The sequence below is a fragment of the Exiguobacterium sp. s143 genome (genome assembly GCF_018618895.1).
In the GTDB taxonomy this organism is placed as follows: domain Bacteria; phylum Bacillota; class Bacilli; order Exiguobacteriales; family Exiguobacteriaceae; genus Exiguobacterium_A; species Exiguobacterium_A abrahamii.
The window spans coordinates 115,220-172,890 of record NZ_JACSMX010000002.1 but is presented as its reverse complement, the minus strand read 5'-3'; the positions used below and the strand labels follow the sequence as shown (position 1 = coordinate 172,890).

Annotated in this window: 55 protein-coding genes and 1 pseudogene (2 of these 56 running past the window's edge); 7 read left to right on the top strand and 49 right to left on the bottom strand. The window is 47.4% G+C overall.

Annotated elements, in window-relative coordinates; genetic code table 11:
• From glyS to rpsU, 14 genes are all read right to left on the bottom strand, one after another.
• On the bottom strand, positions 1-837 hold the beginning of the coding sequence (glyS, locus tag KNQ03_RS09120) for a glycine--tRNA ligase subunit beta (RefSeq protein ID WP_214724436.1). 1,224 nt of this gene lie to the left of the window's left edge; 837 of the gene's 2,061 nt are visible here — the first part of the coding sequence; it begins with the start codon at positions 835-837; its stop codon lies beyond the left edge, outside the window.
• Positions 830-1,720, bottom strand: a complete 891-nt coding sequence (glyQ, locus tag KNQ03_RS09115) for a glycine--tRNA ligase subunit alpha (RefSeq protein ID WP_029341034.1) — start codon at positions 1,718-1,720, stop codon at positions 830-832. Before glyQ ends, glyS begins: the two co-directional genes overlap by 8 nt.
• A gap of 288 nt (positions 1,721-2,008) precedes the next feature.
• Complete coding sequence (recO, locus tag KNQ03_RS09110; RefSeq protein ID WP_023467502.1) at positions 2,009-2,758, bottom strand: DNA repair protein RecO; 750 nt, start codon at positions 2,756-2,758, stop codon at positions 2,009-2,011.
• 3 nt (positions 2,759-2,761) lie between these two features.
• Positions 2,762-3,670 carry a GTPase Era gene (gene era / locus KNQ03_RS09105; protein ID WP_023467500.1) on the bottom strand — a complete coding sequence of 303 codons (909 nt, stop codon included), beginning with the start codon at positions 3,668-3,670 and terminating at the stop codon, positions 2,762-2,764.
• On the bottom strand, positions 3,663-4,061 hold the full coding sequence (locus tag KNQ03_RS09100) for a cytidine deaminase (protein WP_023467498.1): 399 nt from the start codon (positions 4,059-4,061) through the stop codon (positions 3,663-3,665). The genes era and KNQ03_RS09100 overlap by 8 nt, the downstream gene beginning before the upstream one ends.
• Before the next feature lie 48 nt (positions 4,062-4,109).
• Positions 4,110-4,427: a diacylglycerol kinase gene (locus KNQ03_RS09095; RefSeq protein WP_231681784.1), complete on the bottom strand. Its 318-nt coding sequence runs from the start codon at positions 4,425-4,427 to the stop codon at positions 4,110-4,112.
• Between the two features lie 29 nt (positions 4,428-4,456).
• The gene (gene ybeY, locus KNQ03_RS09090) at positions 4,457-4,933 is read right to left on the bottom strand and encodes an rRNA maturation RNase YbeY (protein ID WP_029341033.1); all 477 of its coding nucleotides are present in this window, start codon (positions 4,931-4,933) and stop codon (positions 4,457-4,459) included.
• Positions 4,930-6,987: an HD family phosphohydrolase gene (locus KNQ03_RS09085; RefSeq protein ID WP_029341032.1), complete on the bottom strand. Its 2,058-nt coding sequence runs from the start codon at positions 6,985-6,987 to the stop codon at positions 4,930-4,932. Before KNQ03_RS09085 ends, ybeY begins: the two co-directional genes overlap by 4 nt.
• A 36-nt stretch (positions 6,988-7,023) precedes the next feature.
• On the bottom strand, positions 7,024-7,986 hold the full coding sequence (locus KNQ03_RS09080) for a PhoH family protein (RefSeq protein ID WP_023467492.1): 963 nt from the start codon (positions 7,984-7,986) through the stop codon (positions 7,024-7,026).
• 171 nt (positions 7,987-8,157) lie between these two features.
• On the bottom strand, positions 8,158-8,628 hold the full coding sequence (locus KNQ03_RS09075) for an MSCRAMM family adhesin SdrC (protein WP_214724434.1): 471 nt from the start codon (positions 8,626-8,628) through the stop codon (positions 8,158-8,160).
• A gap of 13 nt (positions 8,629-8,641) precedes the next feature.
• Positions 8,642-9,625: a flotillin-like protein FloA gene (gene floA, locus KNQ03_RS09070; protein WP_023467489.1), complete on the bottom strand. Its 984-nt coding sequence runs from the start codon at positions 9,623-9,625 to the stop codon at positions 8,642-8,644.
• A complete protein-coding gene (locus tag KNQ03_RS09065; protein ID WP_047396392.1) occupies positions 9,622-10,131 on the bottom strand; it encodes an NfeD family protein in 510 nt (169 codons plus the stop codon). The genes floA and KNQ03_RS09065 overlap by 4 nt, the downstream gene beginning before the upstream one ends.
• 181 nt (positions 10,132-10,312) lie before the next feature.
• Positions 10,313-10,759, bottom strand: coding sequence for a GatB/YqeY domain-containing protein (locus KNQ03_RS09060; protein ID WP_023467485.1), 447 nt, complete (start codon positions 10,757-10,759; stop codon positions 10,313-10,315).
• A gap of 21 nt (positions 10,760-10,780) precedes the next feature.
• Complete coding sequence (gene rpsU, locus KNQ03_RS09055; protein ID WP_012369719.1) at positions 10,781-10,954, bottom strand: 30S ribosomal protein S21; 174 nt, start codon at positions 10,952-10,954, stop codon at positions 10,781-10,783.
• Positions 10,955-11,267: 313 nt separating this feature from the next.
• Here rpsU and KNQ03_RS09050 point away from each other — a divergent pair, with 313 nt between their 5' ends.
• Positions 11,268-12,527 carry a dicarboxylate/amino acid:cation symporter gene (locus tag KNQ03_RS09050; protein ID WP_214724432.1) on the top strand — a complete coding sequence of 420 codons (1,260 nt, stop codon included), beginning with the start codon at positions 11,268-11,270 and terminating at the stop codon, positions 12,525-12,527.
• A 68-nt stretch (positions 12,528-12,595) separates the two neighbouring features.
• On the opposite strand, the gene pulA is transcribed toward KNQ03_RS09050, so the two are convergent.
• The 13 genes and pseudogenes from pulA to KNQ03_RS08985 all read right to left on the bottom strand — a co-directional run bounded on the left by pulA (position 12,596) and on the right by KNQ03_RS08985 (position 30,145).
• The gene (gene pulA / locus KNQ03_RS09045; protein WP_214724430.1) at positions 12,596-15,508 is read right to left on the bottom strand and encodes a type I pullulanase; all 2,913 of its coding nucleotides are present in this window, start codon (positions 15,506-15,508) and stop codon (positions 12,596-12,598) included.
• A 226-nt stretch (positions 15,509-15,734) separates the two neighbouring features.
• Entirely contained in the window at positions 15,735-16,649 is a 915-nt protein-coding gene (locus tag KNQ03_RS09040; protein ID WP_235147623.1) for an LCP family protein, read from the bottom strand.
• 25 nt (positions 16,650-16,674) lie between these two features.
• Positions 16,675-17,850, bottom strand: a complete 1,176-nt coding sequence (locus tag KNQ03_RS09035; protein WP_149426936.1) for a DHHW family protein — start codon at positions 17,848-17,850, stop codon at positions 16,675-16,677.
• Between the two features lie 15 nt (positions 17,851-17,865).
• Positions 17,866-19,254, bottom strand: a complete 1,389-nt coding sequence (locus tag KNQ03_RS09030; protein WP_064300326.1) for an MBOAT family O-acyltransferase — start codon at positions 19,252-19,254, stop codon at positions 17,866-17,868.
• Complete coding sequence (locus tag KNQ03_RS09025; RefSeq protein WP_149426935.1) at positions 19,244-19,729, bottom strand: hypothetical protein; 486 nt, start codon at positions 19,727-19,729, stop codon at positions 19,244-19,246. Before KNQ03_RS09025 ends, KNQ03_RS09030 begins: the two co-directional genes overlap by 11 nt.
• Positions 19,726-20,826: a non-hydrolyzing UDP-N-acetylglucosamine 2-epimerase gene (gene wecB, locus KNQ03_RS09020; RefSeq protein WP_023467472.1), complete on the bottom strand. Its 1,101-nt coding sequence runs from the start codon at positions 20,824-20,826 to the stop codon at positions 19,726-19,728. Before wecB ends, KNQ03_RS09025 begins: the two co-directional genes overlap by 4 nt.
• A gap of 112 nt (positions 20,827-20,938) precedes the next feature.
• Positions 20,939-21,679 (bottom strand): annotated as a pseudogene (gene tagH, locus KNQ03_RS09015) (teichoic acids export ABC transporter ATP-binding subunit TagH); the annotation flags it as partial.
• Between the two features lie 11 nt (positions 21,680-21,690).
• Positions 21,691-22,491: an ABC transporter permease gene (locus tag KNQ03_RS09010; protein ID WP_029341022.1), complete on the bottom strand. Its 801-nt coding sequence runs from the start codon at positions 22,489-22,491 to the stop codon at positions 21,691-21,693.
• Positions 22,488-23,780 carry a nucleotide sugar dehydrogenase gene (locus tag KNQ03_RS09005; RefSeq protein WP_214724428.1) on the bottom strand — a complete coding sequence of 431 codons (1,293 nt, stop codon included), beginning with the start codon at positions 23,778-23,780 and terminating at the stop codon, positions 22,488-22,490. The genes KNQ03_RS09010 and KNQ03_RS09005 overlap by 4 nt, the downstream gene beginning before the upstream one ends.
• A gap of 278 nt (positions 23,781-24,058) precedes the next feature.
• Entirely contained in the window at positions 24,059-25,312 is a 1,254-nt protein-coding gene (locus KNQ03_RS09000; RefSeq protein ID WP_214724426.1) for a glycosyltransferase family 4 protein, read from the bottom strand.
• Positions 25,309-26,625 carry a glycosyltransferase family 4 protein gene (locus KNQ03_RS08995; RefSeq protein ID WP_251140276.1) on the bottom strand — a complete coding sequence of 439 codons (1,317 nt, stop codon included), beginning with the start codon at positions 26,623-26,625 and terminating at the stop codon, positions 25,309-25,311. Before KNQ03_RS08995 ends, KNQ03_RS09000 begins: the two co-directional genes overlap by 4 nt.
• Positions 26,520-27,524: a class I SAM-dependent methyltransferase gene (locus tag KNQ03_RS08990; protein WP_244290100.1), complete on the bottom strand. Its 1,005-nt coding sequence runs from the start codon at positions 27,522-27,524 to the stop codon at positions 26,520-26,522. Before KNQ03_RS08990 ends, KNQ03_RS08995 begins: the two co-directional genes overlap by 106 nt.
• Entirely contained in the window at positions 27,521-30,145 is a 2,625-nt protein-coding gene (locus tag KNQ03_RS08985; RefSeq protein ID WP_214724424.1) for a glycosyltransferase, read from the bottom strand. The genes KNQ03_RS08990 and KNQ03_RS08985 overlap by 4 nt, the downstream gene beginning before the upstream one ends.
• Positions 30,146-30,432: 287 nt before the next feature.
• Here KNQ03_RS08985 and KNQ03_RS08980 point away from each other — a divergent pair, with 287 nt between their 5' ends.
• Positions 30,433-30,597, top strand: a complete 165-nt coding sequence (locus KNQ03_RS08980; protein WP_167507528.1) for a hypothetical protein — start codon at positions 30,433-30,435, stop codon at positions 30,595-30,597.
• A gap of 58 nt (positions 30,598-30,655) precedes the next feature.
• Here the strand turns inward: KNQ03_RS08980 and KNQ03_RS08975 are convergent, their stop codons facing one another.
• Positions 30,656-31,651: an NADP-dependent oxidoreductase gene (locus KNQ03_RS08975; protein ID WP_050678356.1), complete on the bottom strand. Its 996-nt coding sequence runs from the start codon at positions 31,649-31,651 to the stop codon at positions 30,656-30,658.
• A 188-nt stretch (positions 31,652-31,839) separates the two neighbouring features.
• Here KNQ03_RS08975 and KNQ03_RS08970 point away from each other — a divergent pair, with 188 nt between their 5' ends.
• The gene (locus KNQ03_RS08970) at positions 31,840-32,898 is read left to right on the top strand and encodes a PTS sugar transporter subunit IIC (RefSeq protein WP_050678355.1); all 1,059 of its coding nucleotides are present in this window, start codon (positions 31,840-31,842) and stop codon (positions 32,896-32,898) included.
• 86 nt (positions 32,899-32,984) lie between these two features.
• Here the strand turns inward: KNQ03_RS08970 and KNQ03_RS08965 are convergent, their stop codons facing one another.
• The 3 genes from KNQ03_RS08965 to KNQ03_RS08955 all read right to left on the bottom strand — a co-directional run bounded on the left by KNQ03_RS08965 (position 32,985) and on the right by KNQ03_RS08955 (position 34,762).
• Positions 32,985-33,614, bottom strand: a complete 630-nt coding sequence (locus KNQ03_RS08965) for an HAD family hydrolase (RefSeq protein ID WP_214724422.1) — start codon at positions 33,612-33,614, stop codon at positions 32,985-32,987.
• A gap of 13 nt (positions 33,615-33,627) precedes the next feature.
• Positions 33,628-34,191, bottom strand: a complete 564-nt coding sequence (locus tag KNQ03_RS08960) for a DedA family protein (RefSeq protein WP_035398399.1) — start codon at positions 34,189-34,191, stop codon at positions 33,628-33,630.
• Positions 34,192-34,327: 136 nt separating this feature from the next.
• A complete protein-coding gene (locus tag KNQ03_RS08955; RefSeq protein WP_214724420.1) occupies positions 34,328-34,762 on the bottom strand; it encodes a YkvA family protein in 435 nt (144 codons plus the stop codon).
• A 135-nt stretch (positions 34,763-34,897) separates the two neighbouring features.
• Here KNQ03_RS08955 and KNQ03_RS08950 point away from each other — a divergent pair, with 135 nt between their 5' ends.
• Positions 34,898-35,647 (top strand): SDR family NAD(P)-dependent oxidoreductase, encoded by a 750-nt coding sequence (locus KNQ03_RS08950; RefSeq protein ID WP_050676928.1) that lies wholly within the window; start codon positions 34,898-34,900, stop codon positions 35,645-35,647.
• 346 nt (positions 35,648-35,993) lie between these two features.
• Complete coding sequence (locus KNQ03_RS08945) at positions 35,994-37,241, top strand: murein hydrolase activator EnvC family protein (protein WP_214724418.1); 1,248 nt, start codon at positions 35,994-35,996, stop codon at positions 37,239-37,241.
• Positions 37,242-37,305: 64 nt separating this feature from the next.
• Here KNQ03_RS08945 and KNQ03_RS08940 read toward each other — a convergent pair whose 3' ends face one another.
• The 15 genes from KNQ03_RS08940 to lepA form a co-directional block, all read right to left on the bottom strand.
• Positions 37,306-38,955, bottom strand: coding sequence for a methyl-accepting chemotaxis protein (locus KNQ03_RS08940; RefSeq protein WP_050676930.1), 1,650 nt, complete (start codon positions 38,953-38,955; stop codon positions 37,306-37,308).
• On the bottom strand, positions 38,952-39,926 hold the full coding sequence (locus KNQ03_RS08935; protein ID WP_058704806.1) for a BMP family lipoprotein: 975 nt from the start codon (positions 39,924-39,926) through the stop codon (positions 38,952-38,954). Before KNQ03_RS08935 ends, KNQ03_RS08940 begins: the two co-directional genes overlap by 4 nt.
• Positions 39,927-40,063: 137 nt before the next feature.
• Entirely contained in the window at positions 40,064-40,729 is a 666-nt protein-coding gene (gene deoC / locus KNQ03_RS08930) for a deoxyribose-phosphate aldolase (RefSeq protein WP_023467449.1), read from the bottom strand.
• A 76-nt stretch (positions 40,730-40,805) separates the two neighbouring features.
• The gene (rarD, locus tag KNQ03_RS08925) at positions 40,806-41,690 is read right to left on the bottom strand and encodes an EamA family transporter RarD (protein WP_214724416.1); all 885 of its coding nucleotides are present in this window, start codon (positions 41,688-41,690) and stop codon (positions 40,806-40,808) included.
• A gap of 16 nt (positions 41,691-41,706) precedes the next feature.
• Complete coding sequence (rarD, locus tag KNQ03_RS08920) at positions 41,707-42,588, bottom strand: EamA family transporter RarD (protein WP_238239084.1); 882 nt, start codon at positions 42,586-42,588, stop codon at positions 41,707-41,709.
• Between the two features lie 47 nt (positions 42,589-42,635).
• On the bottom strand, positions 42,636-43,331 hold the full coding sequence (rluF, locus tag KNQ03_RS08915) for a 23S rRNA pseudouridine(2604) synthase RluF (RefSeq protein ID WP_023467446.1): 696 nt from the start codon (positions 43,329-43,331) through the stop codon (positions 42,636-42,638).
• Positions 43,332-43,438: 107 nt separating this feature from the next.
• Positions 43,439-44,773, bottom strand: a complete 1,335-nt coding sequence (mtaB, locus tag KNQ03_RS08910; RefSeq protein ID WP_214724414.1) for a tRNA (N(6)-L-threonylcarbamoyladenosine(37)-C(2))-methylthiotransferase MtaB — start codon at positions 44,771-44,773, stop codon at positions 43,439-43,441.
• A gap of 5 nt (positions 44,774-44,778) precedes the next feature.
• Entirely contained in the window at positions 44,779-45,525 is a 747-nt protein-coding gene (locus KNQ03_RS08905; protein WP_058704804.1) for a 16S rRNA (uracil(1498)-N(3))-methyltransferase, read from the bottom strand.
• Positions 45,526-45,529: 4 nt separating this feature from the next.
• Complete coding sequence (gene prmA / locus KNQ03_RS08900) at positions 45,530-46,477, bottom strand: 50S ribosomal protein L11 methyltransferase (protein ID WP_029341002.1); 948 nt, start codon at positions 46,475-46,477, stop codon at positions 45,530-45,532.
• A gap of 25 nt (positions 46,478-46,502) precedes the next feature.
• Positions 46,503-47,609, bottom strand: coding sequence for a molecular chaperone DnaJ (gene dnaJ, locus KNQ03_RS08895; protein WP_023467442.1), 1,107 nt, complete (start codon positions 47,607-47,609; stop codon positions 46,503-46,505).
• 132 nt (positions 47,610-47,741) lie between these two features.
• A complete protein-coding gene (gene dnaK, locus KNQ03_RS08890; RefSeq protein WP_029341001.1) occupies positions 47,742-49,568 on the bottom strand; it encodes a molecular chaperone DnaK in 1,827 nt (608 codons plus the stop codon).
• 48 nt (positions 49,569-49,616) lie between these two features.
• Positions 49,617-50,174, bottom strand: coding sequence for a nucleotide exchange factor GrpE (grpE, locus tag KNQ03_RS08885; protein WP_023467440.1), 558 nt, complete (start codon positions 50,172-50,174; stop codon positions 49,617-49,619).
• Positions 50,175-50,198: 24 nt separating this feature from the next.
• Positions 50,199-51,233, bottom strand: a complete 1,035-nt coding sequence (hrcA, locus tag KNQ03_RS08880) for a heat-inducible transcriptional repressor HrcA (RefSeq protein ID WP_214724412.1) — start codon at positions 51,231-51,233, stop codon at positions 50,199-50,201.
• Positions 51,234-51,548: 315 nt separating this feature from the next.
• Entirely contained in the window at positions 51,549-52,694 is a 1,146-nt protein-coding gene (hemW, locus tag KNQ03_RS08875; protein WP_214724410.1) for a radical SAM family heme chaperone HemW, read from the bottom strand.
• 58 nt (positions 52,695-52,752) lie between these two features.
• Complete coding sequence (lepA, locus tag KNQ03_RS08870; protein ID WP_023467435.1) at positions 52,753-54,576, bottom strand: translation elongation factor 4; 1,824 nt, start codon at positions 54,574-54,576, stop codon at positions 52,753-52,755.
• Between the two features lie 232 nt (positions 54,577-54,808).
• On the opposite strand from lepA, the gene rpsT reads away from it, so the two are divergent.
• The gene (rpsT, locus tag KNQ03_RS08865) at positions 54,809-55,069 is read left to right on the top strand and encodes a 30S ribosomal protein S20 (protein ID WP_023467434.1); all 261 of its coding nucleotides are present in this window, start codon (positions 54,809-54,811) and stop codon (positions 55,067-55,069) included.
• 126 nt (positions 55,070-55,195) lie between these two features.
• Here the strand turns inward: rpsT and KNQ03_RS08860 are convergent, their stop codons facing one another.
• Together KNQ03_RS08860 and holA are read right to left on the bottom strand one after the other, a co-directional pair.
• Positions 55,196-55,639 (bottom strand): GNAT family N-acetyltransferase, encoded by a 444-nt coding sequence (locus KNQ03_RS08860; RefSeq protein WP_251133344.1) that lies wholly within the window; start codon positions 55,637-55,639, stop codon positions 55,196-55,198.
• A 13-nt stretch (positions 55,640-55,652) separates the two neighbouring features.
• On the bottom strand, positions 55,653-56,654 hold the full coding sequence (gene holA, locus KNQ03_RS08855) for a DNA polymerase III subunit delta (RefSeq protein WP_023467432.1): 1,002 nt from the start codon (positions 56,652-56,654) through the stop codon (positions 55,653-55,655).
• A 100-nt stretch (positions 56,655-56,754) separates the two neighbouring features.
• Here holA and KNQ03_RS08850 point away from each other — a divergent pair, with 100 nt between their 5' ends.
• Positions 56,755-56,916, top strand: coding sequence for a YqzM family protein (locus KNQ03_RS08850; RefSeq protein ID WP_023467431.1), 162 nt, complete (start codon positions 56,755-56,757; stop codon positions 56,914-56,916).
• Positions 56,917-56,952: 36 nt separating this feature from the next.
• Here KNQ03_RS08850 and KNQ03_RS08845 read toward each other — a convergent pair whose 3' ends face one another.
• On the bottom strand, positions 56,953-57,671 hold the end of the coding sequence (locus KNQ03_RS08845) for a DNA internalization-related competence protein ComEC/Rec2 (protein ID WP_214724407.1). The gene runs 1,444 nt beyond the window's last position; 719 of the gene's 2,163 nt are visible here — the last part of the coding sequence; its start codon lies off the right edge, out of view; its stop codon occupies positions 56,953-56,955.

Below are 57,671 nucleotides of genomic sequence, written 5' to 3'. Positions count from 1 at the left end.
GTGTTCTTTCATCGTCGTGATCAAGACTTCTTCTGGTAACTCAAGATACGCTTCATCGAATGCACCGAACAAGGCTGTCGGATACTCGACGAGGTTCGTGACTTCTTCAAGTAAAGACGCATCAATCGGCACTTCGAATTGTTCGCGTGCCGCAAGCGCTGCGATTTGTTCTTCGATCAATTGACGACGTGCTTCATAACTGACGATGACGTTTTCTCCTGCGAGCGCTTCAACATAAGCGTTCGGACGCAGGATCGTGATGTCCTGCCCGAGGAAACGATGTCCACGTGATGTCCGACCTGTTTCGACGGATGCGACTTCAAACGGGATGACTTGATCGTCAAGCAGGGCAATCAACCAACGAATCGGACGCATGTAACGTAACGATTGTGTGCTCCAACGCATGTTTTTCGGGAATGTCATCGCTTCGACGACTTGTTTTAGTCCAGGAAGTAGATCGGCTGTCGCTTGTCCGACTTCCTTACGTGTCGCATAGAGATACTCGACTCCTTTTTCTTCTCCAAGGAAGAGATCGTCCGTCGTTAACCCTTTACCACGCGCGAACCCTTCGGCTGCTTTCGTCCAGTTCCCTGCTTCGTCCATCGCGATACGTTTTGCTGGTCCTTTTAATGTCTCTTCGAGGTCACTTTGACGTGCTGCGAGACCTTTGACATACACTGCAAGACGACGTGGTGTCGAGAAGGATTCGACGCTCGCGAACTCAATCCGAGCTTCTTCAAGGAAACGCGTCACGCGTTCCTTGAGTTGTGTTTCGGATTGAAGGACGAATCGAGCCGGCATCTCTTCTAAACCGATTTCAAGTAATAATTCATGCATGTGACTCACCTGCTTTCGACTTGATCAATGGGAAGCCAAGACGTTCCCGTTCTTCGATGAAACTTTGCGCACAACGGCGCGACATGTTCCGGACACGATGGATGAATCCTGTCCGTTCCGTGACAGAAATCGCACCCTTCGCGTCGAGAAGGTTAAAGGTATGCGAACATTTCAAGATGTAATCATACGCTGGGAAAACGAGATTCTCGTCCAAGGCACGATTCGCTTCTTTTTCATATTGATCGAACAACGTGAAGAGTAAGGCGACATCTGATGTTTCAAACGTATACTTCGAATGTTCGAACTCCGGTTGATAGAAGATATCACCGTATTTGAAGCCATCCGTCCAAACGAGATCAAAGACACTCTCGACGTCTTGAATGTACGACGCGAGACGCTCGATTCCGTAAGTGATCTCTACTGCGATCGGATTACACTCGATTCCACCGACTTGTTGGAAATACGTGAATTGCGTGATTTCCATCCCGTTCAGCCATACTTCCCAGCCGAGACCTGCAGCACCGAATGTCGGGTTCTCCCAGTTATCCTCTACGAAACGAATATCATGTTCGAGTGGGTTGATACCGAGCAACTCGAGACTTTGTAAGTACAATTCCTGAATGTTGTCAGGTGATGGTTTCATGATGACTTGGAATTGATGGTGTTGATACAGACGGTTCGGATTTTCCCCGTAACGACCGTCAGCCGGACGGCGTGATGGTTCTGTATAACAAACGTTCCATGGTTCTGGTCCGAGACTCCGTAAGAATGTCATCGGATTCATCGTACCGGCTCCTTTTTCTACGTCGTATGCTTGCATCGTCAAGCAGCCTTGTTCTGCCCAAAATTTCTGTAATGTCAAGATCATGTCTTGTACTGTCATCTTCACGACTTTCACCTCCGAAATGATTAAGGAACGCAAAAAACGCCCCTATGTACAACAATCGTTGCACATAGGGACGAGACAAGCCCGCGGTTCCACCCTACTTGCATGCATCGCATGCCACTCTTTTTGACAAAGAACACTCCGAAACGCCATTCGCGCCCCTCTCACTCCCAGCTCGCACCACCCTGGAATCGCTTGATTGAGAAAAAGACGGTACTCCTTTTCGTCATCGTGTTCATTTAGTTGCTTCTACCGCATTTATTCTACCGAACCCGCTTGTTGCTGTCAATCGTTGCCGAAATCAATCAACTGGTCGAGGACACGTTTTGAACGCAGGCGTAACCCGCTGTAGCGTTCCATATAAGCATCCATGATTTGACGCAATAGACGCTTCGTTTCCGGCTTCACCGTCACGGTCCCGATCCGCGAAAAATCGTAGACAGAAAACACGTAGAGCATCTTCGCGACTGCTTCTGACATGAAGACAGCATGTTCATCCTCATGGCGATGCCGGCGACAGAGTAGACCGCCGTGGTGTAACGAAAAAGCAAACGGTGCTTCAGCACTCCCGCAAATCGTACAGCCGTTCAAGTGTGGCGCAATCCCTAGATGACGCAACAGGCGCAACTCGATGATGAAGGAGACGACGTCGGGATCGAGTCCTTCATCCATCGCCTCCAGTCCTTCGACGAACAAATCATAGAGTGCCGGTTGCGGCACACGTTCATCAAGCGCTTTATCTGCAAGCTCCAGTAGATACATCGCATACGCCATCAAGACGACATCTTGCCGGATATGCGCATGACTCGTGATGACGTCTGCCGATTTCAACTGACCGAGACCACGTGACCTTGGATAGATATAGACGGCTCGAACGAAAGGCTGGCTTGCCGCGTTAAAACGACTACCCGGCTTCTTCGCTCCTCGCGCCATGACGGCGAGCTTGCCGTATTCACGTGTCAGTAGCGTGACGATTTTATTCGATTCACCGTATACGACCGTTCGTAGTACAAGCCCTTCCGCCTTATCGATCATCGCTTAGTACTCGTCATCGCGGAAGCCAAGTTCACGCAATTGACCGGCCTTGTTGCGCCAATCTTTTTGGACTTTAACCCACAAGTTCAGGTAAACTTTCGTTCCGAGTAACATCTCGATGTCCGTTCGTGCTTCAGAGCCGATTTCTTTTAGAAGTGCTCCGCGTTTACCGATGATGATTCCTTTTTGGGAATCGCGCTCGATCAAGATCGTCGCATGGACATCGACCATGTTTCCATTCTCACGCGTCTTGATTTGATCAATCGCGACTGCGATCGAGTGTGGTACTTCATCGCGTGTCTTTTGCAAGACTTTCTCACGGATCATCTCTGAGATGATGAAACGCTCCGGGTGGTCAGTGACTTGATCCGCCGGGTAATACATTGGTCCTTCCGGTAAGATCTTCGCGATTTCTTCAAGTAACGGTCCGACGTTGTTACCTTGTAACGCAGAGATTGGAACGACTGCCGCAAACTCAAGCTCATTTTTATATGACTCGATGATTGGCGGAATATCATTCGGATGAATCAAGTCGACCTTATTCATGACGAGGATGATGGGGGTATCGAGTTCCTTCAATTTTTCAATGATGAAATCGTCACCTTTTCCTTTTGGTTCCGTCACGTTGACCATGAACAAAATCGCATCAACTTCACGCAATGCGTTCGTCGCGACCTTCATCATGAAGTCGCCGAGTTTATGTTTTGGTTTGTGAATCCCTGGTGTATCGATGAAAATCGTCTGAACGTCTTCCGTCGTATAGACACCTTGGATCTTGTTTCGCGTCGTTTGTGGCTTATCAGACATGATGGCAATCTTTTGTCCGATGACACGGTTGAGGAATGTCGATTTTCCGACGTTCGGGCGTCCGATGATCGAGACAAAGCCCGATTTGAATCCTTCTTTAAACATGTAAATCCCCTTTCGTGAATGCTCCTGGTAAGAGGGCACCCACTGTTGTTTCTGTGACATCCCCTTTAAGGTTCGTCAAATAGATTGGCATATCCGCATCACACATCTCTGATAACACTTGGCGGCATTGTCCGCATGGTGCGACCGGTCCTTCCGTGTCCGCAACGACAGCCATCGCTGCATACTCACGCGCATCCTGTGCCCACGCAGAAAAGATTGCTGTCCGTTCTGCACAGTTACAAAGACCATATGCAGCGTTTTCAATATTGCAGCCATGGAAGACTTGTCCGTCTTTTGTTAGTAGAGCAGCACCGACTTGGAATTTCGAATATGGAACATACGCTTTTTCGCGTGCACGTTTAGCTTGTTCGAGTAATTGTTCTGTTTTCATGTGAGTATCCCCTTCTTAGGAACGGTATTGGCCAAAAAGGCCGGATTCTTATTGTACCAAATATGGGATGAAGATGCATAGTGCAATTGCAATAGATGTAAGCGCCAACACAAGAACAGCTCCACTTGCAATATCCTTGACTGCTTTTGCCAGTGGATGCCATTCCTGCGTCACGAGATCAACGACGCGCTCAAACGCTGTATTGAACATCTCGGCACTGATGACGATCCCGACCGTCAAGAAGAGAATCGCTCGCTCGACAGACGTCAAGGGTAATAGAAAAGCGACAAGTAACACGATGGCACCAACTGTCACGTGAACTTTCATATGCCGTTCTTCTCGAATCGATTGGCACAATCCGTTCATGGCATGTCGAAAGGGTTGCCACCAGCTTTTCACAATGTGCCCCGATATAACTCGAAGTGATGCAGGATTTCCTCCTGTCGCTTCGTCATGACTTCCTCATCTGCTTTTTCAATGTGATCGTATCCGAGTAAATGGAGAAAACCATGGACAGCGAGGAAACCGAGCTCTCGCTCAAAATGATTGCCATACTCTGCCGCTTGTTCACGACACCGTTCTACGGAAATGATCAAATCGCCGAGGACGATTGGTTCATCTTCCAGCAATCCAAAATCGATTTCATCTTCTCCGAGTTCTTCCATCGCAAAGGAAATGACGTCTGTCGCCTGATCCTTTCCACGCCATTCACGATTGATTTCTTGAATCTCATCGTTTGAGACGAAAGTCACGGACAACTCACTATTTGAATCGACTTCTTCTTGTTCCGCCGTGTAAATCAAAATCGATTCGACAAGCTGTCGTTGTTCTTCCGTTAGACGATTATTTTCGTCTGTCATATAAATATTCATGTCGTTGCCTCTTTCTTTAATTCTGGATACTCGATTCGTTCATGGAACAAACCGGATAAGGTATGACACGCACTTTCACCGACGCGATAAATCTCACGTGTCGTAATGTCACATTCCGCAAATTGGTCATCCATCATCTTTTCACGAATGATTTTCGAGACCAAGTCCCGAATTCCTTCTTCTGAAGGAGCTTTCATCGAACGAACTGCCGCTTCAATCGAGTCAACGATCATGATGACCGCCGCTTCACGGGTTTGTGGTTTCGGACCCGTGTAACGGAACGTCTCCTCGTCGACCTCACCTTGTTCTGCTGCCTTGACATAAAAGTATCGTAGCAGAGAGGTTCCATGATGCTGGCGGCAAATATCGATGATCGCTGCAGGCAGTTTTGCGTCTTCGAGTAATTCAACACCATCCTCAGTATGTGCCAAGATGACACGTGCCGACTCTTCCGGTGTCAATCGATCATGGGGATTGCGTCCATGCTGGTTTTCAATGAAATAAAGTGGTCGTCGCGTTTTCCCTAAATCATGATAGTAGGCTCCGACTCGTGCAAGCAATCCATCTGCTCCGATTGCTTCACAGGCTGTTTCTGCTAGGTTCGCGACCATCATACTATGATGGTACGTTCCCGGTGCTTCAACTAATAGTTTTTTGAGTAACGGATGCGTCGGGTTCAACAGTTCGAGTAGGCGGGTCGGTGCTAAAATACCGAATGTCATCTCAAGAAACGGCAATAGTCCAATTGCTAGGACGGCACTCAAGATACCACTCGCAATCGCAAAACCGATTAAAATCAGCGTTTCTCGTAGTTCGAACGTACCACTTCGTAACAGGACGAATGCTAAGAAAATCGCGATGTTTGCTCCGGCAATCGAAATACTGCTCATGAAAATACGACGACGCGACAAACTAGATTGTAGGAAAAACGTTGCAACTAACCCACCGACCAATAAATAGATCGCGATATTGAAGCTGAAGTTTTGATTTGCACTATAGAAGAACGTTCCGGCAAGAGCCGTAAAAAGAGAACTCGATAATGCAATCCGTTCGTTCAATAAATTGCGCAGGACAAGCGCAGCAAAAGCGGTCGGTGTGAGTAAGTAAAGTGCAGGATTGATGTCGTCTGCTAAGAACGCCATACCATACATGACGAGTAATTGTAGACTGACGACGAGATAGACAAGACCGAATAAACGAATCCGCCCCATTTGAGCGTATCGCAATTTCGAACGATGAATGAATCCAAATAAAAAGGCAGTCATCAACGCACTGACAAGCATCGCACCGAGTAACGGTTTCAACGACTGTCGATCAGAAATCAAACCGACCAGTTGTAGCTGACGATAGGCATCTTGTGAAATCACCTCGCCTCGTTTGACGATCACTTCACCTTCTGAAATGATAACCGGTTCGACTTTATCACTCGTCTGCTTACGAAGCTGTTCCGTCTTTTCCGGATCATAGACGTAATTCGTTACGATCAGTTGATCGGTCAGCGCTTTAGCGACTGCTTTTAATGAGAAGGAGAGCGGCGAACGTTCGATATCCGTCCGCGCATTCTCACGTGCTTCTGCTACTTCACCACCATCGGACGAGATACGTTGACGCATCGCTTCTTCAATCGCTGTAATGACGACGTCACGTGTCGTATTCCGCAGTGCTGTCGTCGACGTCACAAGCAAGCGTAACTCATCATCCTTCAACAGTGTCGCCGCCTCCGTTCCACGCAGACGCTGTTTGATTTTACCGATCTCATTTGCTTTTTTAATACCGGACAAGCTAGCAAAAAGTTGTTCTACTTTATCAATTTGCTGTGCTGCATACTCTTGTTTGATCGTATACTGACTCTCGATTGCAGCAACCGAATTTTCCTTGATTTGATTTGTTGCGACCCGGTCCTCCATCGTCAAGGGTGACCGGATATCTTCTTCTGCAATTGAGAATGGTTCTGCGGACAAGGCTTCTGGTCGAACGCTGACATACATCATCGTCGATACGATGAGATAGAATATTACTGTCAAAAGACCGACCCAGACCCCAACCTTGCGCATATCATCTCCCCCTTTTTCCTCTATTTCCGTAACGGCTTAGGTCAAATCCTGACTATAAGCATCAACGATTTTTCGGACAAGTGGGTGACGTACGACATCAGCTGATCCAAAGTGCTCAAAATGAATCCCTTTGACATTGCCGAGCAAATGTAACGCTTCTTGTAGACCAGACGTTTTTCCACGCGGAAGATCGACTTGTGTTAAATCGCCCGTAACAATCATCTTCGAATGGAATCCGAGACGCGTCAGGAACATCTTCATTTGTTCCCGTGTCGTATTTTGCGCTTCATCGAGAATGACAAAAGCATGTTCAAGCGTCCGTCCTCGCATGTAAGCAAGCGGTGCGATTTCGATGACACCACGTTCAAGCAGACGAGCCGTATGCTCGACACCAAGCACGTCATGTAGCGCATCGTACAGAGGACGTAGATAGGGATCGACCTTTTCTTTAAGATCCCCTGGAAGAAATCCTAGATTTTCTCCTGCTTCTACTGCCGGACGCGTCAGGACGAGTCGTTTGACGTGACCTTCTTTTAACGCTTTTGCTGCCATCACGACAGCAAGATACGTTTTTCCGGTTCCCGCTGGTCCAATACCGAATGTCAAATCACAGCGGTCGATTCCCCGAACGTAACGTGCTTGACCGAGTGTCTTTGCACGAAGTGGTTTTCCTTTATGATTCGTATGGATGACCGTATCGTAAAGTTCTAGCAGTTCATCCACACGATCTTGACGTGCAAGTTGAATGGCGCTCGTCGCGTCACGTTCCGTTAAAACAGCTCCGCGATTCACAAGTTGTTTCAAGACGCCTACGACCTGTCCTGCTAAGATCACAGACTGCTCCTGTTCGGATTGTGCCAACAGCTCATCTCCTCGATGGGTCAGCTGAACGTCAAGTTCTGCTTCCATCGTACGTAAGACTGCATCATTCGGACCGACGAATGCTTGAATCTGTTCTGAATTCGAAAATGCAAATGGGATTCTTTCGTTGAATATCACGTTGTGAATGGCCTCCTAGTCATGGATAACAAGTTGTCATCGCTTCATATCTAATCTCTTCCACTTTAGCACTTCCGCCGAAAAGATGGAAAGAAAAACCCGTTCCCACCTTTTAGGAAATAAAAAGAGTCGATCCTACGCGTTTCGTAGGATCGACTCACTAGACAAATATTAGCGTTTGCGCTTGGAAACAGGCGCACCAAGAACTTCACTCCATACGATGGCACGTCGCATTTCATCTTGTGAAATCGTCGTTGCTGATGCTGAACGACTAGACGATCCAATGGCACCATCTGCTACGCTATCTTTGATTTCGCCAATCGTCGATGAGGACATCCCTTTTTTCAAATGTTGCTTTTGACGTTGGTCCAAACGTTGTTGCAATTCCGTTCGTTCATGAACTGGTCGCGCTTTCGTTTGCGTTACCCCCGGTTGTTTCTTCGCGGGTGCTTTTTTACGAACGACAGGTGGAGGTACCGTCTCTTGTCGCATCGTATCGACCTGTTCGGTCATTTGCTTCACATATTCACCGAACTCCTTTGAAGGAGTTCGGTTCGTCTGCTTCGGTTTTTTATCTGCTGCTTTTGAGATGACGGAGATGACACCGAATGCGATCATCAATCCGACCCATATGATATCCATACCGTCTCACCCTTTATTGTGAGTCATTTGGTGATGATTGCCCACCGATTGCTTGGCGCATTTTCGTATCTGCTGTCACGTTCAAGTAGTTCGCATAATCCATGACACCAAAGTTACCGTCACGCATCGCTTCAGCGATAGCAAGCGGCACTTCCGCTTCAGCAGCGACAACCTTCGCACGCATCTCTTCAACACGTGATTTCATCTCTTGTTCACTTGCGATCGCCATTGCGCGACGTTCTTCGGCTTTCGCTTGCGCAATGTTCTTATCTGCTTCTGCTTGATCCGTCTGCAGAACCGCACCGATATTCTTACCGATATCAATATCTGCAATATCAATCGAGAGAATCTCGAACGCCGTACCCGAATCGAGTCCTTTTGCAAGAACCGTCCGTGAGATCATCTCTGGATTCTCAAGTACTTCTTTTTGGTCATTACACGAACCAATTGTTGAGATGACACCCTCACCAACACGTGCGATGACCGTTTCTTCCCCAGCACCACCGACGAGACGATCGATGTTCGCACGTACCGTGATCCGGGCTTTCGCTTTCACTTCAATCCCGTTCATCGCCACACCGGCAATGAATGGTGTTTCGATGACTTTCGGGTTAACCGACATTTGAACAGCTTCCAAAACGTTACGACCAGCAAGATCAATCGCCGCTGCGCGTTCGAAGCTCAACTCGATATTCGCACGGTGTGCTGCAATCAAGGCATTGACGACGCGGTCAACGTTACCACCAGCAAGGAAGTGACTTTCCAGTTGGTTCGTATTCAAGTTCAGTCCTGCTTTAACCGCCTTGATCAACGGATTGACGATCTTAGACGGTGTTACTCGACGAAGACGCATCCCGACTAATGTAAAGATCGATACGCGCACTCCCGCTGCGAGCGAGCTAATCCAAAGTGGAATCGGAACGAGCGTGAAGAAGATGGCGAGGAAAATTAAAATTCCTCCGGATATGAGTAATACAGTCAATAATTCAGGTGTCATGTGTGGGACTCCTCCTTCGTATGTTGGACTCTAACAATGACGCGTCCATGCGTCACTTCTTTTACGACGATCGTTTCCCCCGCTTGAATGAAGGTCCCTTCCGTAACCGCATCGATTCGATTTCCGTCGATTTCAATTGTTCCTGACGGACGGAGAGGTGTCAGACTGACTCCTTCTTGTCCTAACAGTTGCACTTTGTCTTGATGAGAAAGATAGCCTTTTTCAGACGATGTGGAATCTGTCAAAATCAAACCTCTCCATAATAAGGATTGATTCGATTTAATTCTGCGATATGCCCAGTATCCGGCCGCAAGTGATAGAAATACAGCAAGTCCAACCGCTATGCCTACTTGACCAACTGTAGCACCTGCCATGATCAGACTAGCAAGGACAGCGCCGATTCCGAGGACTCCAAAGATTCCGAACCCTGTGACGAATATTTCGACCAGTAACATGAGGACCCCGATCATGAAGACCGCCAAAATCATCCCTAAGCTAAACGTCATGCGTACGTTCACCCCTTTTCATTCGTGTCAGAAGCTGCTTCTTTTGCACTTTGATTCGTTACTATAATTATATACGCTTTCAAAACAAAAAGGTTTCATGACTATTCTGAATTCATCAAGAAACTTTTAATTGTGACAGGAACGACAAAAAAGGTGCCCCGAAGGACACCTTTTCCATGTATTAAGCGAGCCGTTGTTTGACGAGTCGATTAATTAATGCACCGTCTGCCTTGCCTTTAAGCTGTGGCATGACGATACCCATTACTTTCCCCATATCTGAAGGAGCAGAGGCACCCGTCTGCGCAATAGCTGCGTCGACGATTTCCTGTACTTCTTCCTCGGAAAGCTGTTTTGGCATATAAGCTTCGAGCACGACAATCTCTGCTTGAATTTTCTCGACGAGATCGTGACGACCAGCGCTTTCGAATTCTCGGAGGGAGTCGTTGCGCTGCTTCATTTCACGTGAAAGAATCGTTAATTCTTCCTCGTCCGTCAATTCTTGCTTACCGAGTTTGATCGTTTCATTTTGCAGCGATGATTTCACCATCCGAATCGTCGTAAGACGATCTTTTTCACGTAGACGCATGGCTTCTTTCATATCCGCTGTCAAACGCTCCTGAAGACTCATGAGGATACACCCTCTCTAACGTTAGAACTTCTTACGCTTACGCGCAGCCTCCGATTTAAGCTTACGTTTTACACTTGGCTTTTCGTAGTGTTTACGTTTACGAACTTCTGCAAGCGTACCATCTTTTGAAACACCACGTTTGAAGCGACGAAGTGCGTCTTCAAGTGATTCATTTTTACGTACACGAGTTTCCACTAGTTTTCCCTCCCTCCGATATTACCGACTAAAGGAAACGTGTCAGACACGTCATACAACATTATAGTAGGAATATACAATTTGGTCAACAGTTGATTCTAGCGACTTTTCTATACCCTACGCTGTTCCTTTTTGTTCTTTTCTATCCTCTCATGGTTGCATCAGTTTGACAACAAAATCTAGTCATTCCTGCATCAAAATCAAGAAACTTTTTTGTAAGCGTTATCATGTATTTTTTAAAATGTTTTGTCAAAATGGGTGATGATGTGTCAAAATATAGACAATTATCAAATAAAGGAGTGTGACATCACTTATGAAAGAAGCAAAGCGCATCATCTGGGGATTGATTCTCGGGGTGATCCTCGGAATCATTCTTGCAACCTTACCGGATAAGTCGATTTATGAGGGATTGAATAAATATGCTTTACAACCCATCGGGACAATCTTCCTGAACCTGATTAAGATGCTCGTCGTACCGATCGTCTTCTTCTCGATCGCTCTCGGCGTCATGGGTCTTGGTAATCCAAAAGAGCTTGGTCGTGTCGGCGGAAAGGCAATCGGCTACTTCATGACGACGACGGCTGTCGCGATTGTCATCGCTCTCGGTTTGTCATTACTGATCAAGCCGGGTACGTTCGGTAACTTCGAGACGCAAGGTCTTGAATATGATAACGGAAATCTACCAGATACGAGCATAATCAACACAATCGTCGGTATGTTCCCGACGAACCCGATCACGTCGATGGCAGAAGGCAACATGTTACAAATCATCGTCTTCAGTGTCTTTATCGGTTTTGGAATCACGTTCCTCGGTAAAAAAGTCTCGACGTTACGGACATTCGTCGAACAAGGAAACGAATTGATGACGTACCTCATCACGCTCGTTATGAAGATGGCTCCGCTTGGAGCATTTGCCCTGATCGCATCAGCCGTCGGTTCACAAGGATTTGATTCCCTGAAGGCGATGGGACTTTATATGGGTGTTGTCATCTTGTCACTATTCGTCCATTCCATATTGACGTATGGTTCGACCGTTTCACTTCTAGGGAAGATGAACCCGTTCTTCTTCTTTAAGAAGTTCGCACCTGTCATGTTGTTTGCTTTCTCGACGTCTTCATCGAACGCAACACTTCCTGTTGCGATGCAAACGGCTCAAAAAGAGTTGAAGGTTCCGCGTTCCGTCTCAAGTTTCGTCCAGCCTCTCGGTGCGACGATCAATATGGATGGAACAGCAATCATGCAAGGTGTCGCGACTGTCTTCATCGCGCAAGTCTACGCTGTTGATTTAACGCCAGGTCAACTTGCGACTGTCGTCCTGACAGCTGTTCTTGCCTCAGTCGGTACAGCCGGTGTACCGGGTGTCGGTCTCGTCATGTTGACGATGGTTCTTCAATCGGTCAATCTACCGGTCGAAGGGATCGCTTTAATCATCGGTGTCGATCGTCTTCTTGATATGATGCGGACAGCCGTCAACATCACTGGTGACGCAGCATGTGCCGTCATCGTCTCGAAATCGGAAGAAGATAATCTGAAAGAAGAAGAGAACGAAGAAACGGATGAGCGTTACGCTTGATTGCACGTTTCTCGACTGACGAAAAGGACGTTCCGCCAACTGCGGAACGTCCTTTTTTATCTGTTCACTTATTTCGATAAGACGAATGAGCTAAGTCCTTCGACACGAACCGTACCTGATACTTTACGGATTGCTTTGGTTCCTGCTTGTTTACCGTCTACAAGCAACTTCCATTTCCCTGTCGGTAACTTCATATCGACTGCTGTCCGATTCGCATTATGAATGACGTAGAGATCATCCTTTTGTTGTGGCGCAGCATCATCTAATCGATAAGCGATGACTTGTGCCGGTGCTGTTTCAAACGTCAGGTAACGACGAATGTCTTTTGCTGTTGCTAAATGAAGTACTGGATTCTTTTTACGTAACTCGATCAATCCTGTCATATAATCAACGTCTTGTTGACGGTCCATCTTCCGTTTCCAGTCGAGCTGGTTGACAGAATCCGGTGATTTATACGAGTTATGGTCTCCGCCCTTCGTCCGCATGAAGTCCTGCCCTGCATGGATGAACGTCGTTCCTTGTGACGTCAACAAGATACTTGAAGCCAAACGATGCATCTTTGTCTTCGTTGCGTCATTGTCTTGTGGATTCGTCAGGTTTAACTTATCCCAAAGCGTATGGTTATCATGTGCTTCAACGTAAGTGATGGCTTGATCTGGTTCTTGCGTAAATCCTTGAATCTCTTTGTCATAAGCAATCTCTCCGACGATTCCGCGTTTGATGCGCGTTTCAAGACCGGTTGTTCCGTTAATGAAACCAGCATCTGAATCGATGAAGACGCTACCTTTGAGCGCATCGCGTAGATTGTCATTGAAATGTCCGATTCCTGGCATTTGTTTTGTATTCGTTTGGTTGGCCTTCTCTGCATCCGGAAGCGGTGTTCCAAGGCTCCACCCTTCTCCGAATACGAGAATCGACGGATCAATTCGTTTTGTCGCCTGTTTAACAGCATTCATCGTCTTGACGTCGTGAATGCCCATTAAGTCAAAGCGGAATCCGTCCCAGTGGTATTCTTTCGCCCAATATGAGACAGAGTCAACGATCAATTTGTGCATCATTTGACGCTCAGATGCTGTATCGTTTCCGACACCCGTTCCGTTCGCTAAATCGCCGCCTTCTGTATAACGGTAGTAATAACCAGGGACGATTTTATCAAGGTTCGATGCCTTTGCGTCAAACATGTGGTTGTAAACGACATCCATGACAGCACGAAGTCCATTGTCATGTAGTCCTTGAATCATCTGCTTCATTTCTGTGATTCGGACTTTTGGATCATAGGCGTTTGTCGCATACGAACCTTCTGGTGCATTATAGTTCTTCGGATCATAACCCCAGTTGTACGATTTAAGCGGGTTCGTCTCATCGACGGATGCTGTGTTGAAATCATAGACTGGAATGAACTGAACGTGCGTGATGCCAAGTTCCTTCAGATGATCAAGTCCCGTCTTCGTCTTCGTTTTCTTACCATCCTTCGTCAAACGTGTACCTGGCTCGATGACGCCAAGATACTTCCCTTTTTGTTTGATACCTGAATCGTAACCTGAGTTCGTCACATCAAACATCGATAAATCACGGACGTGTGATTCATAGATGATCGCGTCTGTCGCATGGCGAAGTGGCATTTTTCCATTCGTCCAGCGTTTTGGATCCGTCTCGCGTAAGTCGACGACGACACCTTGGTCGCCATTGACGGCGACCGCTGTCGCATACGGATCAACAGCACGCGTCGATTCTTTGGCGTGTTTGACTTCGTATGTGTATCCGACACCGTCAAGATCGCCCTTGACTGTTACTTGATACACACCACGATCCGTTCGTTCCATCTTGATTTCGCGCGTGATATCTTTTGTCGTAGCAGCTTCTTGTTTTGGTAAGCGATACAATTCGAGCTCGACGGCTTGTGCTGTCGGTGCCCAGACTTTAAACGTCGTCTTCGATTTTTGATAGTCGACACCGAGTTTTCCATCATAGGCATACTTTTGGTCGAATGCTTTCGAACGGAGCACTTTACCTGCTTCAAGAATTGCTTCTCCAAAAACAGGATGAGATGCTCGGACGACTTTTGCTAAATCGATATCTGAAGTGACTTCGACTTTTACCGTTTTGGCATCGATTGCTGACACGACTGGATTCGTCACGCCTTCAAACGTAAATGCCTTTAAGTCTTCTTCCGTCAGCGGTGCATTCGTTTTTAATGTCATCGTCCGGAAGTCATCTGCTAAAAAGCTTGTGATTTTCGGTGTGCGATCAATTTCCGGTTTGCTGTAGTATACCGTCTGATCCCCTTCAATCAACCAGATGTCTTTCGCGCCTGCATAAAAGAAACGATCAGCTCCGTCTTTTTCCGACCAACCCTCAAGATGAGGAATGACGCCTGCAAGACGTGCTTTCGTTGGGTTATCGAGCGTTACCTTGGCAATGGCACCGAACTCATCCTGCTGATCGAACTCGAAACGCTTGCCATCTTGCTCTTCCGGCCAAGACCAGACACCGTACTTGTCGTAATCATTGTCATACCGGTAATAGTGGATGTTCGTATCAATTTTTTCGACATCTGCTCCATTGCTTGGATTGACTGTCGAGATGTCCTTGCTTCCCGACTCGATCCAAATTTCAGCAACACCATTTTTAATCATTTCTTTCGTAATGAAGCGATCATTCTCAGATCCCCCATCCTTGTTCCAATTGTCATCTCGAACGATGAAGCCGATTTTTTCCGGTTGATCAACTGGAAATTCATAAGCTGCGATTTTTCCGTAAGCATCCTCACCGTTAAAAGCGTGGGCTTTATTCGGAAAATAATCCGGCCCATTTGCCCATAACCATAGATTCCAATCTTTTGTGGCATTCGGGTCTTCCTTGTAGTGAATGATGACCAATGTCGACTTCCCTTTTTCCAGTGCTTGACCGGATAAAGAGAGTCCACTAAATATCAGTGCAAACGTTAGCGCAACGATACAAACGGATCTCATGCGTTTCATACGGTAGTCATCTCCTTTTGGTATGTAATCGTTTTCATTTTGCATCCGTTTACAAGTCCTGTCAAAGCCTATTTCATCGATTTGATCGAAAATAAGACTTTTGAACCAAGCACTTTTTTCAAAAAGAATGATGCGTTACTTAAGAGAAAGACAGGAAAAAGCGCCTCCACAATCATTTGCTAGAGACGCTCAACCTTGTTTATTTGATGGTAATACTAATTATGACTTACGATCGCGCGAGAAGTTTAGCGATCGTCTGCTTCGTCTGTTCCATTGATTCGTCCGATGCAAAGAAATACCAGACACCATCACTTGCGATATATCCTTCTCCCTCGATTTTCAGCGGCTTCAATTGTTCGAACCCACGCTGATTCTCCTGCGCTAGCTGCGCTGCGACATCCAGTCCGATATTCGTTGTAAAGTTGTTTTTCATGACATCCGTGATCTTTTCGAGTTGCGTCAACAACTGTGGTCCAGCAAGCTTCATTCCGACTGCTTCTAGCACTTGACGCTGACGAATTTGTCGACCCATATCGCCGAGTGGATCTTGCTTTCGCATCCGAGCGTAACCACTCGCTTCAAGACCCGTCAGATGAATTTTCCCTTTCTCATACTCCTTTTGAAGACGACGGTCGTTCCAACTGAAGGCAGATGGATTGTCGACCGTGACACCCCCAACAGCATCGACCAACTCAATCAATCCATCCATGTTGATCTTCGCATAATAAGGAATATCGGTCTCAAACGTCTGCTCCACCGTTTCGACTGTCTCTTTCACACCCCCATAGGCATAGGTATGATTAATTTTAGTCTTTTCGCCAGACGGAACGGTTACCTGCATATCTCTTGGAATGGACAGGGAAGTCGCTTGTCTTGTTTTTGGATTGAATGAAAGAAGCATGATGGCATCGGCACGTCCCTTATCATTTTTCCGTTCATCCACGCCAAGTAACAAGACATTGACCGGCTTCATCGATTCGAGTGGCTTCGGCCGCTCTCCATCTAACGGTGTTAAAAACGCGTCTGCCGTTTGCTTCACTTTTAAAAAAGCTAAACCAGCTGATGTACTAGCAATCAGAACGAACCCTAGTAGGAGCGCACTCAATACGCGCCAAACAAGGCGTGGTTTTCTTTTCGCCATTCGGGATCTCATATCATGAACTCCTTCATAGTGTGTTTTCATACGTCTTCATCAATCCAGCAATGTTCGAGTTATGCAGGAACAACACGGAGTCGACTTGTTTTTGTTTAGCGAACTGCGAGACGTCGAATGATTTTGGCACATAACGAACGTCGACGACTTCCAGATTGGCACTTTTAGCAAGGAACGGTAAGACAGGATTCGCGAATGAATCCTTTAAGACGAGAATCGTTGGTCGATCATTCTTCGTTTGCTCTTTCATCGACATGATGCCGTGATTCCCGCGCAAGAATACTTCATACCGATCGACGTAATCTCCCTCCTGCTGAACGAAGGATTCATCAATGATTGGACGATCGCATGCCCCGTCGTAACAGACATCGATCCCTTTAAAGAATGCTGGTCCATAATAAGCTAACTGATCACCGGACGTCGCGTACGCAAGCGTCGTCTTTCGCGCTAATGAACCATAGTAGGTATGCTCATCCTCTTTACGATCTGCTTTTGATGGTGTGACCGGTTGCAATCCCATCCCCTTCGTAATCGTCTGGTATGCTGACGCTGCTCCGTCGATATTCCAGTGATGGTCCGTCTTGAAGTAGTCCGTTAGTTTTAATTGATCAAGTGACAAATTCGTCATCCCCGCAGCCTTGAAGTCACGAATCATTCCTGCGTAACGTGTCCGTGCATTCGAAGCAACATACGATGGGATCAACTGATCGCGTTCAGCAATGACCGTCTTCGATGGAGCTAGCGCCATATAGACGGGTCGATCGACTTCTTGCACGAATTGCTGAAACGCGTTTGGAATCTGGACTTGAGTCGAGGCACTCGGTTCGATCATATAGCCATTTTTAGCTGTATAGATTCCATTACGAAAAGGCTGTCTGAAGACATCCTTCGATAGTAGCGCCTGCATCTCAACGAACGTCCCTCGCAAAAGTAGTTGGTCCGTGAAATACGTCTCCATCTTCAGCATGTCTTTTCCAGTCGCGATTCCTTCGATCGTCGGATCGACCGATTGTGCGAGTGTACGATTTTCTAGCTGAGAACGCACACGGTCTTCTCGGACGATCGTACCAATACCAATCGTTAACAAGATGAGTAAAAAACTGATCGTCGTCACCCACATCATGATCCGTTCAAAAGAAGTCGTCCGTTTTTGTCCCTGCTTATTTTCTGTTTCAAGTGGCTGTGCCATCAGTAGACCTCCTTTTTAGAAGCGGAAATAGATGAATGGATTAAACGTACTTGCAACAAGTGCTGATGTCGCCAAAAATAGTAGCAACATCGCATATCCATACTGCATCGTCGTACCAATTCTTCCGAGTGACACAACTAATCGCTCTCCGATGATTTTCGGAATCGGTGTCGCTGCGATGCACGCGACAAGCAGTAGAACACCATTTTGGACAAGCTGGTAGCTCGCGCGTTCATCCCAGATCACATCTGGTACGAACATCGCTTGAATGTACGTAACGGCTTCCGGGAACGTCTCTGAACGGAAGAATACCCAACCGACCAACACGAGTACGAGTGTCCAAACGGTTGAGAAGACTGGCGTTTTCTCCAACCATTTCCCGAGAAATGCTTTCTCGAGCATGATCCAGATTCCGTAATACGCTCCCCACGCGACAAACGTCCAACTAGCACCATGCCAAAGACCTGTCAGCATCCAGACAATTGCTAAGTTGCGATACTGTAACCACGGTGAGACACGATTTCCACCAAGCGGGATGTAGACATAATCCCGAAACCATGATCCAAGCGAAATATGCCATCGACGCCAAAATTCAGAAACAGACTTTGAAATGTAGGGATAGTTAAAATTCTCAAGAAAATGAAATCCGAACATCAAAGCTAGTCCAATCGCCATATCACTGTATCCCGAAAAATCGAAATAGATTTGTAAGGCGTAGGCGATGATGCCGATCCAAGCAAGCCCCATCGAAAGATCTTTCATATTGAAGATGGCATCCGCGACCTGACCACATCCATTGGCAAGAATCAGTTTTTTAGCTAAGCCGATCGTAAACCGACGAACCCCTCGGGCAAAATCGGAAACCGTCTCTTCTCGTGACTCGATTTGGCTCGCAATCGTGTTATAGCGAACGATCGGACCCGCGACGAGTTGGGGAAAGAACGCGATATAAAGGGCGAGGTCAAGCGGATTCTTTTGCACCGCTTCCTTCCCTTTGTAGATGTCGATGACATAACTCATCGCATGAAACGTATAGAACGAGATTCCGAGTGGCAAGACGACTTCTGGTACGAACCATCCTAATCCGAATGTCTCGTTGACTGAACGAACAAAAAATCCGCTGTACTTGAACCAGCCGAGTAACCCCAGATTGACTGCGATCATACTGAACATGATCCATTTGACGCCGATTCGGTGTCGATACAGATCGACGAACAAGGCGAAGAAGTAGTTGATCGTGACACTCAGTAGCATCAGCAACGCAAAACGTGGTTCTCCGAATGCATAAAAGAATAGACTCGTCACTAATAACCAGCCATTTCGGAAGCTGCGTGGGAGTAGGTAATAGACGATCAACACAGTCGGTAAGAACAGAAATAAGAATATCGTCGAACTAAATAGCATACGTCGCTTCCTCCCCTGCCGTGACATGTTGCACAATCTGAATGTCCCGGAGATGGACCCGGAAGCTCCCCTCTTGCAAGAACTTCCATGCCACCTTGAAATACTTCGCTCCCGGTACTCGTTTCATCTGTACATGAACGACTGTCTCATTCGTCAATGTGACGGTTTCCGTTTCGGATCCCATCCGTTTTTTCTGTCCATACTGCATCTTGAATAACTGAACGACACATGGTGCATCGACTTCGAAATGACAGGTCACCTCGATGAGATCTCCTGTAATCGTGGCGTCTGACCGGTATAACTTTGAAGGAGGATGTTGAAATCCTTGATCAAACAACTGAATGTACAATTTGTCGTCTGCCGTCGCTTCTTGAAAATCAAAATAGACACCATCTGTAGCATCCTCAAGCAAGATTTTTTCCTGCGTTCCGAATGGAAAGAATTGATAAATCGCTGGAGGAATACGTTGACTCATACAGGTACCTCACTCATGATGGCATCGACGATTCGCTCCGCCGCTTGTCCATCGCCATAAGGATTCGCCGCTTGTGCCATCGATTGGTAGAACACCTGATCCGTTAACAATTGATGACTCATCGTATAAATCATCTCTGGATTCGTCCCGACGAGCTTCAACGTTCCAGCTTCGACCCCTTCTGGACGCTCTGTCGTCTCCCGTAAGACAAGGACAGGCACGCCGAGCGAAGGTGCTTCCTCTTGAATCCCACCTGAGTCGGTCAGAATGAAGGATGCCCGAGCCGCAAGATTATGGAAGTCAAAGACATCAAGCGGTTCGATCAATTGAATCCGCGGATGATGCTCCAAGCGAGCTGCCGCTTCTAGTACGACCGGATTCGGATGAACCGGATAGACGATTTCGATTTCTGGATGATCATTTGCTAATCGTTCAATCGCCTCAAAAATCGTTGCCAGTTGTAAATGATTCTCACGGCGATGAACGGTCAGCAAGACAAGTTTTCGTCCCGACTTCTCTAGGCGCGATAGGACGGGATGCGTATATGTCGGTGATACAGTCGTCTTCAACGCATCGATGACCGTATTACCGGTTACGATGATCGGTGTCTGCTTGTTCTCAGCACGTAAGTTCATTGCAGCCTGTTCAGTCGGTGCAAAATGATAATCCGCCAACACACCTGTCAATTGACGATTCATCTCTTCTGGGAACGGCGCATACTTTTCATATGTCCGTAGTCCTGCTTCCACATGACCGACTGGAATCTGTTGATAGAACGCCGCTAAAGAAGCAGCGAACGTCGTCGTCGTATCCCCATGGACAAGGACGAGATCCGGCTGTTCCTTTTCGAGGACGCGACGCATCGCGTTTAAAATACGCGCCGTCATTTCCTCTAACGTCTGACGCGGACGCATCAAATCCAAGTCATGGTCCGGAGTGATTTCGAACAGTTCAAGGACCTGATCGAGCATCTCTCGGTGTTGTGCTGTAACGACGACGATTGGTTCGACGTCCTGACGATTTTCAAGTGCTTTGACGACCGGCGCCATTTTGATCGCCTCTGGTCGTGTTCCGAATACAAGCATGACACGTTTCATTTACTTCATCCCCTATCTCATTTCATGACGATTGTTCAATCGTCTCGCCCATCATCTGCTGATCCACGGAACCGATCCGTTCCGTTCGTTTCTTAGCTACGTAATGGGAGGCTTGCTTTTTTGATAACTGTTTGTACCAATATAGATATTTATTGTATTCAGCCAACGTTTCGTTCGTCGGACCAAATAGACGTACTTCCCCGTATTCCAACCAAAGGATTTTTGTACAGAAACTCTTTACCTGGCTGAGCGAATGACTGACGAAAAAAATCGTTTTCCCTTGATCGCGGAATTCACGCATCTTATCGAGGCACTTTTCGGTAAACGTTTGGTCTCCGACTGAGAGTGCTTCGTCGATGATCAAGATATCTGGATTAATATGAATCGAGATCGCAAAACCAATTCGAGCTCGCATGCCGCTCGAATATGTCTTGACCGGCTGATCGATGAACTCCCCAATATCAGCGAACTCTAAAATTTCTGGAGTAATCGTCTCGATTTGGCGTTTCGTCAAGCCCATCATCAGCCCTTTTAATTCAATGTTATCTCGCCCTGTCAGTTGACTATTCAATCCACTAGAGATGGCAATCAAGGCTGACTTCCCACCCAATGTGACCCGACCGTACGTCGGTGGTGTCACGTTAGCAAGCAGATGCGATAGTGTCGATTTCCCACTTCCGTTGATGCCAACGACACCGACGATTTCTCCCTCTTCCACAGAAAAGGAGACGTTCTTCAGAGCATAGAACGATTTTCCATTCACCTTACCGAACAACACTTCTTTTAGCTTGTCGATCGGTCGGGCATAGAGCATGTACCGTTTCGATACATTCTCAAACACGACATGACCCATCGTTCTCCCTCCTATACGTAATCGATGAAATAGCGTCGGAATCGAATGTGAATCGATGCTCCAACAAGTAAGATTGCGAGCGTCATACACCAGAAGTACACGCCGTACCACATATGATCGAGCAGATAACCCGTTCCGATGAGTGCGGACCGATATCCCTCAATCAAATAAACGAGCGGGTTTAGCATCAACAACATCTTGAATAACGAGTGATCTGGCGGAATCCACATGATTGGCGTTAAATACATCAGCATGCGGATCGCAGATGTCACCATGTTTTGTACATCTCGAATCATCGTCGCAAGTGCGGATAACAATAAGGAGACCGCATATAGGAATACGACGCCTGCCGGTACGATATAAAGGAGTTCAAGCGTATGCCATCCCGGGAAGTAACCGAAGGCACACCCTAAAATGATCGTCAAAGCAATCATCGCGAGATGACGGTAGAATTGTGCCAAAATGACATACGCTGGAATCGTACTTAGTGGAAAGTGCATCTTCGAGACGAGGGCAACCCGACCATAAATCGACCGGGAACCACTTGGAATCGTACTGCCGATGAAGAACCAAGCAATCAATCCGCTGACGAGCCAAAAGACGAATGGAATTCCATCGACTGGATGCCCACCACGAATCCCGAAGCCGAATACGACCCAGTAGACACCGATTTGGAGAAGTGGCGTCATGATCTCCCAAAACCAACCCAGGTATTGCATGCTATATTGACTCTTTGTTTCATAAAGCGAGAGTCGAAAGATCAGATACAGATGATCCTTCAACTCTCCCCCAATCGTTCGTAACGCGTTCATATCGCTTTCGCATCCACTTCCGTCACGCGGTGCGTATGCAAATTACCGAAGTTCAGGACTTTGACAGCGTCGAGCGCTTTGACGATCCCTTTCGTATCAAAGAGTAACGGTGTCCGCATGTAGTTTGCGAGACGACGTGAATCGAATTGTTTGAATTCATCGTGGTCGACTAAGACAAGCGCTAGATCGGCGCCTTGAATCGCCTCCAGCTCATCGACGAGTTCGAAACGTGTCGAAATCGAGCGTTCGACGTGCGGATCACAGACAGCGACGTCAAGTCCACGGTCGAGTAATTGTTCAATGACTTCGACAGCTGGACTCTCGCGCATGTCGTCGACGTTTCCTTTATACGTGACACCAAAGACGGCGATTTTTGGACGGACACGCGAACCGACGAGACGAGCTGCTTGTTCGGCAACGAATTGTGGCATCTGAACGTTCGTTTGTCGTGCCGTATGAATGATGCGAGCAAGCGATGGGGCTTTTGCGACGATGAAGTACGGATCGACTGCGAGACAGTGACCACCCACTCCCGGTCCCGGATGATGCAAGTTCACCCGTGGGTGCATGTTCGCCATCTCAATCACATCTAAGACGTTGATCTCTAGCTGATGACATACTTGCGTCAATTCATTTGCGAGAGCAATGTTGACATCGCGGAACGTATTCTCCATCAACTTCGACATTTCGGCTGTCTTCGCATCTGTCCGGACGATTTCACCTTGAACGAATGTTTCGTAAACGGCAGCACCTGCCTCCGCACACGCTGGCGTCAACCCACCAACGATTCGGTTATTATGGATAAGTTCATGTAAGATTTGTCCTGGCAAGACACGCTCGGGACAATGGACGACATAAATGTCCTCACCAATCGTAAAGCCGGCTTCTTCAATCAATGGACGAACATGGTCATCCATCGTACGTGGTGCAATCGTCGATTCGACGATAACGACATTTCCTTTTTCAAGGAAGGGCAGCATATTGTTAACCGCTGAAATAACATATTTCAAATCACATGATTTATACGTATCGTTTAAGTTAGGAGTTGGAACGGCGATTAAGAAGACATCGGCTCGTTCTGGCGTAAGTGTCGCTCGGAATTTTCCGTTCGCGACGACCCGTTTGATGACATCCTCGAGTCCTGGTTCTTCAATATGAATCGTTCCCGTGTTCAGAAGATTGACGATTTGTGGATCGATGTCGACACCTACGACTTCCGTGCCATGATCCGCGAACATCGCAGAAGAAGGTAATCCAATATATCCTAGTCCGATTGTGCAAAGTTTCATTTTGTCATTCCTCCATCGAGTTAGTCATACTAGCCAACGAACGATCTGTGGCTTGGCTGTAACTAGACCATAACGACATTTCCTTTGCTTTCCAATGCTTCTAACCATCTCTTAAACCATTCTTCACAGACCTTACATTTCCAGTGTTTTCTATCGTTTTTGTAAATCTTATGAAGCTTTCGCGAATCCTTCGTGTCTATTCGAATGAAACAAAACGACTCGTCAGGAATCCGCCTTCATTGCACGTGGATTTCCCTTCGAGTCGTTGACTATTTTTCTTATTTTGCGCCAGATTCCATGAAAATCGAGTCATAGACAGCAAGAAGTCGACCTTTTTCTTGCTCCCAGTTGTATTGTCTCCTTGCTACGCTTGCTCGTTCCTGCATCGCCCGTCGCAAGTTCTCATCCTTCACTAGACGATTGACCGCCTCGGCGATACTCTGCGGTGATTCGACATCGACGATTAATCCAACTCCTTCTGTTTCGACGACACGACGGATTTCTGGTAAGTCGGCCGCGATGACAGGAATCAACGCCGCCATGTATTCGAATAGTTTATTCGAAGAAGCGGAATAATGATTGAAGCAAACGTTCTGGAGGACTTGAAAGCCGACCGTCGCCGCTGCCGTGTAACTGGGTAGTTCAGCAAGCGGAACCTTATCAATGAAGCGGATACGAGACTTTTCCGATGATTGCGTGGCCAGTTGCATCAGTTTCCCTTTTAACTTTCCATCTCCAACGAAAATAAGTGTTCCTCGATCGATGAACGGCATCGCTTCAATGAGTCGCTCCAGTCCACGTCCTTCCTGGATCCCGCCTTGATACAACAAAATCGGCTCGTCTGGTGCGAGTGCTAACTCTTCGCGTAACGGTCGCGGTTGCGGAATAATCGGTTCGTAAAACGGATAATTGTGCAAGACGGATGGTCGGGTTCCATATAATTTTTGATGATAATCTGCACGCGTGTCATTTTCAACGATTGTCTGGTCGACGAATCGAAGCAACCAGCGTTCTAATTTCCCTTGCATGCTTCCGTATCCTGTCCGATCGGTCTGGACTTCATGCGAGTCATAGACGATTTGTGCACCACGCGCCGCCCCAATCGCTTGTGGTAACGTATTGACATCGTTCGCATGCATGACGTCATAATCACGCTTCCGGGCAGTACGTGTCATACGAAGAATGCCGAAACTGTTATATAGGGCGTAACGGATGAATCGACTTCGCATGAGTAAAAAGAGCACGAGCATCACGGGAATGAGCCATGGCGCAAGAAGCGCACCTATCACGCCGATGACAAGGGTCCGTTTTTTCCGTTTGCGAAAGAACGAGAGCCACCTCGCAAAAGGTGGCGTCCGGTCGATTCGAATGACGCGAAACCCTGACATCGGGTATTCGACTTCTGGAAGTGTGCCGTCATTGAGACAGTATAGGTCCACGCGGTGTCCTGCTTCGACGAGTGCCGTACATTCACGCAAGACACGAGCGTCATTCGTAAAAGGATTCCAGACAAACATTCCAATACGCTTCATTCTGCGACCGCCTTTCGTGACTGCGTTTGTTCGATGGCTTCAAACAATCGCTGTTGATTTTGTTCCCAATCAAAATGATGTTGGACGTAATCCACACCCGCCCGTCCCATCGCTGCACGTTTCTCTGGATTTCGTGATAACTCGAGAATATGATCGACAATCTCCTCTTTTTTCCGCTGGACAGACACGTAACCCACTCCTGCCTCTTCGATGACATGCGCCGCGTGTCCGGATACCGCACCGACGATGGCACACCCCATCGCCATGTAGTCGATGATTTTGCCTGGTGTCACTGTATCGAATGCCGTACTTTCAACAAGTGTCGCAAAGGCAATATCACTTTTTGCGAGCTGTTTCAACGCATCCCAGCGCGGCATCGCGTCAAGAAACTCGATGTTCGTCAATCCCCGTTCCTTGACGAGTCGTTCGAACGTTTGCTTGTGATAACCATAACCGACGACTTGAAAACATATATCCTGCTCTTGTTGAAGTTCCTGTGCGACGTCAAGTAACAAGAACACATCTTGTGCGAGACCGATATTTCCTGTATACACGACGCGGACTTGTTCCGATACTTTTCGGCGTTTGATCAACCACTCATTTTCCTCGATGGAGTTCGGGATGTAATGAATTTTTTCCGGTGCAATGCCCCGCCCTTCAATATACGATCGAAACCCCTCACTGTTGATGACCAATTGATCTGCCTGACGATACATCCACTTTTCAAGCCAGTAGAGCGGAGTCAATAAGAGACGCGATTTCGTGATTCCGACGCCAATCAACGATTCCGGCCATAAATCACGTACATCGAGAATCAAAGGAGCCTTTTTGACATGTTTCGCGACGACCCCGACGAGTCCCATGAAGATGGATGGCGTCGTCGCATAGATGTAGGCATAGGATTTCGGGTCTTGTCGCACCTCTTTTACCGCGAGCACGAATTGTTCCACGAATAAACGAAGACGCCGCCATAAATTATTCGTCGCCCGGACGTCACGCGGTTGGATACGGGTCACATGTGCCGTATCGAGACTCGGTTCATCCCAGAACATTGAGTCCGTATAAAGTTCTGCCGTCGGATAGAGCGGTTCTGACGTCAACACATGGACGTCACTTCCCGCTTGTTCCATCCGCTTGAAGATATTCTTCATTCGGTTTGCCGCACTCCCGATTTCCGGATAGAAATTTTGACAAATCATCAAGACGTTCATCGACGACTCCGGCGCTGCTTGAGTTGACGTCGGAACTTCCAGTAGCGGACGACGATTTTTCCAAGCTTTGATCGCGCGAGTGAGCGGTATTTTGATTTCCATGATGCATTCGCCTCCAGCAATTCCAGATTTGTCACCAATGATCCTTCGAATCGATCAAGCAGTGCGGCATATTGTTCTTCGAGCATCTTGTATTGTTCACGCTGTTCCTGTAGTTGCTGTTCATGGCGTAGCAATTCGACTTGAGCGTGTTCCAATTGGTCCGTTTGTTCCCCTAACCGCTGAACTTTTCGTTCTAGATTCTGTTGCTTGCGTTTTAAATCAATGATCGTTGCGAGATGCAATCGTTCCACCTCTTCAAAGGCGTCTTCAAGCCATTCGACTTCCGCCGGTAGAATCGATCGACCGGATCGAGGTTCCGGATAGACTTGAATCGTGATCCCAAGCCACTTGTCAATCCGCTCGATCGTCTCGATCTTACCGAAGGGTGTCAACTGTTCAAGCAGTCGGTTTAAATAATACGTCCGCTTGTGATCCGCATAATCGTTCACTCCAAATGGGACTGTGATGACGAGTCGTCCTTCTGGTGCGATGAACGAGACGGCACGGGCGATAAAGCGCTCTGGCTCCCCGATATGTTCCAGTACTTCCGTCATCAAGACTGTATCGAATTGAATGTCAGGTGTGTACGTCATGACATTTGCTTCATGTAATTCCACTTTTTCTTTTACGGATGCCGGTTCTTCAAGTAACGCTTGTTTGGCCTCGATGATCGCTTCTGGTAACACATCGATCCCGATGACATGTTTCCCTTCGCGTCCGAGCAAAATCGGGACGACTCCACCCGAACAACCAATATCTAAAATGTGCTCTCCTTTTGCTTGTCGAACGATCCAGTGAACACGCGCGCGGACTTTTTTACCGAATCCACCGCCTAACTGATCGTAGTAGGCAGCTCGGATTTGATCCTTGGGGCGTGCTGTTTTCATCGATGCCGTCATTTTTGCACCTCCTCGAGTAGTAAGTGTTGAAGTCGATCCGTCTCCTGTCGATCTGCAAGCTCCATGAATCGACGAATCAACGGGTTCGTCAACGTGATTGGTTCATAGAATCCGATGATCGTGCGTAGTAATGCGACACTCGGTGCAAAGTCCTTATCACTGCAGTAGCGTAACTTGACAAGATACCAATGCTCAAAGAAATGCTCGAATCGAGTTTCCTTGTATTCCTCTAGCACTCCATAACGAGCGAATTTCTCAGCTCGTGCCCGCTCTCGGACGACACTTCGTTCAAAGAACTTCACCGTCAATGCATTCACGGTTGACCCTGCAACGGCTGCGTAATAATAATGGATGACTCGATTGACGAGTAAGACACGGTTCGCGCGAAGCATCAATTCTTGGAAGAACAAGGAGTCCTGACCGACCGCACCGACGACTTGTTCCAATTGATGTTCAAGCAGGAAGGTACGACGGACGACGAGTGCTTGAATGCTTTGTACCGCAAACCGATGTTTCAATAGAAAAGCTTTCGGATCCTCACAAACCGTTCGTCCTTGTTTACGAATCGTTGGCAAGGCGATGATGCTCGTCTTCTCGGCAAGCTTTTTCATATGCCCTGCCACAAAATCAAGTGATGGATCTTTTTCTAGTTCTTGAAGCAAAAAGGCATATCGATCACTGAGTACCTCGTTATCCGGATCAAGGAACGTCACATAGTCAGCTCGTGCCATCTCGACTCCTTTGTTACGCGGACGTGAAGCACTACCGCTTCCGCCTGTCTCGAAGAAATAAGTTCTGACATTTCCATAGCGTCGCGCGAGACGCTCTACGGCTTGACGTGTCGCTATGTCCGTCGATCCATCATCTACGAGTAAAATCTCCGACTCCATGAATCGATCCATCCGCGTTAGACTGGCGAAACATTTATACGTGAGGTGTTTCCCATTGTTATAGATCGGAACGACGACCGACAGTTGCGGGGTCTGATTCGTCGGAACTACCGTCTGCTCGTTCCACTCAAATTGATCGAGCAACAGTGTTTTTCCGTTCAGTTCATCTGCCTGGAACATGTCATATCCGATAGCTGACCGCCAAACGATCGCACCGTTTCGGCTACCGCTCATCTCTTGTACATGATACGGATGCTCGCTTCCCTTTCGGACGATGCTGGCATCGCTATATTTAAAGCCATTCACGAGGTCCTCTAAATAATATTCGCCGTAAGATTCCTCTCCATCCATCCAAGCAACGAGATCCGCTTGATCATAGGTTTGCTCCGTCAACGTATCCGCTGAGACGATTTCGTCTGGTGTGAGACTTTGGCGATCAATCACGTCACGAATAGCTTCCCCGTCCTGAGCGACGACGATGAGTAAGCGATGTTTCCGTGTTTCAGGTACTCGTCCAATGAACGCTAGGATCTGATCCATCCGTTCGAAGACCGTATGCTCCGTCATGACGGCACGAAGTCCTTCTGCCCGTAACCGTTCGATTTCATCCTGTGACGTACGTTCCACGATTGCCGTCGCCTCCTGTGCGTCATGCACAGTGAAGATATTCGGAAACTCGTTGTTGACGGCGATACTGTAATTCGACAAGATCAAATTCCCGAGTGCTTGCGATTCATAAACGCGACGAGCACACATCGTTTTACTGTATTTGATGCTATTCAGGTTCAAGACCCAGTCGTAACATTTACTGACTTGTTGTAAAGCATCGTAAGGAATCGCTGGTGCGACCCGTGATTGATAGCGCTCCGGAAACTGATAGGCTGGTAAGTCGAGATGATAATTCCGGTCCACGATATCGAGTTCGTGCGAGGATTGCATCACCCCATCAAACAACATCTCCGTATCTTTAACACGCTCCGGATATTTCGCCATCCAGCTACCGGCAAATAAAACACCTTTCTTTCGGCTACGTGTCGCTCCGATCGGATTGTGAATCAATGGATTGACACCAAACGGCATCGCCATGATCCGATCATGACCACATAAGACGCGGTATTCAGGAATCATCGCCTCATCTGAAGTCAGGACATAATCGGCAGCTTGCGCCACGTCTTGAAACCGTTCATGATTGCTCGGATCTTCCGTCGATTGAAAGACGACTGGAATTCCTTTGGCTTTGACTTCCTGCATCATCGAAAGCAGTCGTTGGCGTTTCTTTGAATTCGGTGTGGCGACACCTTTCCAATCGTCTCCTCGTAACCCCTTCCATGAGGAAACGACTAAAAAGAGATCAATCTCACGCTCGAAGACTTCTTCGAATGTATGCGCATTGACGTAGTGGAGATGAACGGCATCTTCATAATAGGCATACATGAATTCCGAGCAGACGATTGCCATCTCGATTGGTCGCTTTTCATAGTAACGCGTCGTCGTCCGGACCGGAATCTCCGAGACATCCAATTGATTCAGCAGTGATGCTTGGCTATTTTGTCGATAACGTGTCGTCGTGTTATTAGAAGTTCGAACCGTCGGCAGTCGCAAGACGTCTAACTGACGGAGTTTTTCGAGTGCATCTTTACTTGCGGTCGTCGCGCTCGTAAGCCGTTTTTTCTCTTCGCGGACCCAGTTCAGTTGTTGCATGATTTGTCGTTTCCATTTTTGATCACTCACACGTAAACACCCTTCCTCTTTTCAACTCTTTCTTAGTCTACGGAAGCAGTTCAAAGGCTACTTGAAGGACTTGCAAGGTTTTTGTAAAGACTTAGTGAAGCTTTTTTGGATTTTCCTTACATTCCAGTTCAGTCAACCTGTATTTCCTAGGAAATCGACCAGTTTCGCTTTCTTGTCCGTGGAAGTCATTCACATGTTTTCAAAAACGAATCCTATGCACTCTCATTGTTTTGGATTTAAAAAACGGGGAAACATTACTACGTACTGATAAAAGGAGATGACTGGACATGTTAAACGAAAAAAATCATGATTTACCAGATGAAAAGGCAGACGTTGGTCTTCACCCGGATCCTGATCCAGCTGAGACATCAGATCCCGGAATCAAGCCTGCGGAAACACAGCATCCGGATCCTGATCCAGAAGAGCTCGAGCGCGATCGAAAAAATTCGTGAATCTCACGCCATAGAAAAAGAGGTTGCGGAAATGATTCCGCAACCTCTTTTGGCATGTTCACTTAACTTTTACTAGTAGTTTCCCTGTGTTCGAACCATCGAACAAGCCAAGGAACGCATCTGGTACACGATCGAATCCTTCAAAGATCGTCTCTTCGTATTGCAACTTCCCTTCACTAACCCATTGACCAAGTTGCTCAGCTGCCTCTTTAAAACGTTTTCCATAGTCGCCCACTAAGAAACCTTGCATGCGCGCGCGCGCGATGATTAATTTCGATTGAACACGTGGACCAATGTCCTGTTGTGCGTTATATCCAGAAATGGCACCGCAGACTGGTACCCGCGCGAATGGATTGAGTCGATCAAGGACTGCATCACCAATCTCTCCGCCGACGTTTTCAAAATAGACATCGATCCCGTCTGGACATGTCCGGTCCAATGCCTCTCGGATGTCTTCCGTTTTATAGTTGATGACTTCGTCAAAACCAAGATCTGCTTTTAAGTGTTGTAGCTTTTCGTCACTTCCTGCGATTCCGACGACACGTGCTCCTTTGATTTTAGCGATTTGACCAACGATTGATCCAACAGCCCCTGCTGCTGCCGATACGACGACCGTTTCCCCTGGTTGTGGATTCCCGATATCAAGCAATCCGAAATACGCTGTCATCCCTGTCATTCCGAGAACACCGAGTGCTGTTGAAATAGGTGCGATCTGCTCATCGATTTTACGAACGGTTTTCGCATCGACGACTGCTTTTGTTGCCCAATCGAGCATCCCGACGACGACATCACCAGACTTGAGCCCTTCACTTTTAGACTCGATGACACGCGCTACGACACCTCCGTGAATCGGTTCATCAATCTCAAATGGTTGCGAATAAGAACGCGCATCGTTCATACGACCCCGCATATATGGATCGACCGAGATATAGAGTGACTCCAGTGCGACTTGTCCTTCCTTCAGCTCTGCTAACTCAAATGATTCATAGCGGAATGTTTCCCCTGTTGGTTTTCCGTTTGGTCGTGCTGCTAATACGATACGTTGTTCTGACATGATTCATGACCTCCTCATTCAATGTACTTCTTCACTGTAACAATTCCGTTTCTGAAAGACGAATCCTTTGCTCGTTTGGAATTTTCTAACTTTTTCTTGACGTCCTTATGTTCTTGCCGTAAGATAAAACACAATTCATAACTTTTATACTGTTATGCATAAAAGCGTTACATAAGGAGAGGACTTGTATGGATTCATCTATTTTGCGTCAGCCGCGTCAATTCGCCGTTCATGTTTTAAACGGACTCAGTATCGGAATTCTCGTTGCCCTTATTCCAGGAGCACTACTCGGGGAACTCGCTAAGGCATTATTGCCATACGTATCCGGAGCCCAGCATGTTTTAGATGCCACCACACTCGCGATGCGTCTTTTGCCGATGGTGATTGGTGTTGCCGTAGCCATGCAATTTAAAGTGACTCCGATTGCGACCACGTCGATTGGTCTTGCGACGGTCGTTGGATCAGGCGTTGCAACTCGTGCAGATGCGACCTTCGTTTTCGTCGGCACGGGCGACGTCATCAATGCTGGTCTGACGGCAGCTGTTGCGACAGCAATCGTCTTATTGATCGGTGAGCGTTTCAAGACGTATACGGTACTTGTCATGCCAACGATTTTGATTGTCGGTGCCGGTGGGATCGGTGTGTTAACGTACCCGTTCGTGACACGGATCACGACAGCGATCGGACATGTCATTTCAGACTTTACGGCACTTCAACCTGTCTTGATGGGTATTCTAATTGCGATTACTTTTTCCGTACTGATCGTTTCTCCGCTTTCAACGGTCGGCATTGCGACAGCCATCAGTTTATCCGGTGTTGCCGCCGGAGCTGCGAATCTAGGCGTCTGTGCCGCTGGATTCGGTCTTGCGATTGCCGGGTGGCAAGCCAATTCGCGCGGAACGTCGATTGCTCATTTTCTTGGTTCTCCTAAAATCCAGATGGCGAACTTCATACGTAATCCATTGATGATCCTACCTGTCATGTGTAGTGCTGCTATCCTTGGCGCACTAGCAGGAATGCTCGGCGTCCAAGGTACGCCGTTTAGTGCCGGCTTCGGGATGTCTGGTCTAATCGGTCCGATCAATGCGTTACATCTGATGTCAGGAGGCTGGACATTGTTCAACATGACATTCGTTCTCGGATTATTCATCGTCTTGCCCGTCATTCTTTGTCTGTTGTTCCACCTACTCTTCCGGAGATTCCGTCCATGGATGAGTGCAGAGCCATACCGACTGGATTTTGAGTAAGTTCATCGTTAGCGTTCTTTCATCACAAAAAAAGCCAAGCCGACCGTCTAAAAAATCGACGGATCGAACTTGGCTTTTTGATGCATTTATTTGATCACTGTCAGTAAGTCAAGCGGTGTCTCGATGACATGGTCCGCCGAATCCCACTCGGATTGTGTCCCAAAACCGTACTGGCATAAGACGACCGGCATGTTTTCCTTACGGGCCGCTTCGACATCGGAAGACCGATCCCCAATCATCCAGTATGTTGCTTCCCCAAACTCCTCACGGTGCGCTCGTAAGATATCCGCTTTTTCTTTCCCGTTGACGGATTCTAAGCATTTCGGACTCGTAAAGAATGAACGAATTCTCTGGCTATCCAGCACAAGGTTTAGATAGTGGTTGCCACAATTACTCGCTGTTGAAATGGTATGTCCAGCGGAAACTAGCGCTTCTAATAAAGATCGAATTCCGTCGAACAAGACGTTCTGTTCTGCCATCGTCGCTTCTAGATGACCATGTCTTTTTTTACGAATCAACCGAATATCCTCTTCTGAGGCTTCCGGAATCGCCTTACGCCAAAAGGCACTTCCTGCTAAACCATAGCTTGCTTGTACACTAGCTTGAGAAGGTTTCGGAAGATGCGGCATGTCCTCCATCGCTCGATGGATTGCTTCTGTCATCTGTTCCGTTGAATCAATCAATGTACCGTCAATATCGAATAAGATAATTGCCATGTTCCCACTCCTTTTAGATCTCTTTTTTTGCTTTTCTCTTTTTTTGAATCAAGTAGCCAACCGTAATCAACACGCCTAAACCAATCCAAACTATTGGATGATTGAGGTGGTGCAATTTTCGCCATTCATGTCCGACGGCTTTCCCGCCCCAAATGAAAATCGCCGACCAAAGGAAAAAGGAAATCGTCGTCACGACGGTAAACGTCCAGCGTGAAACACCAGTCAGACCGGCACCAATCGCAAATCCGATGCGCCACATCGGAGACAGAAGAAGGATATAGCGTCCCTTTGTCTCCATTTGTGTCTGAAACTGAAGCATTTTTGTTTCCGAAATCCGAAACCATTTGAATAAACGATTCAATAACCGTTCACTCCCGAACTGACCAATCGTAAAGAAGAGGTTCTGACTAATGACGAAGCTCACTACAGCGAGGAACAACATGAATAAAAGATTCGCCTGTGCGGTATGCACGAGATATCCGGCATACGCGAGCGGTACTTCGCTCGGTATGAATGGAAACATGAGCGTCATCATGATCCCGATATAACCGTATGATTCCATCCAATGGTGTCCCATCTTCGCCCCCCTCTCTCTTTACCAACTATTTCTAGTGTATCGAACTTTCAAGAAGGCGTACAGGAAACGGCTCTCCGTAGACAAAGAAGAGCGACTTCTCATAGTGAAGTCGCTCGGATCATTATCATCTATTTGATTAATACGCATCCTCACTTTGTACTGGTTGCGTACGACGCTTTTGTTGATCATCTTGCCAGTCACTGAAACGTGTCAACTCTTCAAAGACTGTTTTCGTGACGAAAAGGATGACGGCGATATCGTCTGCGAAACCAAATCCGAGTACGAAATCAGGTACGAGATCAATCGGTGACACGAGGTAAATCAACGCTCCGATTACTTTTAAAATCGTCGTACGACGAATGTTGCGATATTCACCTGACTGGTACGCGCGAATCATATCGACGAACAACGTCAACGGCGAGAAGACGACGGACAAACGAGAGTTCCCGTTCACTTTAGCAGTTGCTCGTTGTAACAGCGAGTTCGTCTTTTTCGGACGATCGATATAATCTTTTGCATCTTCGGCATATTGATTTTGTTGTTTTTCTAATTGTTGATTTGAGAATTTCATTCCTGTTTCCCCCATTCTAAAGTAACTTCAACGCTTTTCTATTTCCCTGTTCCTACGTATGATAATCCTGTCAGGTTTCAGGATATGATGGAACGGTAAAAAAGGGAGAGAAGCGTTACAGAAAGGATGATTTTTATGAATCATGTTAATCAAACCGTCATCATTACGGGAGCGGCGAATGGAATTGGTGCCGAACTCGCCCGCACCTACGCTACGCATGGCGCAAATGTCGTTCTTGCTGACATCGATCAGATGACAGGAGACGAACTAGTTCAACAAATTGAAGAAGATGGTGGAACGGCTTACTTCTATCACCTCGATATCCAACATGAAAAAGACGTTCAACTGTTGATCGAAAAAGCGATTGAACATACGGGTCGCATCGACATCGTCATCAACAACGCCGGTATCATGATCCGAAAACCCTTACTCGAATTGTCGCTTGAGGAATGGGATCGGGTTCATCATACGAACCTGCGTAGCATCTTTCTAACGACTAAGGCCGCTACACCCTATTTGAAACAAAGTAAAAGTGGTGGTCGGATCGTCAACCTCGCTTCGACCCGCGCCTTCATGTCGGAACCGCATACAGAATCTTATGCGTCGACGAAAGGTGGCATTTTTGCCCTGACCCATGCACTTGCTGTCTCACTCGGAGAAGACGGAATTCTCGTCAACGCGATTGCTCCGGGTTGGATCGAAACCGGTGACTACCAAGAATTATCACCCGAAGACCACAGTCAGCATCCAGCCGGTCGCGTCGGAAAACCAAGTGATGTCGCACGTGCTGCTCTTTATCTAACGCATCCAGATAACGACTTCTTGACGGGAGAAACACTGGTCCTAGACGGCGGGATGACACGAAAAATGATTTACGAAGAATGATTCATGAAGAGTGCCTGATTTAGGCACTCTATTATTATTTTCATTTTACAAAAACTATACTTATACCTTTCTCAATTCTTCTTAAACCTTCTCTTGATATGATGTTACAAAAATATATCTTCTGACATCATTCGGAAATCAATTGATTACACGATAAACTTCCCCTTCATATCAACGATTTGCCCTTATCCGAATCTTAATCAATCATTATTTTCATAAATTCTTCATACTTTTCGCTAGCTTCTCTTGCATTTTTTTAAAAGAATTGTAAAGTTGATTTTCCGATTTTCTTGTTAGAGTGGGAAAGGTAACACTTCATACAAGGGAAAGGAATGACGCTTAGTTTATGAAACGACCTTTCGGAAAGTCAATTGGGCTATCGCTCATGACACTCACTTTACTCGCAAGTCCGCTCATGACGACAACTCCCGTCGACGCGGCAAGTTCATATAAAGAAAAGCAACAACAAAACCAGCAACAACAATCGAAGCAACGTGAGGCGTTGTCTCAAAAGAATAACCAGTTATCTAAAGCACAACAACAAGTCTACGCACTGGATCAACAGATTAATGGGCTGACATTACAAGTCGTCGAGAATCAAAAGAAAATCGACGAGAACACGAAACAGATTGCTCGATTAGAAGATAAAATCGAGAAGCTACAAAAGAAAATCAAGAAACAAGAAAAAATGCTCGGTGATCGTCTGGCGGTCCGTCAGTCGAAAGCCGATAACGCTCCGCTGCTTGAGGCCGTATTCGGCGCAAAAGATGTCGGTGATATGATTAGCCGCTTCAATGCCTTCAATACAATCGCGGAAAGCGATGCTTCTTTGTTAAAAGATTACGAATCAAACAAAAAAGAACTGGCAGCTGCGAAAGAAGAACTAAAGCAGACACGCCAAGACTTGATTGAAGATCGTAATGTTTTAAAAAAGAAACAACGTGAACTGAAACAAGAAAAACAAAAGCGCACAGCACTTTTGAAGCGTCTGACGTCGCAAAAGAAAAAAATTGAATCCAATATCCTAAGCCTGAAAGAGGCATCGGCCCAACTGAAGGCACAGGAAGCAGCTGAAAAAGCAGCAGCACGAGCAGCAAAGGCAGCTGCCGCAAAAGCTGCGAAACAATCGGCAGCACCAGCATCTGTTAGCAAGGCCAGCACGAAAGTCATCTCAAAAGCAAAAGGTAAATTCATCAAACCTGCTCAAGGCTCTGTTTCGCAAGGAATGGGTGCAGCAAGCGGAAGCAATGGTTATGCGTACCACAATGGAACCGACTTCGCTGGTCCACTCAACTCGCCAATCGTTGCATCTGCAAACGGGACAGTCATCTTAGCAAGTTCAGGTGGTCCTTACGGCAACCACGTCTATATCTCTCATAATATCGACGGGAAAACGTATACGACCGTTTATGCCCATATGAATGCCTTGAACGTTAAACAGGGACAACAAGTCAAACAAGGACAGCAAATCGGTGTTCTCGGAAGCACCGGTAACTCAACTGGTCCACACTTGCATTTTGAAATCCACGATGGTGGGTACCAGTATGATGCGAATGGACGGACGAATGAGCTCGACCCAGAAAGCTTCTTCTAAGTCGATTCAAGAAAAAGTGCACTTCTTCTCTTCCCGAGAAGGAGTGCACTTTTTGCTGTGTTCATTAAATTTTGAATTGATGTGTCTGACTGTCAAGCGACGTCGTCGTCGACTCGAGTTCTTGCATCAATTGATGAATCTGTTCAAACGAGGCCTGTTGATCACGCATCGAAGCAGCGATCTCTTCATTTCCAGCTGCAAGTTCTTCCATGACACCACTGACTGTACTGACTTGACCAACGACATGGCGGGCTTGTTGCTTCGAATGAACGAGTTGTTTCGTCACGTAATCGAGGGTTTCCGTCACACTCGCTACCTTTTGACGTGTTTCACCGAAAGCTTGTTGAACATGCGTAAAGTTCTCGACCTGATTCGTCTGCTCCCGCTCCGCTTGCACGAGTGCTTCTTGTAAAACAGCACCGTCCTGACGAATCGAACGGACAAGCGAGAAGATCGAGCGCGTCGCTTCGTGTGTCTCATCTGCTAACTTTTTAACTTCACTTGCCACGACGGCAAATCCTCGACCAGCTTCTCCAGCCCGTGCCGCCTCGATTGCCGCATTGAGTGACAATAAGTTCGTCTGCGCGGAGACTCCCGCGACAAGTTGTGCCATCTGTTCAATTTGTTGCGTCTGTTCTAAGAAACCTTCCAGTTTCTGACCGAGTTCGCGATTTTGTTCTGTTGACGCGCGAAGTGACCGTGCTTGCTGTTCCATGACGGAACTACTTTGAACCATCACGTGATCGGCCGCCTGTCCTTCTGCATAAGCCGTTTGTGCACGTTGTTCACTCTCTTCAAAGAGCTGTTGCATATCGGACATCGTACTGACTGTCGTCTGGATATCGTCCGACACTGTTTGTGTCCCACTTGCCATCTCATTGATCGCATGGGTCATGTTTCCCGATACTTCAACGATGTTCGCGTTCTCTGTCGTCGCTTCCGTACTCATCTGACGAATCGTGTTCGACGAACGACTAATCGTTCCGATGACCTCATGCAATGTTCCTTGCATCTGCGCAACCGCTGTCTCGAGTCGACCAATCTCATCTTTTCGACCGGATACGACTAATTCCTGCGATAAGTCTCCGTCCGAAATCTGTTCTGCCGTCCGGACGACACGGCTGATCGGTCGCGTGATGCTACGTGCGAAGTACCAGTTGTATAACGCAAGACCAATCAGGAGAATGAATGTCGCGATCAAGACAGTCCGCGTCAGATTTAATGTCTCGTCTTTTGCTTCACGTTGTAAGACATCATAAAACTCTCCATTTTTCGTATGTAACGTGTAGAGATCACTGAGGACACCCTCAATCTGTGCAGCGTGCGAGCGAATTTCAATCGGATTCATCGCGTCCGTCAGTTCTGTCCGCTTCGTTGCAAGCGTCTTATACTTCATATCCGCCCGGTTCAACTCTTCTTGAAATGCAGGAATCAAATACGTCTTCTGTAATTCGTTTAATGCTTGTTCGTTCTTTTTACTAAGTGCCTGTACTTGCTCCGCCTGACTCTCAGACGGTTGGCTTGCCAGTCGGTTCCAGGCTGCTTGTTCGTATAAGAGCTTCGTTTCAAGTTCTGAGATCTCAACGAGCTGTTTCCCATAATCTTCGTTGTAGGACTGAATTTGACGGAGCTGGAACAAAGTCCATCCCATCAAGATGACGACACTCAAAATCGTCACTAACGTTGAGAGTAAAAATCGTTTCCGTAACGTCATTGGATCGTCACCTTACCTTCGAGCACATCTTGCTGCAGCTGCTCTAATTTTTTTCGTTCTCCGTCCGTAAAGTTCGTGTTTCGGATTGGAGCCAACTGGATCGCTCCTTCTTTGACGCCAAGGACGACTTGTCCGGACTGTAGACCTTTCGCAGCTACATCTTGTCCGATTTTCGTAATCGCAAGATCAACTTGTTTTAGCATTGACGTCATGACGGCGTCAGGTGCAATCGCGGTCTGATCGCTATCGACACCGATGGCTTTTTTCCCCTTCGTTTGCGCTGCCTCCAGGACACCACTTCCCGTCAATCCAGCAGCTGCGTATAATACGTCTGCCTTTTTCTGCATCATTTCGTTTGCGAGCGTCCGTCCCTTTTCGGGCGCTGCAAAGTCTTCAGCATATTCGACGAGTACTTTTGTTTTTGGATTGACGGCTTTTGCGCCAGCTATGTATCCTTTTTCGAATTTTTCGATCAGAGGTGACTTCATCCCACCGACGAAACCAATCGTATTCGTCTTCGTTTGGATCCCTGCCGCAGCACCGGCTAAGTAACTACCCTCATCTTCCTTGAATGTAACCGAGAGCACGTTCGGTAACGTCGAAACAGCATCAATCAAGGCGAATTGTTGTTTCGGATATTTTTTAGCAACCGTTTCAAGATCCGTCTGTCCCATAAAGCCGAGTCCGACGATAACGGTCGGCTTCTTTTTCGCTAACGCTTCGAATGCTGCTTTATAAGTCTTCGTTTCATTCAATTCTCGGTAATCGATCGACCAGCCTTCCTTCTCGCGTAACAACGCCATACCACTCATTGCCGCATCGCTGAACGACTGATCGCCAAGTCCCACATCAGACAAGACGACTGCCATTTCCTTTCTTTCCTTGACTGCCCGTTCTGGATCATCGATGACACTACCGCACCCTGCGAGGCTAAGTGTCGATGCCAGGATGATTCCACTCCATCGTTTCATCTATTCCACACCCTTCCAACATTCTACATCTGATTATCGGAAGCGATGTCTGACTTCTTAATACAAAATTTAAAATCAGAATACTTTCATAACAAAAAAACATGCCCCTCTTAAAAAGAGGGACATATCAGATATTCTTAGTAGTCGCTATCAGACGTACCGCCTGTAACGATTGCAATCCCTGCTGATGCACCAATTCGCGATGCACCTGCATCGATCATTGCTTTTGCACCTTCGAAGTCGCGAACACCACCAGATGCTTTAACACCGATGTCAGGACCAACTGTCTCACGCATGAGACGGATGTCTTCAACTGTAGCACCACCAGTTGAGAAACCAGTCGATGTCTTCACGAAGTTAGCACCTGCTTTAACTGAAAGTTCAGCAGCTGTTTTGATTTCTTCTTTTGTAAGAAGGCAGTTTTCGAAGATGACTTTAACGAGTGTACCGTTTGCCGCTTCGACAACCGCACGAATGTCACGTTCTACTAACTCAAGATCACCATCTTTTAATGCGCCGATGTTGAGAACCATATCGATTTCTGTTGCACCGTTTTGGATCGCATCCTTTGTTTCGAATGCTTTCACTTCTGGCGTGTTTGCTCCAAGTGGGAAGCCGATGACTGTACATACTTTGACGTCATCATCTGATTTTAAGAGTTCTGCTGCTAACGCGACGTATGTTGGGTTAACACAGACGCTTGCAAATTTGTATTCTAATGCTTCTTTACAGAGTGTTTCGATCTGAGCACGTGATGTTTCTGGCTTCAGTGCCGTATGGTCGATCATTCCTGCTAAATTCATGTTTGTTGTCCTCCTTAAGGGTATCCCTTAGACTCTGTTTTTATTCTATCACGCAAGAGGTCAGACTTCTATCTTTTTAAGCGACTTTTCGAAGCTGTTTTTTCCGAATCCAGACACCATTGAGCGTAAAGACGATTGCTGCTGTCCAAATACATGTAAACGCCACCATATGTGTTTTAGTAAATGGTTCGTGATACAGCAATACACCGAGTCCAAGCGACAAGGTTGGTGCGACGAATTGGAGGAATCCGACCCATGTGAACGGAATTCGTTGTGCCCCGAATCCGAATAACAAAAGTGGAACAGCGGTGACAATCCCGGTCAAGATGAGCCCGGTCGTCGTACCGACAGATTCGGTCATCGAAGACGTTCCCTGTACTTGCCAATAGCCGAGGAAAATCAAAGCAAGCGGAAGCGGCGCCATCGTCTCGAGCGTCAGACTGACCGTTGATTCGAGTGGTCGCCGCTTTTTGACGACGCCGTAAAAGCCGAAGCTTAAGGCAAGTGCGATCGAAATCCATGGAAACTCGCCGTAGCCAATCGTCAAAATCAAGACACCGATTGTCGCAAGAACAATCGAGATCCATTCGATCCGTGAAAGTTTTTCCCGAAAGAATACGACACCAAAGACGATGCTGACGAGCGGGTTGATGTAATAACCAAGCGACGCTTCGACAATGAATTGATGATTGACGGCCCAGATATAGATGAACCAGTTCAGACTGATGATCAGTCCGTTTAAGAAAAAGAGTCGGCGCGTCAACGGATCGCGCAGCGCCGTCTTCCACTTCCCAAGCGCTTTTTGAAATGATAATAAGATGAGCAGAAATAAGAATGACCAGATGATCCGGTGTGCCAGTATCTCTTCACTCGGTACATTGGCGAGCATCTTCCAGTAGAGCGGTAAGAGTCCCCAAATGATATACGCGACAAGTGTCGCAAAGAATCCTGGTAGATTCACGTAATCCCCTCTTTCATTATGATACCTTTTTCATTCGCATCTTTCCTGCTGATAAACCGCTGATCGTAAAGAGAGCAACAGCAATCCAAATGAACAGGAAAGCGATGAAGTGAATCGTCGTAAAGACGTCATTAAATAGATAAATTCCAAGGAGCAGCGTCAGCGTCGGGGCAATGTATTGGAGAATCCCGACGTAGACGAACGGGATTTTCGGCATTCCGTATCCGAATAACATCAATTGGACTGCTGTTGCGATTCCGAGCATGATGATCGCAATCAATGCACTCGTCGGCATCGCAAGCGGTTGACTATCTGTCACACCAAGCGTCAAGAGAGCGAACGGAAGCGTGACGAGTGTCTCTAAAAATAATCCGGATAATGGTTCGGCTGCTGCCTTTTTCTTTAGTACACCGTAAAATGCGAACGAAACGGCAAGTGAAAAGGCGATGATCGGAAATTGACCATAACCGAGCGTTAAAATCATCACACCGATGATTGCTGATAAAATTGCAATCACTTGCGGACGCGTCAATCGTTCCTTAAAAAAGATCAAACCGAACAAGACGCTGACGAGCGGATTGATGTAATACCCGAGTGACGACTCAACGATATAGCCTTCCCCGATGGCGTACAGATAGAGCGACCAGTTCCCACCTAATACGAGCCCTGCCGCAAGCACGGTATAGCGCTGACGTTTGTTTTGCCATAATTGACGAACGAATTGGAATTTCTTCGTCAGGCGTAACAACAGTGTCACGAAAATGAACGCACTCAAAATCCGAATCGAAACGACCGTCCATGCTGGAATACCAGCAGCAAATACTTTGTAGATCGGCAACAGTCCACCAATCACGTAGGCGACGAATGTCGCACTCATACCCCGTTTATCCACGGTCATCCCCCTTATGTAAGAAGAAAGCCGCCAGTGGCGACTTTCTTTGAACCTTATTGCCCGTCAAGCGTCGTAAACAATTCGCGTAATTCCTCTTCTGTCAAATCACGCCAAGAACCGATTGGTAAATCGCCGAGCTCGATATTCATGATCCGGACGCGTTGCAGACGCTTAACTCGGTAGCCGAACTCTTTACACATACGGCGAATCTGACGATTTAACCCTTGCGTCAAAATGATCCGGAATGTCCGTGTCTCAAGTGGTTCAACGATGCATTCCTTCGTTGTCGTACCGAGAATGTCAACACCACTCGCCATCCCTTGAATGAACGTATCCGTAATTGGTGCATCGACGGTTACGATATATTCTTTGTCGTGATTGTTTTCTGCTCGTAAGATCCGGTTAACGACATCACCGTCATTCGTCAACAGAATCAAGCCGTCTGAATCTTTATCGAGGCGACCGATTGGGAAAATCCGCTTCGGATGATTGACGAAATCGATGATGTTTCCTTCGATATCAAGCTCTGTCGTACACGTGATGCCGACTGGTTTATTTAAGACGATGTAGACAGGTTTTGGTTTTGTCTGGAGCGGCTGACCGTCGATTTCGACGACGTCCGTTTCTTCAGCTTGCGAGCCGAGTTCTGCTGTCAGACCGTTGATCGTCACACGACCTGCATCGATTAGTTTATCGGCAGCACGTCTTGAGCAAAAGCCCGTTTCGCTAATGAATTTGTTGATTCGCATGAATGATATCCTCTTTCCTTAATTGAACTGTATTCAGTGTAGCGCATTCCTGAAATGAAAACAAAAAAAGTGGCAAAGAAAACCAGAGGTTTCCTTTGCCCTTTCGATTAGACTGCAGCGTCTTTTAATGTCTGCATGATGCGGACGAATTGACCATCATTCATCGGATAGCCGGCTTTCATGATTTTGACACGAACGAGTTGTCCGATCATTGACTCATCGCCTTCGATTGCAACACGCAGATAGTTATCCGTGTAACCGACAAGACGACCCCCTGCTTCTTCCGAAAATTCTTCCGGAATGATCTCAAGCAGTTCTCCTTCGTATTTCGAAGCATATTCCTTCGCGAGTTGATCTGATAAAGCAATCAAACGCGCGACGCGTTCTTCTTTGATCGATTCCTCGACTTGATCGTCCATCATCGCAGCCGGTGTACCGGTCCGTTTCGAGTACGGGAAGACATGCAACTCACTGAACTTATGGTCATTGATGAAGTTGAACGTTTCCATGAACTCTTCTTCCGTCTCACCTGGGAAACCAACGATGACATCCGATGTGATTGCACAGTCAGGAAGGACTTCCTTCAGACGCGTGATCCGTTCTCCGAATTCTGCCATCGTATACTTGCGGCGCATCCGGCGAAGGACCGTATCGGATGCCGACTGGATCGGAACGTGCAAGTGACGAACGACGATCGGCGAATCCTTCAGGACATCAAGTACCTCGTCCGTGATTTGACTCGCTTCGATCGACGAAATGCGCAAGCGTTCAAGTCCATTGACGGATTCGAGTGCTTTAAGTAATTTTGCTAAGTTGTAGTCTTTCAAGTCTTCTCCGTATCCACCTGTATGGATTCCCGTCAAGACGATTTCTTTGTAACCCGCATCAACGAGCTGTTGTGCTTGCTTCAAGACATCTTCCGGTTGACGAGACCGCATGAGACCACGCGCCCATGGGATGATACAGAACGTACAGAAGTTGTTACAACCTTCTTGAATTTTCAGCGAAGCCCGTGTCCGGTCCGTAAAGGCCGGTACATCCAGTTCTTCATAGACTTTTGCTTTCATGATGTTTCCGACCGCATTGATTGGCATGCGTTCTTCACGGAATTGTTCGATGTATCCAATCATTTTATGCCGATCTTGTGTTCCGACGACGACATCGACGCCAGGAATCGCCATGATCTCAGCAGGAGACGTTTGAGCATAACAACCCGTTACGCAGATGACACTATCCGGATTTTGGCGAATCGCCCGTCGGATGACTTGGCGACTTTTCTTATCTCCGGTATTCGTGACCGTGCATGTATTGACGACATACACGTCCGCATGATCAGCAAAATCAACGCGTGCGTAGCCAGCGTCCTTGAACAGTTGCCAGACAGCTTCTGTTTCGTAATGGTTGACTTTACAGCCAAGCGTTTGAAAGGCAACAGTTGCCATTTCGTTCACCCTTTCAATTCAAAATGATACGAGACGGCGGAAAGGACATACAATGGTGCCGTTTCCGTCCGTAAGATGCGACGCCCTAGAGCGGCTTTTTTAAAACCGGCATCCGTCAAACGTGCGATTTCTGCTTCAGCGAACCCACCTTCAGGTCCGATGACGACAAGAAGGGAATCACCCTCTTGCAATCCAGCAAGCGTCGTAGCGAGGACGGAGGCCTCCCCTTGTTTCGCTGATTCTTCATAGGCAACCAGACAAGCCGTATAGTTCGATGCATCCTGTAAGACTTCATCATACGCCACGAAGTCGACTGTCGGCAAGTGGGCACGGTACGATTGTTCCGCTGCTTCCTTGACGATTTTTTCGAGTCGTTCAATCTTTTTCGGAACCTTCTTCTGATCCCATTTCGAGACGGAACGGTCGGCTTCGAAAATTCGTAGATGATGGATCCCGAGTTCCGTTGCTTTTTGGGCAACGAGTTCGATCTTATCGCCTTTTGGCAATCCATGGGCGATCGTCACACGAATCGGTAATTCCGTCTCGATCGGTAGAGTCTCTTCGATCCGGGCAGAAGCCGCTTGTTTATCGAGTGCTTCCAGACGGCACCGGTAAAGACCTGTCCCGTCGAGTACGAGAATCTCTCCGCCGACTTCCATCCGCATGACGTTTTTCATATGGTGTGCGTCGTCTTTCGGGAGATGAAAGACATCTCCCTGACGCATCGAGGGCTCGACGAAATACCGTTGCATGCGTTTACGCCTCCCGTTTCGCGATGATCGCGACCCAGTCCTCAAGCTTAGTCGTCTCGACGATTGTGAAACCTGCTTCTTGCATCGCTTGGACGACCATATCCTTCTTCTGACTGATGATACCGGAAGCGATGAAATGACCGCCTGGTAACGTCAATGTATAAGCATCCTTGACGAAGAGGAGGATGACTTCCGCTAAGATGTTTGCGACGATCAACTCGACCGGCTCACTCAATTCCTTCATCAAGTCGCCTTGACGGACCGTGATCTGCTCACTGACTTCGTTCAAAGCGACGTTTTCCGTCGCCGATTTGACAGCGACTTCGTCTAAATCCAGTGCAAAGACATCTTTTGCCCCAAGCTTCGCAGCTGCAATCGCTAGGACACCGGATCCCGTTCCGACATCGACGACACGGTCTTGCTCTTGCAAGTAGTTCTCAATCGCTTGAATACAGAGGACCGTCGTCGGGTGTGTTCCCGTTCCGAACGCCATGCCTGGATCGAGCTCGATGATTTTTTCATCCGGTTGTGGTGTATAATCTTCCCACATTGGGACGACCGTCAGATGGCGACTAATTTTGACCGGCTTATAGAATTGTTTCCATGAATGTGCCCAATCTTCTTCATCTACTTGAGTCAGCGTGACAGCACCCGTGCCAATCGACAAACCAAAGTTCGTCAACTGCTGGATATCATGTTCGATGCCTTTGATCGTGTCCGTCAAATCGCTGCTTTCTGCAAGATACGCCTTCACGAGTACACCTTGAGTCGGGTACTCGTCCCGTTTCGTCTCATCCCAAATTTCACCGAAGTTATCTTCGCGGTGGGACATCATCTCGAAATCTTCGACATCCTCGATAACGACTCCGCTTGCTCCCGCTTCATGTAAGATGTTTGAAACTGCTTCGATGGCTTCTTGTGTCGTATGGACACAGATCTCTGACCATTTCATTTCTTGTCACGCTCCTCTGTAGTGATCACCCTGTGAAGAATGTCTTGATCCGGCTGAAGACACCTTCGTGTTGCTCTTCGACACCTTTTTCATCGCTGATTTCATTGAATTCCCGTAAGAGTTCTTTTTGACGTTCCGTCAGATTCTTCGGTGTAATGACGACGACATTGACGTACTGGTCGCCATGGTGACCGGACCGGACGTTCGGCATCCCTTTTCCACGGAGACGGAACCGTGATCCTGTCTGTGTTCCGGCTGGAATCTTCAGACTGACCTTACCGTGAACAGTCGGCACTTCGATCTCATCGCCAAGTGTTGCTTGCGCGAATGTAAGTGGCATATCCATGACGATATGATCGTCGACACGTTCGAACAGTTCGTGTGCTGCGACACGAACGACGACATACAAGTCACCCGCTGGTCCACCGTTGACACCAGCTTCCCCTTTGCCTGCTAAACGGATTTGTTGCCCATTGTCGATCCCTGCTGGAATTTTGACACGGACATCTTTGTTTTTACGGACGCGACCGGCTCCACGACATGTTTCACATGGCTCCTTGACGATTTGTCCACGGCCATGACATGTCGAACATGTCGTTTGGTTGACGACACGACCGAACATCGTGTTTTGTTCGACGTTGATATGCCCCGAACCACCGCATCGTTTACATGTTTCCGGATGTGTTCCTGGTTTAGCACCCGAACCATGACATGTACCGCAATCTTCTTCGACTGGAATCGTAATCGTCTTCTCGACGCCTGTGACCGATTCCATGAAGTCGATTTCCTCGACGTATTGTAAATCCTGTCCTTTACGTGGTGCGTTTGGATCTTGACGACGTCCGCCACCGAAGAACATGTCGAAGATGTCGCCAAATCCTTCAGCTCCACTGAATCCACCGCCACCTTGTGATGGATCTTGGTGACCGAATTGATCGTAACGTGCTCGTTTATTGTCATCGGATAACACTTCATATGCTTCCGATAATTCCTTGAATTTCGCATCCGCATCTGCTTCCTTATTGACGTCCGGGTGATACGTCCGGGCAAGCTTACGGTACGCGCGTTTGATTTCCGCTGATGAGGCATCGCGCGCGACGCCTAGTACTTCATAATAATCGCGTTTTTCCACGTGCAGTCTTCCTCTCTCTATTCCGATTCATTTCATACTGTTTGATTTTACCGAACTTCGTGCGACATGGAAAGAGCCAAAGCGCGGATACGCTTTGGCTCTCTCTAGCGCCCGAAAAATCGGTCGGATGAATTACTTGTTGTCTTTCTCGTCGACTTCTTCGAACTCAGCGTCCATGACGTTGTCGTCTTGGCTACCAGCTTGTGCGCCTTCAGCGCCAGCTTGTTGCTGTGCCATGTTCTCGTAGACTTTTTGTGTCAACTCTTGGACGACTGTCGACAATTCGTCTTTTGCAGAACGGATTGCTTCGATGTCTGTTCCTTCGAGAGCTTTTGTTACTTTTTCTTTTGCAGCTTCTGCTTTTTCTTTATCAGCGTCAGCGACTTGCTCACCGAGGTCTTTGATTGCTTTATCTGTTGCGAAGACGAGTTGGTCTGCTTCGTTGCGTAATTCGACTTCTTCTTTACGCTTGTTGTCTGCGTCCGCGTTTGCTTCTGCATCTTTGACCATTTGCTCGATATCCGCTTCAGTCAAACCGCTTGATGATTGGATCGTGATCGACTGTTCTTTGTTCGTTCCGAGATCTTTCGCAGAAACGTTAACGATACCGTTCGCATCGATGTCGAATTTAACTTCGATTTGTGGCACGCCACGTGGTGCTGGTGGAATGTCCGTCAATTGGAAGCGACCGAGTGTTTTGTTATCTGCTGCCATTGGACGTTCCCCTTGGAGGACGTGGATGTCAACAGCTGGTTGGCTGTCTGCCGCAGTCGAGAAGACTTGTGATTTCGAAGTCGGGATCGTTGTGTTGCGATCGATCAATTTCGTCATCACGCCACCCATTGTCTCGATACCGAGTGAGAGTGGAGTTACGTCGAGAAGAACGACGTCTTTGACGTCTCCTGTCAATACGCCACCTTGAACCGCTGCACCGAGTGCAACGACTTCATCCGGGTTAACCCCTTTGAACGATTCTTTACCAGTGAAGTCTTGGATTGCTTTTTGAACTGCAGGAATACGAGTCGAACCACCAACGAGGATGATTTTGTCGATTTTGTCTGGTGTCAGACCTGCATCGTTCATAGCACGGCGTGTTGGTTCCATCGTACGTTCAACGAGATCTGCTGTGAGATCGTCGAATTTCGCGCGTGAAAGTGTCATTTCCAAGTGAAGTGGACCTGATGCGCCAGCTGTGATGAACGGAAGGCTGATTTGTGTTGAAGAAACACCTGAAAGGTCTTTTTTCGCTTTTTCAGCTGCATCTTTCAAACGTTGAAGCGCCATCTTATCTTGAGCAAGATCGATGCCGTTTTCTTTTTTGAATTCTGCTACAAGATGGTCGATGATTTTTTGGTCGAAATCATCTCCACCAAGACGGCTGTCACCAGCAGTTGAAACAACTTCAAAGACGCCATCACCAAGTTCAAGGATCGACACGTCGAACGTACCGCCACCAAGGTCATAGATGAGGATCGTGTGATCTTCGCCTTTTTCGAGACCGTATGCGAGTGCTGCCGCTGTAGGCTCGTTGATGATCCGTTTTACATCAAGACCAGCAATCGTACCAGCGTCTTTTGTCGCTTGGCGTTCCGCATCGTTGAAGTAAGCAGGTACTGTGATGACAGCTTCTGTGACTTTTTCACCGAGGTAGTCTTCTGCTTGCGCTTTTAGTTTTTGAAGGATGATCGCAGAGACTTCTTGTGGTGTGTAGTCTTTGCCTTCGACTTCTACTTTATAGTCCGTACCCATATGACGCTTAATCGACATGATCGTGTTCGGGTTCGTGATCGCTTGACGTTTTGCGACTTCCCCTACTTGACGCTCGCCGTTTTTGAATGCGACGACAGATGGTGTCGTACGGTTTCCTTCTGCGTTAGCGATGACGACTGGTTCGCCACCTTCCATTACTGCAACACATGAGTTCGTTGTACCTAAGTCAATACCGATGATTTTTGCCATGATCTATTTCCTCGCTTTCAATGATTGGAATAATAAAGTGCAAGCCGATTACTCAGCTACTTTAACCATACTCGGACGAATCACACGATCGTGCAATTTGTACCCTTTTTGGAATTCAGCGATGACGACGCCTGATTCGTGTTCTTCGCTCGCTTCTTGAACGACCGCTTGGTGTAAGTTCGGATCGAACGCTTCACCGACAGCTGGAATCTCGACGACACCTTCGTTTTGAAGCGTTTCGACGAGTTGACGTTTCACCATCTCAACACCCGTCAAGACGGATTTCGTCTCTTCGTTTTCCGTCTCGATTTGGAGCGCACGGTCCAAGTTATCGACGAGTGGCAATAGCTTTTCGACGATCGCTTGTGAAGAATACTTCGCGCGATTCTCTGCTTCGACACGGTTGCGGCGTTTGAAGTTCTCAAAATCCGCACGGAGGCGTAATTCTGAAGCTTTTGCTTCTGCGAGTTGTGCTTCGAAGTCTGGTTTCTCGTCTTCGACGAGATCCGCTTGGATGACTTCTTCCTCTGTGACTTCGACGGTTTCAGTCGGCTCTGTCACGTTTTCTTCTTGTTGGAGGTTTTGATTCTGTTCTTTTTCTTCCACTCTGAATCGAGCCCCTTTCTATATTCAATCCAAATTGTTCTTATGCAATTCGGTTTGGAATGCTTGAAGTAGATGGATGATCGAGTTGATTCCCCGGTTGTAATCCATCCGTTTCGGTCCGATCAAAGCGAGTGTCCCGATCGAGACACCGTCGACCGAATAATGGGCCCGGATGACGCTACAATCTTTTAATGCATCCACATTGTTCTCACTCCCGATCGTGATCAGGATTTGATTATCGAGATTCGGTCGGAGGAAGTCGAGAACGGCTTCTTGCTGTTCGATCAACTCGAGAACAGGTCGTAGTTTTGCGACGTCCTGAAATTCAGGCTGATCGAACATGTTGGCTTTCCCGCCCAGATAGATGAACGGTCGCTCCTCTTGATCCGTCAAGACGAGATCAAGTGCCTTCGAAAGCAACACCGTCTGTTCAGAATGCTCTGAACGGAAGCGATGGATTTCCTCGAGCAGACGACTGCGCAAGGCTGAGAGCGGCGTACCGCGTAACGTCTGATTCAGACGTTCCATCAGTCGGCTCGCTGCTTCCTGGGACAACGCTTGACTCAATTGCAAGGTCTTGTGTTCGACATGTCCCGTCTCCGTGACGAGAACGATGACGACACGACCTTCGGCAAGAGGAATCAATTCCAGATGATGCAAGCGTTGTCCTTCTTCTTTTGGTCCAAGTACAAGCGTCGTGTAATGGGTTAAATCGCTCAACAGGTCTGCTGTGTGCCGAATCAACCGATCATTCTCATTCACGGAATGGGCAAAGAGTGATTTCAATGCCTGCGCTTCTTTTGGTGTGATGCTTTCCGGACGAATCAGATGGTCGACATAAAAACGATATCCGAGTTCGGAAGGAATCCGTCCTGCGGAAGTGTGTGGCTTTTCAATCAGACCCATCTCTTCGAGGTCCGCCATCTCGTTACGAATGGTCGCGGAACTGAACGTCACGTCGTCTCGCTTGGAGAGCGTCCGTGAGCCGACGGGTTGAGCAGTCTTGATGTAATCATCGACGATTGCACGTAAAATCAACAATTGACGATCCGTCAGCACCTTCTTCACCACCTTATTTTGTTAGCACTCACTTTTAACGAGTGCTAATTACATCTTTTACTATAAGGAATTGTCCGTCCGATGTCAACCGAATTGCGTGACCCTTTGAACAGTTTCCCATTCTGCGATACAGTGAAACAAAGAACGGAAAGGATGAATCGGATGATTGAATTATTGGCAATGGCAGGAGTCTTTGTCTGGCTGTTCATCGCGGTCATCGGAACGACTGCCTATTTTGTAAGGAAATCCAAAAAATGAAAAGAAGCGGTATTCCTCTTTTTAAGGGAACACCGCTTCCTTTCATTTATTCAAGATTCATTGAACCTGCGCTTCACCGATGAACTCTGCAAAGACTTCGTTCGCTAACGGAATACCGGCAGGCGTCAAACGGATATGTGTCTCCGTCTGTTCGACGAGACCGTTTGGCAATAAACGTTTCATGACATCACCAAACACATCTTCAAACGCTACTCCATATTTCGTCTGGAAACGTTCGAGTGATACGCCATCCTTCATTCGAAGTCCGAGGAACATCTCTTCTTCCATCCGCTCGACGTTCGTCAACGGCGTCTCTTTTCGAACCGGTAACCCTTCCGCCTTGATATAGTGCGGAATTGGTGCGATGTTCGCACGACGCGTCTGATTGATGTAGCTGTGTGATCCTGCACCGAATCCGTAGTACTCATCGTTTTCCCAGTAGACGCGATTATGACGACTCTCTTTTCCTGTTTGCGCGAAGTTCGAGATCTCATACTGCGCATATCCACCTGCTTCGATCGTATCGATCATCACTTGATACATCTCTGCCTCGAGATCTTGCGTCGGTAGCGGTAACTTTCCTTTTCGCTCTTGAATCGCAAAGACCGTGTGCGGTTCTAAGATCAATGAATAGGAGGAGATATGCGTGATCGGTAATTGTAGCGCCCGCGTGACGTCGTAGCGGACCTGATCGAGCGTCTGATTCGGTAACCCGAACATCAAGTCGACGGAGATGTTATCAAATCGTTTCGCTGCTGCGTCGAGCGTCTGCGCGACTTTTGCTTCCCGGTGCGTTCGACCGATGCGTTCGAGCAAACCGTCGTCAAACGATTGGACACCGAAACTGACGCGGTTGACACCGCCCGCCTTCATGATATCGAGTTTCTCTTCTGATACACCATCTGGATTCGACTCGACCGTGTATTCTAAATCATCGCCTGTCAGGGGCAACAAGTGTTTCTGGATGATTTCCATCAACCGTTGCATCTGTGGTTCATTTAAAGCGGTTGGTGTTCCGCCACCGATGAAGATCGTCTCGAGATGATCCGTCGGGTATTGTTTCAACGTCAGTTCGATTTCGCGTTCGAGCGCATCGAGGTATTCATCGACGGGCTGATTTTTTAAAAAGACTTTATTGAAATCACAGTAGTAACAAATATGTTCACAAAAAGGGATGTGGACATATGCGGCGCGTATTCCCATTTCGCCTCATCCTTTCTCTATAAAAACCAAAAAGGGGACGCAAGCGCCCCCCACCTGTTTAATCTTCGTCCATGGATAGAACGGACATGAAGGCTTCTTGCGGTACCTCTACTGAGCCTACCATCTTCATGCGTTTCTTACCTTCTTTTTGCTTCTCGAGCAGCTTCCGTTTCCGAGAGATATCTCCCCCGTAACATTTCGCGAGAACGTTCTTCCGTAATGCCTTGATCGTCGAACGAGCAACGATCTTCGTTCCGACAGCGGCCTGGATCGGCACTTCGAACTGCATCCGCGGAATCAATTCTTTCAACTTATCAACGATGACTTTCCCGCGTTCGTACGCGAAGTCACGGTGAACGATGAAGCTGAGCGCATCGACGTTCTCGTTGTTGAGCAGGATGTCCATCTTGACGAGACGCGACTGTTGGTAGCCGATCAATTCATAATCAAGTGACGCATACCCTTTCGTACTCGATTTCAACTGATCGAAGAAGTCGTAGACGATCTCAGATAACGGTAACTCATACGTGATTTTGACACGTGTCGTATCGATGTATTGCATGTCAACGAATGTCCCACGCTTCTTCTGGCACAACTCCATGATCGCACCGACGTAATCATTCGGTGTCATGACAGCAGCCTTAACGAACGGCTCTTCGATGAATTCGACTTTTTGCTGATCCGGCATCTTCGATGGGTTATCGACGTGCAAGACTTCACCCGCTGTCGTCGTCACGTGATAGATAACCGATGGTGCCGTCGTGATCATATCGATGTTGAATTCACGTTCGATCCGCTCCTGGATGATTTCCATGTGGAGCATCCCGAGGAATCCACAACGGAATCCGAATCCGAGTGCTTGTGATGTCTCTGGTTCGAACTCAAGCGCCGCGTCACTAAGTTGTAGTTTTTCAAGCGCTTCTCGTAAATCGTTGTATTTCGCAGCATCGATTGGATAGAGTCCACAGTATACCATCGGATTCATCTTACGGTATCCTGGCAGTGCTTCAGTAGCTGGCTGTTTCGCAAGCGTAATCGTATCCCCGACACGTACGTCGCCGACCGTTTTGATCGAAGCAGACAACGTCCCAACATCACCGACCGTCAATTCTTGCTGACGTAATGGTTTTGGTGTCGCAACGGCAAGTTCCAGAACCTCAAAGTCCTTACCTGTCGACATCATCCGAATCTTATCGCCAACTTTAACTGTTCCGTTGACGATTCGAATCGATGCTACGACACCACGGTAAGCGTCATAATAGGAGTCAAAGATCAATGCTTCGAGTGGTGCAGACGGATCACCCGTCGGCGCTGGTACTTTCTCGACGATTTGTTCGAGAATTTCTTCAATACCGATCCCTGCCTTCGCAGAAGTCGGAACGGCTTCAGATGCATCGAGTCCGATGACATCTTCGATTTCTTGACGGACGCGTTCGACATCCGCAGAAGGTAAATCGATTTTGTTAATGATCGGAAGGATTTCGAGATCGTTGTCGAGTGCTAAGTAAACGTTCGCAAGCGTCTGCGCTTCGATTCCTTGCGCCGCATCGACGACGAGGACAGCCCCTTCACAAGCTGCAAGTGAACGCGAGACTTCATATGTGAAGTCGACGTGTCCAGGTGTATCAATGAGGTGAAGAATGTAATCTTCCCCATCTTTTGCTGTATACTTCAATTGAACAGCGTTGAGTTTAATCGTGATGCCACGCTCACGTTCGAGATCCATGGCATCAAGTGTCTGATCTTTCATTTCGCGCGATGTCAACGCGCCAGTTTTTTCTAAAATTCGGTCAGCGAGTGTCGACTTCCCGTGATCGATATGGGCAATGATCGAGAAGTTACGAATACTCTTCTGCCGCTTTAAACGGTCTTCATTCGTCATGTTTAGAGTCACCTTACCTTATTTTCAAACGTACATACGGTTCATTATACCAAAAAGCGCTTCACTGTACTATCTCGTTTTGTTTTACCCGAAAAACAAAATGTGAAGATTCCCTAGACGTCGTATTGCTTTTAAGAAAAACGTTTGCTACAATTGTGTTTGTTCTGTTGAACGATAACTGCAGATATGCGAATATAAATCTCGAATGAGTTTTATTGGAGGTGAATCATCCATGGCTAACATTAAATCAGCAATCAAACGCGTTAAAACAGCTGAAAAACGCCGCGTCGCTAACGTACAACGTAAATCGGCAATGCGTTCAGCGATTAAAGCAGTCGAAACTTTCGCAGCTGAAGGTAACAAAGACCAAGCGGTCCTTGCTTTCGCTACAGCTTCTAAAAAAATCGACAAAGCTGCTGCTAAAGGTCTCATCCACAGCAACAAAGCTGGTCGTGACAAATCACGTCTCGCTAAACTCGTAAACGCACTTTAATTCTTTCCGAAGAATACGGTGATGGGTCGCCACTAGGAGGTATCTCCAGTGGCGATTTTTTATATGATCTAAAATGGCGGACGAAGGACTCGTGTAAAACGATTCCTTCGTCCGCCATTTCTTGTCTTACTTGTCGTCTAGACGATCGATCATGACATAGTGAAGACCGATCCCTTCAATGAGGAACGGTTCTCCAACACGTTCCAGTCCGAGGCGCTCATAAAAAGGAAGTGCCGTGACGCGGGCGTTACACCACCATGCTGTCACTTGACGTTCTTTCAATAGACGACGGGCTTCTTCGATCAGCGCCCGACCATACCCTTCACCACGCACGTCTTCACTCGACGCCATACCACGAAGCTGATACGTCGCTCCTGGCGCTTGTGCATGCGATTGTTCCGAGAAACTACCGATTGCGACGATTTGTTGTGCTTTTATCCCGCCGAGATGAAACGTCGATGGCAAGGTATCGTCTGGATAAACACATGCTTCACGTGGTTGATGTGGACGTAACACATCATGCCGTAATGGGATGACCTCTTCTGCTGTAATGACCTGGACTTCCATCATCGTTTGCCTCCTCTTATAGCGTCGCTAAGCGAACAATCAACGCATCGAATAGAATCTTCTTATCACCGCGTCCTGTTTTCATACCTTCATCTGTCGTCGTGATGGCGATGAGTGCTTGCTCGAGCTGCGCAAACGTAAACCGTTTGGCAGACTGGAGTGCCAATTTGATCGCATACGGATGAGCTCCGACTTTTGATGCGATTTGTCGTTCTCCGTATCCTTGTTCTGCTAATCGTTTCGACAGCAACATCATCCGGTATTGGCGTGCCATCAGTCCAAGGAGAGCCAACACTTCCTGTCCTTGTTTTTCAAGGTCGCGAATCAAGCGGATCGCTGGTTCGAGTTGACGCTTCATCAAGTAGTCCGTTAATTGAAAGACGTTGTCCTCTAATGTCCGCGGAACAAGCAAATCGACATCCTCGATTTCGATTGTTGGTCGGTCCCCTGCAAACAACATCAACTTCTCAAGTTCATGGGCTAATGTCCCCCACATCTCAGCAGTCAAGAAAATGAGTCGCTCGATTGCTGGACGTTCCATCCGGTATCCTTTGTCGTTGACAGCATCCAGAACGAAGCGGAACAACTCTTCGGTCGTCGGTTTTTTTGCCTCTAGTACCGTCGCGCGCTCCTTCAATCGTTTGACGACGGTTTTTCGTTCATCGAGCTTTTCTGCTTCGACGATCAAGACAACGACCGCGTAGTCTGCCGGTTGTAAGATATAATCCGCTAACCGTTCGAGGTTATGTTGTTTTTTATCTTTTGCTCCTGTCAGGAACGTTGCAGGTTTTGCAACGACGACGCGGTAGTCGCTTAAAAAGGGTACCGTCTCCGCTTCATCGAGTACCGCATCAAGCGGTTGGTCGTTCAAATCGATTTTCATATAATCAAAGCGTTCTCCGTCCGGCAGAGCCGCTTTTACGATTTCACGTTCCCATTCTTCTAACAAGTGTCGTTCTGTTCCATATAATAAGTATAAATTCGCTAATTTTCCGTTGACGAGCCAAGGAGTTTTCATCATTCCCACCACATTTCACAGTTTGTTCTTAACTTCATCATAGATAATCCTCTTTTATTCCGCTATACTAGAAGCGGAATCTATTAAGGGGGAATGCAGCATGGCACATTCAGTACGCCCACCAAGTGAAAACGCGTTCGAGAACGATATTCAATCAAAACGCAACGATGCGCTCGACTCTGCCGTTGGTTTTGGTGCATCATTCGGCTTCTTCGCAGTCTTGTTCATCATCGGTGTCGCAATTAAGTTCTTAAGTCTATAATCAGTAAAACAGCAACCTTGGGGGGTTGCTGTTTTTTTATTTTATCATAGGTTCACAGCCCGCTGAAGAACAAGTTATACTCCCGTCCTCATCCGTTCGAAAGACGATCCGATCTGTCCCGATCCGCTCAAGCACGTCCGGATGCGGATGCCCGTATCGATTTTTTCGTCCGACTGATAAGATGACAATCTTCGGATTTGTCTTCTGCAAGAGTTCTTCACCGGTCGACGTGTTCGAACCATGATGACCTGCTTTTAGAATATCGATTGGTCCAACGCTTAATTCGTCCTCGATTGCTAGTCCAGCGTCACCCGTCAGTAAAACACGTTGTTTGGCAATCTGTGCAAGTAATATGATAGACCGATCGTTCTCTTCTTCTTCTCGTTCAGTCGGTGCAAGTACATGTAACCAAGGACGAATCGTTTGCCCCTTTTGAACGAACTCGACACGCGTCCCAGTTGCTTCGATCGAACGAATCAAATCGTTTCGCTTCTCATCCGTGTTGTCATACGCACCTAAATAAATGGTTTTCACGCGAACTTGACGCAGTAATCCTAGAAGTCCACCGACGTGATCATGATCAGCATGCGTCACGATGAGACCGTCGATTTCTGCTTCTCCTCGTGTGAATAAAAAGGGCGCGACGATATGACTACCTGGATCAAACGGACGAAGCAGTGGATGCGTCGTTTGTTGATAAACGCCACCGGTATCCACGACGAATGTCTCTCCTGCTTTCTCAAGCACGATACTAT

Bases quoted from the DNA above. Each gene is read 5' to 3' on its own strand.
- KNQ03_RS08935 (WP_058704806.1), bottom strand. From the start codon at position 39,926: ATGAAACGATGGAGTGGAATCATCCTGGCATCGACACTTAGCCTCGCA.
- rpsT (WP_023467434.1), top strand. From the start codon at position 54,809: ATGGCTAACATTAAATCAGCAATCAAACGCGTTAAAACAGCTGAAAAA.
- ybeY (WP_029341033.1), bottom strand. From the start codon at position 4,933: ATGAATATTTATATGACAGACGAAAATAATCGTCTAACGGAAGAACAA.
- KNQ03_RS08980 (WP_167507528.1), top strand. From the start codon at position 30,433: ATGTTAAACGAAAAAAATCATGATTTACCAGATGAAAAGGCAGACGTT.
- KNQ03_RS08860 (WP_251133344.1), bottom strand. From the start codon at position 55,639: ATGATGGAAGTCCAGGTCATTACAGCAGAAGAGGTCATCCCATTACGG.
- deoC (WP_023467449.1), bottom strand. From the start codon at position 40,729: ATGAATTTAGCAGGAATGATCGACCATACGGCACTGAAGCCAGAAACA.
- KNQ03_RS09025 (WP_149426935.1), bottom strand. From the start codon at position 19,729: ATGAGTCAACGTATTCCTCCAGCGATTTATCAATTCTTTCCATTCGGA.
- KNQ03_RS08965 (WP_214724422.1), bottom strand. From the start codon at position 33,614: ATGGCAATTATCTTATTCGATATTGACGGTACATTGATTGATTCAACG.
- KNQ03_RS08970 (WP_050678355.1), top strand. From the start codon at position 31,840: ATGGATTCATCTATTTTGCGTCAGCCGCGTCAATTCGCCGTTCATGTT.
- KNQ03_RS09005 (WP_214724428.1), bottom strand. From the start codon at position 23,780: ATGAAACTTTGCACAATCGGACTAGGATATATTGGATTACCTTCTTCT.
- KNQ03_RS09085 (WP_029341032.1), bottom strand. From the start codon at position 6,987: ATGCGCAAGGTTGGGGTCTGGGTCGGTCTTTTGACAGTAATATTCTAT.
- floA (WP_023467489.1), bottom strand. From the start codon at position 9,625: ATGACACCTGAATTATTGACTGTATTACTCATATCCGGAGGAATTTTA.
- mtaB (WP_214724414.1), bottom strand. From the start codon at position 44,773: ATGGCAACTGTTGCCTTTCAAACGCTTGGCTGTAAAGTCAACCATTAC.
- KNQ03_RS09040 (WP_235147623.1), bottom strand. From the start codon at position 16,649: ATGGCGAAAAGAAAACCACGCCTTGTTTGGCGCGTATTGAGTGCGCTC.
- KNQ03_RS08960 (WP_035398399.1), bottom strand. From the start codon at position 34,191: ATGGGACACCATTGGATGGAATCATACGGTTATATCGGGATCATGATG.
- KNQ03_RS09100 (WP_023467498.1), bottom strand. From the start codon at position 4,061: ATGAAAACAGAACAATTACTCGAACAAGCTAAACGTGCACGCGAAAAA.
- glyQ (WP_029341034.1), bottom strand. From the start codon at position 1,720: ATGACAGTACAAGACATGATCTTGACATTACAGAAATTTTGGGCAGAA.
- recO (WP_023467502.1), bottom strand. From the start codon at position 2,758: ATGATCGATAAGGCGGAAGGGCTTGTACTACGAACGGTCGTATACGGT.
- KNQ03_RS09075 (WP_214724434.1), bottom strand. From the start codon at position 8,628: ATGGATATCATATGGGTCGGATTGATGATCGCATTCGGTGTCATCTCC.
- wecB (WP_023467472.1), bottom strand. From the start codon at position 20,826: ATGAAACGTGTCATGCTTGTATTCGGAACACGACCAGAGGCGATCAAA.
- holA (WP_023467432.1), bottom strand. From the start codon at position 56,654: ATGAAAACTCCTTGGCTCGTCAACGGAAAATTAGCGAATTTATACTTA.
- KNQ03_RS08940 (WP_050676930.1), bottom strand. From the start codon at position 38,955: ATGACGTTACGGAAACGATTTTTACTCTCAACGTTAGTGACGATTTTG.
- dnaK (WP_029341001.1), bottom strand. From the start codon at position 49,568: ATGGCAAAAATCATCGGTATTGACTTAGGTACAACGAACTCATGTGTT.
- KNQ03_RS09000 (WP_214724426.1), bottom strand. From the start codon at position 25,312: ATGAAGCGTATTGGAATGTTTGTCTGGAATCCTTTTACGAATGACGCT.
- KNQ03_RS09060 (WP_023467485.1), bottom strand. From the start codon at position 10,759: ATGAGTCTTCAGGAGCGTTTGACAGCGGATATGAAAGAAGCCATGCGT.
- KNQ03_RS08850 (WP_023467431.1), top strand. From the start codon at position 56,755: ATGGCACATTCAGTACGCCCACCAAGTGAAAACGCGTTCGAGAACGAT.
- KNQ03_RS08975 (WP_050678356.1), bottom strand. From the start codon at position 31,651: ATGTCAGAACAACGTATCGTATTAGCAGCACGACCAAACGGAAAACCA.
- KNQ03_RS08905 (WP_058704804.1), bottom strand. From the start codon at position 45,525: ATGCAACGGTATTTCGTCGAGCCCTCGATGCGTCAGGGAGATGTCTTT.
- KNQ03_RS08955 (WP_214724420.1), bottom strand. From the start codon at position 34,762: ATGAAATTCTCAAATCAACAATTAGAAAAACAACAAAATCAATATGCC.
- KNQ03_RS08945 (WP_214724418.1), top strand. From the start codon at position 35,994: ATGAAACGACCTTTCGGAAAGTCAATTGGGCTATCGCTCATGACACTC.
- rluF (WP_023467446.1), bottom strand. From the start codon at position 43,331: ATGCGAATCAACAAATTCATTAGCGAAACGGGCTTTTGCTCAAGACGT.
- prmA (WP_029341002.1), bottom strand. From the start codon at position 46,477: ATGAAATGGTCAGAGATCTGTGTCCATACGACACAAGAAGCCATCGAA.
- KNQ03_RS09010 (WP_029341022.1), bottom strand. From the start codon at position 22,491: ATGAACGCGTTACGAACGATTGGGGGAGAGTTGAAGGATCATCTGTAT.
- pulA (WP_214724430.1), bottom strand. From the start codon at position 15,508: ATGAAACGCATGAGATCCGTTTGTATCGTTGCGCTAACGTTTGCACTG.
- KNQ03_RS09050 (WP_214724432.1), top strand. From the start codon at position 11,268: ATGAAAGAAGCAAAGCGCATCATCTGGGGATTGATTCTCGGGGTGATC.
- rarD (WP_238239084.1), bottom strand. From the start codon at position 42,588: ATGACCGTGGATAAACGGGGTATGAGTGCGACATTCGTCGCCTACGTG.
- lepA (WP_023467435.1), bottom strand. From the start codon at position 54,576: ATGACGAATGAAGACCGTTTAAAGCGGCAGAAGAGTATTCGTAACTTC.
- KNQ03_RS08995 (WP_251140276.1), bottom strand. From the start codon at position 26,625: ATGGAAATCAAAATACCGCTCACTCGCGCGATCAAAGCTTGGAAAAAT.
- era (WP_023467500.1), bottom strand. From the start codon at position 3,670: ATGTTTAAAGAAGGATTCAAATCGGGCTTTGTCTCGATCATCGGACGC.
- KNQ03_RS09065 (WP_047396392.1), bottom strand. From the start codon at position 10,131: ATGACGTTTAGCTTAGGGATGATTTTGGCGGTCTTCATGATCGGGGTC.
- KNQ03_RS09030 (WP_064300326.1), bottom strand. From the start codon at position 19,254: ATGCTATTTAGTTCGACGATATTCTTATTTCTGTTCTTACCGACTGTG.
- KNQ03_RS08990 (WP_244290100.1), bottom strand. From the start codon at position 27,524: ATGACGGCATCGATGAAAACAGCACGCCCCAAGGATCAAATCCGAGCT.
- KNQ03_RS09095 (WP_231681784.1), bottom strand. From the start codon at position 4,427: ATGAACGGATTGTGCCAATCGATTCGAGAAGAACGGCATATGAAAGTT.
- KNQ03_RS09035 (WP_149426936.1), bottom strand. From the start codon at position 17,850: ATGGCACAGCCACTTGAAACAGAAAATAAGCAGGGACAAAAACGGACG.
- KNQ03_RS08950 (WP_050676928.1), top strand. From the start codon at position 34,898: ATGAATCATGTTAATCAAACCGTCATCATTACGGGAGCGGCGAATGGA.
- hemW (WP_214724410.1), bottom strand. From the start codon at position 52,694: ATGGGAATACGCGCCGCATATGTCCACATCCCTTTTTGTGAACATATT.